At 45.8% G+C, this 57671-nt stretch carries 50 protein-coding genes and 1 tRNA gene (1 of these 51 running past the window's edge); 38 read left to right on the top strand and 13 right to left on the bottom strand.

All coding sequences use genetic code 11. The features are described 5' to 3' along the window. The 12 genes in view from efp to V512_RS14120 are tightly spaced (at most 22 nt apart) and all read left to right on the top strand, a layout consistent with a single transcriptional unit that may run on beyond the window. On the top strand, nucleotides 1-345 hold the 3' portion of the coding sequence (gene efp / locus V512_RS14175; RefSeq protein WP_099831094.1) for an elongation factor P. 213 nt of this gene lie to the left of the window's left edge; 345 of the gene's 558 nt are visible here — the last part of the coding sequence; its start codon lies off the left edge, out of view; its stop codon occupies nucleotides 343-345. Nucleotides 346-364: 19 nt separating this feature from the next. Then, the gene (locus V512_RS14170) at nucleotides 365-829 is read left to right on the top strand and encodes an Asp23/Gls24 family envelope stress response protein (RefSeq protein ID WP_099831093.1); all 465 of its coding nucleotides are present in this window, start codon (nucleotides 365-367) and stop codon (nucleotides 827-829) included. 4 nt (nucleotides 830-833) lie between these two features. Then, nucleotides 834-1280: a transcription antitermination factor NusB gene (gene nusB / locus V512_RS14165; RefSeq protein ID WP_099831092.1), complete on the top strand. Its 447-nt coding sequence runs from the start codon at nucleotides 834-836 to the stop codon at nucleotides 1278-1280. A 10-nt stretch (nucleotides 1281-1290) separates the two neighbouring features. Next, nucleotides 1291-2958 carry a formate--tetrahydrofolate ligase gene (locus tag V512_RS14160; RefSeq protein WP_099831091.1) on the top strand — a complete coding sequence of 556 codons (1668 nt, stop codon included), beginning with the start codon at nucleotides 1291-1293 and terminating at the stop codon, nucleotides 2956-2958. Between the two features lie 10 nt (nucleotides 2959-2968). After that, entirely contained in the window at nucleotides 2969-3790 is an 822-nt protein-coding gene (locus V512_RS14155) for a bifunctional 5,10-methylenetetrahydrofolate dehydrogenase/5,10-methenyltetrahydrofolate cyclohydrolase (protein WP_099831090.1), read from the top strand. A 3-nt stretch (nucleotides 3791-3793) separates the two neighbouring features. Continuing rightward, a complete protein-coding gene (dxs, locus tag V512_RS14150) occupies nucleotides 3794-5674 on the top strand; it encodes a 1-deoxy-D-xylulose-5-phosphate synthase (RefSeq protein WP_099831089.1) in 1881 nt (626 codons plus the stop codon). Beyond that, on the top strand, nucleotides 5649-5996 hold the full coding sequence (locus V512_RS14145; protein WP_014730630.1) for an Asp23/Gls24 family envelope stress response protein: 348 nt from the start codon (nucleotides 5649-5651) through the stop codon (nucleotides 5994-5996). The genes dxs and V512_RS14145 overlap by 26 nt, the downstream gene beginning before the upstream one ends. A 15-nt stretch (nucleotides 5997-6011) precedes the next feature. Then, nucleotides 6012-7676, top strand: coding sequence for a DAK2 domain-containing protein (locus V512_RS14140; RefSeq protein ID WP_099831088.1), 1665 nt, complete (start codon nucleotides 6012-6014; stop codon nucleotides 7674-7676). A gap of 22 nt (nucleotides 7677-7698) precedes the next feature. Next, nucleotides 7699-8553, top strand: a complete 855-nt coding sequence (locus V512_RS14135; RefSeq protein ID WP_099831087.1) for a glycine--tRNA ligase subunit alpha — start codon at nucleotides 7699-7701, stop codon at nucleotides 8551-8553. Continuing rightward, a complete protein-coding gene (gene glyS, locus V512_RS14130) occupies nucleotides 8546-10582 on the top strand; it encodes a glycine--tRNA ligase subunit beta (protein WP_099831086.1) in 2037 nt (678 codons plus the stop codon). Before V512_RS14135 ends, glyS begins: the two co-directional genes overlap by 8 nt. Nucleotides 10583-10589: 7 nt before the next feature. After that, nucleotides 10590-11486, top strand: a complete 897-nt coding sequence (gene era / locus V512_RS14125) for a GTPase Era (RefSeq protein ID WP_099831085.1) — start codon at nucleotides 10590-10592, stop codon at nucleotides 11484-11486. 15 nt (nucleotides 11487-11501) lie between these two features. Next, a complete protein-coding gene (locus tag V512_RS14120; protein ID WP_099831084.1) occupies nucleotides 11502-12809 on the top strand; it encodes an MFS transporter in 1308 nt (435 codons plus the stop codon). A gap of 203 nt (nucleotides 12810-13012) precedes the next feature. Here the strand turns inward: V512_RS14120 and V512_RS14115 are convergent, their stop codons facing one another. Further along, on the bottom strand, nucleotides 13013-13705 hold the full coding sequence (locus V512_RS14115) for an N-acetylmuramoyl-L-alanine amidase (RefSeq protein ID WP_099831083.1): 693 nt from the start codon (nucleotides 13703-13705) through the stop codon (nucleotides 13013-13015). Between the two features lie 315 nt (nucleotides 13706-14020). Between V512_RS14115 and rbfA the strand changes: the two genes are divergently transcribed. The 3 genes from rbfA to ribF are packed head-to-tail and all read left to right on the top strand — an operon-like array spanning nucleotide 14021 to nucleotide 16194. Beyond that, nucleotides 14021-14392 (top strand): 30S ribosome-binding factor RbfA, encoded by a 372-nt coding sequence (gene rbfA, locus V512_RS14110; RefSeq protein ID WP_099831082.1) that lies wholly within the window; start codon nucleotides 14021-14023, stop codon nucleotides 14390-14392. Next, nucleotides 14385-15305, top strand: coding sequence for a tRNA pseudouridine(55) synthase TruB (gene truB / locus V512_RS14105; RefSeq protein ID WP_099831081.1), 921 nt, complete (start codon nucleotides 14385-14387; stop codon nucleotides 15303-15305). The genes rbfA and truB overlap by 8 nt, the downstream gene beginning before the upstream one ends. Before the next feature lies 1 nt (nucleotide 15306). Further along, a complete protein-coding gene (ribF, locus tag V512_RS14100; RefSeq protein WP_243392466.1) occupies nucleotides 15307-16194 on the top strand; it encodes a riboflavin biosynthesis protein RibF in 888 nt (295 codons plus the stop codon). Here ribF and V512_RS14095 read toward each other — a convergent pair. After that, nucleotides 16180-16971 carry an alpha/beta hydrolase gene (locus V512_RS14095; protein WP_099831079.1) on the bottom strand — a complete coding sequence of 264 codons (792 nt, stop codon included), beginning with the start codon at nucleotides 16969-16971 and terminating at the stop codon, nucleotides 16180-16182. The two genes, ribF and V512_RS14095, sit on opposite strands and share 15 nt — an antisense overlap. An 83-nt stretch (nucleotides 16972-17054) precedes the next feature. Here V512_RS14095 and V512_RS14090 point away from each other — a divergent pair. The 5 genes from V512_RS14090 to V512_RS14045 all read left to right on the top strand — a co-directional run bounded on the left by V512_RS14090 (nucleotide 17055) and on the right by V512_RS14045 (nucleotide 22904). Continuing rightward, a tRNA-Glu gene (locus tag V512_RS14090) sits at nucleotides 17055-17129 on the top strand. 1453 nt (nucleotides 17130-18582) lie between these two features. Beyond that, nucleotides 18583-18858 (top strand): hypothetical protein, encoded by a 276-nt coding sequence (locus V512_RS14080; protein ID WP_099831077.1) that lies wholly within the window; start codon nucleotides 18583-18585, stop codon nucleotides 18856-18858. A 603-nt stretch (nucleotides 18859-19461) separates the two neighbouring features. Further along, on the top strand, nucleotides 19462-19758 hold the full coding sequence (locus tag V512_RS14075) for a nucleotidyltransferase family protein (protein WP_099831076.1): 297 nt from the start codon (nucleotides 19462-19464) through the stop codon (nucleotides 19756-19758). A gap of 1418 nt (nucleotides 19759-21176) precedes the next feature. After that, entirely contained in the window at nucleotides 21177-21452 is a 276-nt protein-coding gene (locus tag V512_RS14065; protein ID WP_099831074.1) for a hypothetical protein, read from the top strand. A gap of 1176 nt (nucleotides 21453-22628) precedes the next feature. Next, the gene (locus tag V512_RS14045; protein WP_099831070.1) at nucleotides 22629-22904 is read left to right on the top strand and encodes a hypothetical protein; all 276 of its coding nucleotides are present in this window, start codon (nucleotides 22629-22631) and stop codon (nucleotides 22902-22904) included. A gap of 531 nt (nucleotides 22905-23435) precedes the next feature. Here V512_RS14045 and V512_RS14040 read toward each other — a convergent pair. The 4 genes from V512_RS14040 to V512_RS14025 form a co-directional block, all read right to left on the bottom strand. Beyond that, nucleotides 23436-23801 carry a protein-export chaperone SecB gene (locus V512_RS14040; RefSeq protein ID WP_099831069.1) on the bottom strand — a complete coding sequence of 122 codons (366 nt, stop codon included), beginning with the start codon at nucleotides 23799-23801 and terminating at the stop codon, nucleotides 23436-23438. Between the two features lie 79 nt (nucleotides 23802-23880). Further along, nucleotides 23881-24312 carry a helix-turn-helix transcriptional regulator gene (locus V512_RS14035; RefSeq protein ID WP_099831068.1) on the bottom strand — a complete coding sequence of 144 codons (432 nt, stop codon included), beginning with the start codon at nucleotides 24310-24312 and terminating at the stop codon, nucleotides 23881-23883. 15 nt (nucleotides 24313-24327) lie between these two features. After that, on the bottom strand, nucleotides 24328-24753 hold the full coding sequence (locus V512_RS14030) for a hypothetical protein (RefSeq protein WP_099831067.1): 426 nt from the start codon (nucleotides 24751-24753) through the stop codon (nucleotides 24328-24330). A 647-nt stretch (nucleotides 24754-25400) separates the two neighbouring features. Further along, nucleotides 25401-26183, bottom strand: a complete 783-nt coding sequence (locus V512_RS14025) for a hypothetical protein (RefSeq protein WP_099831066.1) — start codon at nucleotides 26181-26183, stop codon at nucleotides 25401-25403. Between the two features lie 216 nt (nucleotides 26184-26399). Between V512_RS14025 and V512_RS14020 the strand changes: the two genes are divergently transcribed. After that, on the top strand, nucleotides 26400-26765 hold the full coding sequence (locus V512_RS14020; RefSeq protein WP_099831065.1) for a four helix bundle protein: 366 nt from the start codon (nucleotides 26400-26402) through the stop codon (nucleotides 26763-26765). A 169-nt stretch (nucleotides 26766-26934) separates the two neighbouring features. On the opposite strand, the gene V512_RS14015 is transcribed toward V512_RS14020, so the two are convergent. Next, complete coding sequence (locus V512_RS14015) at nucleotides 26935-27669, bottom strand: ATP-binding protein (protein ID WP_099831064.1); 735 nt, start codon at nucleotides 27667-27669, stop codon at nucleotides 26935-26937. Nucleotides 27670-27694: 25 nt separating this feature from the next. After that, the gene (locus tag V512_RS14010; protein ID WP_099831063.1) at nucleotides 27695-28900 is read right to left on the bottom strand and encodes a hypothetical protein; all 1206 of its coding nucleotides are present in this window, start codon (nucleotides 28898-28900) and stop codon (nucleotides 27695-27697) included. A gap of 155 nt (nucleotides 28901-29055) precedes the next feature. On the opposite strand from V512_RS14010, the gene V512_RS14005 reads away from it, so the two are divergent. Then, a complete protein-coding gene (locus tag V512_RS14005; RefSeq protein WP_099831062.1) occupies nucleotides 29056-29436 on the top strand; it encodes a four helix bundle protein in 381 nt (126 codons plus the stop codon). A 761-nt stretch (nucleotides 29437-30197) separates the two neighbouring features. Here the strand turns inward: V512_RS14005 and V512_RS14000 are convergent. Beyond that, nucleotides 30198-31625 (bottom strand): hypothetical protein, encoded by a 1428-nt coding sequence (locus V512_RS14000; protein ID WP_099831061.1) that lies wholly within the window; start codon nucleotides 31623-31625, stop codon nucleotides 30198-30200. Between the two features lie 436 nt (nucleotides 31626-32061). Further along, on the bottom strand, nucleotides 32062-32373 hold the full coding sequence (locus V512_RS13995; protein WP_099831060.1) for a helix-turn-helix transcriptional regulator: 312 nt from the start codon (nucleotides 32371-32373) through the stop codon (nucleotides 32062-32064). An 806-nt stretch (nucleotides 32374-33179) separates the two neighbouring features. Between V512_RS13995 and V512_RS13990 the strand changes: the two genes are divergently transcribed. Both V512_RS13990 and V512_RS13985 read left to right on the top strand, forming a co-directional pair. After that, complete coding sequence (locus tag V512_RS13990; protein WP_099830178.1) at nucleotides 33180-33416, top strand: DUF1659 domain-containing protein; 237 nt, start codon at nucleotides 33180-33182, stop codon at nucleotides 33414-33416. A 201-nt stretch (nucleotides 33417-33617) separates the two neighbouring features. Next, a complete protein-coding gene (locus tag V512_RS13985) occupies nucleotides 33618-33827 on the top strand; it encodes a DUF2922 family protein (RefSeq protein WP_099831059.1) in 210 nt (69 codons plus the stop codon). Nucleotides 33828-33885: 58 nt separating this feature from the next. Here V512_RS13985 and V512_RS13980 read toward each other — a convergent pair whose 3' ends face one another. Next, on the bottom strand, nucleotides 33886-34251 hold the full coding sequence (locus tag V512_RS13980) for a four helix bundle protein (protein WP_099831058.1): 366 nt from the start codon (nucleotides 34249-34251) through the stop codon (nucleotides 33886-33888). Between the two features lie 359 nt (nucleotides 34252-34610). Between V512_RS13980 and V512_RS13970 the strand changes: the two genes are divergently transcribed. The 5 genes from V512_RS13970 (at nucleotide 34611) to V512_RS13950 (ending at nucleotide 44648) form a co-directional block, all read left to right on the top strand. After that, nucleotides 34611-34853, top strand: a complete 243-nt coding sequence (locus tag V512_RS13970) for a hypothetical protein (protein ID WP_099831056.1) — start codon at nucleotides 34611-34613, stop codon at nucleotides 34851-34853. Nucleotides 34854-35137: 284 nt separating this feature from the next. Beyond that, nucleotides 35138-36055, top strand: coding sequence for a DUF3800 domain-containing protein (locus V512_RS13965; RefSeq protein ID WP_099831055.1), 918 nt, complete (start codon nucleotides 35138-35140; stop codon nucleotides 36053-36055). Between the two features lie 551 nt (nucleotides 36056-36606). Beyond that, complete coding sequence (locus V512_RS13960) at nucleotides 36607-39729, top strand: site-specific DNA-methyltransferase (RefSeq protein WP_114794187.1); 3123 nt, start codon at nucleotides 36607-36609, stop codon at nucleotides 39727-39729. Next, complete coding sequence (locus V512_RS13955; RefSeq protein WP_099831054.1) at nucleotides 39730-41490, top strand: DUF262 domain-containing protein; 1761 nt, start codon at nucleotides 39730-39732, stop codon at nucleotides 41488-41490. Nucleotides 41491-41492: 2 nt separating this feature from the next. Further along, a complete protein-coding gene (locus V512_RS13950; RefSeq protein WP_207759774.1) occupies nucleotides 41493-44648 on the top strand; it encodes a DEAD/DEAH box helicase family protein in 3156 nt (1051 codons plus the stop codon). A 1275-nt stretch (nucleotides 44649-45923) separates the two neighbouring features. Here the strand turns inward: V512_RS13950 and V512_RS13945 are convergent. Beyond that, on the bottom strand, nucleotides 45924-46307 hold the full coding sequence (locus tag V512_RS13945) for a hypothetical protein (protein WP_099831052.1): 384 nt from the start codon (nucleotides 46305-46307) through the stop codon (nucleotides 45924-45926). 109 nt (nucleotides 46308-46416) lie between these two features. Continuing rightward, nucleotides 46417-46899 (bottom strand): hypothetical protein, encoded by a 483-nt coding sequence (locus tag V512_RS13940; protein WP_243392460.1) that lies wholly within the window; start codon nucleotides 46897-46899, stop codon nucleotides 46417-46419. 363 nt (nucleotides 46900-47262) lie between these two features. On the opposite strand from V512_RS13940, the gene V512_RS13935 reads away from it, so the two are divergent. The 9 genes from V512_RS13935 (at nucleotide 47263) to V512_RS13895 (ending at nucleotide 56926) form a co-directional block, all read left to right on the top strand. Beyond that, complete coding sequence (locus V512_RS13935) at nucleotides 47263-47493, top strand: hypothetical protein (RefSeq protein WP_099831050.1); 231 nt, start codon at nucleotides 47263-47265, stop codon at nucleotides 47491-47493. Between the two features lie 721 nt (nucleotides 47494-48214). Further along, nucleotides 48215-49285, top strand: coding sequence for a LacI family DNA-binding transcriptional regulator (locus V512_RS13930; protein WP_099831049.1), 1071 nt, complete (start codon nucleotides 48215-48217; stop codon nucleotides 49283-49285). Between the two features lie 78 nt (nucleotides 49286-49363). Beyond that, nucleotides 49364-50146: a transporter substrate-binding domain-containing protein gene (locus V512_RS13925; RefSeq protein ID WP_099831048.1), complete on the top strand. Its 783-nt coding sequence runs from the start codon at nucleotides 49364-49366 to the stop codon at nucleotides 50144-50146. Nucleotides 50147-50251: 105 nt separating this feature from the next. Next, nucleotides 50252-50914 carry an amino acid ABC transporter permease gene (locus V512_RS13920; protein WP_099831047.1) on the top strand — a complete coding sequence of 221 codons (663 nt, stop codon included), beginning with the start codon at nucleotides 50252-50254 and terminating at the stop codon, nucleotides 50912-50914. A 23-nt stretch (nucleotides 50915-50937) separates the two neighbouring features. Next, nucleotides 50938-51612: an amino acid ABC transporter permease gene (locus V512_RS13915; protein WP_099831046.1), complete on the top strand. Its 675-nt coding sequence runs from the start codon at nucleotides 50938-50940 to the stop codon at nucleotides 51610-51612. Between the two features lie 11 nt (nucleotides 51613-51623). Next, a complete protein-coding gene (locus V512_RS13910; RefSeq protein ID WP_099831045.1) occupies nucleotides 51624-52343 on the top strand; it encodes an amino acid ABC transporter ATP-binding protein in 720 nt (239 codons plus the stop codon). A gap of 37 nt (nucleotides 52344-52380) precedes the next feature. Further along, the gene (locus V512_RS13905) at nucleotides 52381-53268 is read left to right on the top strand and encodes an isoaspartyl peptidase/L-asparaginase (RefSeq protein WP_099831044.1); all 888 of its coding nucleotides are present in this window, start codon (nucleotides 52381-52383) and stop codon (nucleotides 53266-53268) included. 28 nt (nucleotides 53269-53296) lie between these two features. Beyond that, nucleotides 53297-54691 (top strand): aminopeptidase P family N-terminal domain-containing protein, encoded by a 1395-nt coding sequence (locus V512_RS13900; RefSeq protein ID WP_099831043.1) that lies wholly within the window; start codon nucleotides 53297-53299, stop codon nucleotides 54689-54691. A gap of 702 nt (nucleotides 54692-55393) precedes the next feature. After that, a complete protein-coding gene (locus V512_RS13895) occupies nucleotides 55394-56926 on the top strand; it encodes a Fic family protein (protein WP_165775408.1) in 1533 nt (510 codons plus the stop codon). Nucleotides 56927-57671 lie beyond the last annotated feature (745 nt).

Raw genomic sequence — 57671 nt, 5'->3', positions numbered from 1 at the left:
TACCTTTACTCGGAGGATGAGATGTTCCACTTCATGGACCTCGAAACATTTGAGCAGTATACAATCGGTTTAGACGAGATGGGAGATGCCCTGGACTACATAAAGGAGAATGAAGTGGTGGATCTTCAGTTCCATGAAGATAGGCCGATAGGTATTGTTCTTCCGAACACTGTGGTTCTGGAGGTGAAAGACACCGCTCCCGCTTACAAAGGCGACACGGTTTCGGGAAGCGGCAAACCGGCCGTTCTGGAGACGGGGCTCAAGGTGACGGTTCCATTCTTTGTCGAAAACGGTGAGTTGATTCGAGTAGACACAAGAACCGGCGAATACATCGAGAGAGCATAAGGAGAAAGGAGGGAGAATTATGGATTTTGAAGAGACTGATCTCGGCAGAATCGAGATCTCGGAGGCAGTGATCCGGGATATCGCTATTCACTCCTACATTGAATTTCTGAAATTCGATCCTAAGGAAGCCAAAGCACGAAAAGAAGCCAAGTCTACGGTAGATATCGACCTCGACGAAAAGGTCGACGGTACGAAGACTGTCAAGATATCGGTAAACACAAAGATCAAGTATGGTGTCTCTATACCCTCATATGCCAGAAAGATGCAGGAGAAGCTGAAAAACGATGTTGAAAGCTTCAGCGGCATAAAGGTTGAAGACGTTTCCATCACTATCGAAGATGTCTTTGAAGAGGCCCAAAAACCAGTGATTATTGAGGAAGAAGAGCTCGAAAAGAGCGAAGCAAAACCTGAACCGGAAGAGATGAAACCAGAAGCGACTGAAGCGGAAGAGCCTGAAGACGAAGAAAAAGAGAAAGAGGTTTGAAGAGGTGAAGGCAGGTCTAAACAGAAGCAGACGAAGAATGAGGGAAATTGTTTTCAGTGCGATCTATCAGTATGACTTCAACGAAGACGTGGAGACTTCATCTGATTACCTTGAAAGGGAGTTGAGCTTCTTCTCGATGGAAGACGAAATGAAGTTGAGAACACGTAAGTACTTCGAGAGCATCTTGAAGTATCGAAGCGATATTGACGAAGTGATACGAAAACACCTTATGAACTGGACATTCGAGAGACTTGCCTCGATCGATAAGAACGTCCTTAGGCTTGGAGCGTATGAGATCATTTATGAACCCCAGATACCAATTGAGGTGACACTTAACGAATCGATCGACATCGCCAAGAAGTACGGTTCGGAGCAGGGCGGGAAATTCGTAAACGGCGTTCTCGACAGAATTGCTCGGGAGTGCGCATCAACAGAGAAAAAGCATTTATGAGGAGGAGACCATGCTGACCGATCTGGAGATAGCACAAAAAGCAGAGCTGAGGGAGATTGACGAAGTTGCCTCATCGATTTCGATTCCCGACAAACACTTGAGGAGATTTGGAAAGTACGTAGCGAAAATATCTCACCTATACCTCAATGAGCTGCAGGATAGACCCGATGGAAAGCTGGTTCTTGTTACGGCCATAAGTCCAACAAGCGCAGGTGAAGGAAAGACGACAACTTCTGTGGGTCTGGCAATGGCACTAAACAAGATCGGGAAGAAGACCTTCGTAACTCTCAGAGAACCATCCGTTGGACCGATAATGGGAATCAAGGGAGGGGCTGCCGGAGGCGGCTACTCTCAGGTGCTTCCGATGGAAGAAATCAATCTGCACTTCACAGGAGATTTTCACGCGGTATCGATGGCACATAATCTTCTTTCGGCTGTTATTGATGCACATATTAACTTCAAGAATGAATTGAAAATAGATCCGACGCAGATATACTGGCCGAGAACAATGGACATGAACGATCGGGCTCTCAGACAGATCATCGTGGGGCTAGGCGGTTCGGCAAACGGCTATCCCAGAGAAGATTCATTTGTAATAACCGCCGCATCTGAGATCATGGCTATCATTTGCCTTTCGAAGAACCTCGTTGACCTGAAAGAGCGCCTCTCGAAAATCATTGTGGCTAGAAGTTACGACGGAGAGTTCATAACAGTTGAGGATTTGGACGTCCAGGGCGCGATGGCAACTCTACTCAAAGACGTTCTTGATCCGAACCTAGTTCAGACTCTTGAAGGAACTCCGGCTTTCGTTCACGGAGGCCCGTTCGCGAACATCGCCCACGGAACAAACACCCTGACTGCCACAAAGATGGCTCTCAAGCTTTCCGATTGCGTAATTACCGAGGCAGGCTTTGGAGCGGATCTAGGCGCACAGAAATTTCTTGACTTTGTCTGTCAGGTCGGCGACCTGAATCCAAGCGCAGTGGTTCTCGTTGCTTCGATCAGAGCGCTGAAGCTAAACGGAGGTGCTTCCAAGAACGAAATCCAGGAAGAAGATATCGAGAGCCTGAACTATGGGTTCAAGAATCTCAAGGTTCATTTTGAGAACCTCAGAAAGTATGGGATCCCTGTAGTTGTGGCTCTAAACGAATTCCCAACAGATACGGCGAAGGAAAGGGAAACGTTTGACGCTCTATGCAAGGCTGACTCTATACCTTACGAATTGTCGAAAGTGTGGGCCGAGGGCGGTGCAGGTGGAATCGATCTCGCAAAGAAGCTACTTGAGGTCATTGATCAGCCCAATAGCTACAAGCCCCTGATACCAATGGAAGCTCCGTTTGAGGAAAGGCTGGAAAAACTTGCAAAGGAAATCTACAGAGCCGGAAGAGTAGATCTTGAACCAGCGGCTAAGAGCAAACTCAGGCTCTTTAAGAAGAAGGGTCTCGACCGTCTTCCGATAATCGTCGCCAAGACCCAGTACTCAATTTCTGACGATGATAAAAAGCTTGGAGCGCCGGAAGGCTACACTTTCAAAGTACGAGATCTCAATCTATCGGCAGGTGCCGGATTCATAGTTGTGGTTGCCGGCAAGATAATGCTGATGCCCGGACTCGGAAAGGATCCCAACGCGAAGCACATAGATATCGACGCAGACGGAAAGATCAGCGGGCTCTTTTGAGGTGATGAAGATGATACTTGATGGAAAGATCGTTTCAGAGAGTATTTATTCTGATGTCAAAGAGAAGATCAAAGAGAGAGCGGGAAATCTTCCTTCGCTCGTTCTCTTCTGCGATGAGCCCGATGCTTCTAACAAGTCGTATATGAGATCAATAAAGAAGCAGGGGGAAAAACTCGGCATAGAGGTCATTGTTCACGACAGCGGGATCAATCCCATCGAAGAGATCTCGAAGATGAACAACGACAAAAGCGTTGCGGGAATAATGGTTATGCATCCTCTTAAAAACGCCGATGAAAAGGCGGTTCTGGCCGCTCTCGATCCGGGAAAGGATCTGGAGGGTCGGACGGTATCGAACCTCGGCGGAATAATCAACGACGAGGAGTTTTTCGCTCCTCCAACTGCCGAGGCCGTGATGGAGATTCTGAGTTACTACGGAATCGAAGTCAAAGGCAGGGACATAACTATTGTTGGAAGATCAAACACGGTCGGAAAGCCTCTGGCACTGCTGCTTCTCAAAAAAGGTGTAGACGGTACGGTTACCGTTTGCCACTCGAGGAGCAGGGACATCTCCGAAAAGACTTTCAACGCCGATATAGTGGTTAGTGCCGTTGGAATAGCGAAATTCGTGCATCGAGAGATGATCAAGCCAGGGAGCATTGTAATAGATGTGGGAATCAATTTTGTTGACGGCAAGCTGGTTGGAGACGTTGACTTCGATGAAGTCAGCCAGATAGCTGCAGCGATAACCCCTGTTCCCGGAGGAGTGGGCAGCGTAACGACGGCGCTCTTGTTCAGGCACTACACAAAATCCCTTGAAAGATTGGAGTCTTAGCAGATGAATGAACAGCCACTATTCAGGCGACTAAAAGACTACTCCTATGCCCAGCTGGAGGTTCTTGCCAGCGAAATTCGCGACACGATAACGAGAGTAGTTTCCTCTAACACAGGTCATCTGGCTTCCAACCTGGGTACCGTCGAGCTGACAATTGCGTTATATAGAGTGTTCGATCCCGATGAAGACGTTTTAATATGGGATACGGGACACCAGGCATATACTCACAAGCTGCTTACGGGGAGATACGGTTCCTTTGGCTCCTTGAGGAAGAAGGGTGGAGTTAGCGGTTTCCTTAACAGGATTGAGAGTCCGTATGACTTCTTCGGTGCCGGCCATGTAGGCACGGCTCTTCCTGCCGCAATGGGTATAGAGCAGGCAGATAACATATTCCGAAGCTCAAGGAATGTCGTTGTTGTTGCCGGAGATGGGGCCTTGACTTCGGGAATGGCACTGGAAGCTTTGAATCAGATGAAGGACATAGGCTCGAAGATAAAGGTGATCGTTAACGATAACGGAATGAGTATCGGAAAGAATGTGGGGAGTCTTTCGTCTTCTCTTGCCGAACTGAGACTCAATCCTGTGTACAGAGAAATGAAGGGCGATCTCAAGAACACGCTTGAAGCGATGAAACTGGTAAGCCTGGAGCAGTTCCTGTCGAAAATCAAGAGCGGCCTGAAGGCCTCAATTCTAGGCGGAAACTTGTTCGAAGACATGGGGCTAAACTACATTGGTCCGGTTAAAGGCCACGACTTCCAGGAGATGGAGGCCGTGTTTTCGGCAGTCAAGCAGCTCAGGGAACCCTTCCTGGTACATGTTGTCACAAAAAAAGGCAAAGGTCTTGAGTATGCAGAATGCAACCCTACCAGGTTCCACAGTGTCAGCAAGATCGACCCGGATAGTGGAGAGAAGATCTCGAACAGCGGCGAACTTTCTTACAGCGAGGTCTTTGGAAAGGTCCTGACAGAGCTTGCGGAGGAAGATCCTTCCATATCGGCAATAACCGCCGCAATGCCAGACGGAACGGGACTGGCAGAGTTTGCGAAGAAATATCCTGCCAGATTGTTCGACCTTGGCATAACGGAGCAGCTTTGCACCACTTTCGCCGCAGGGATGGCAGCAGCGAAGACGAAGCCGGTCTTTGCAGTATATTCGACTTTCTTGCAAAGAGCCTTGGATCAGTTGATCCATGATGTGGCCCTTCAGGATCTGCCGGTACTATTCGCAGTAGACAGGGCAGGAATAGTTGGGCAGGACGGACCGACCCATAACGGAATCTTCGATATTGCTTTCCTTTCGATGATTCCAAATATGCAAATTCTTGCACCTTCGAGCCTGAAGGAACTGGCGAACATGATCTTCACTCTCTTCGCTGAGAAATGGATCGACCATCCCACTGCGATTAGATATCCGAGAGAGACGGAACTCCAGAGCATCGACGAGATTCTCTCGAACCTGAGGAAGATAGAGCTGTTCAAGTGGGAAAAGGTGATCGACGGAAAGGAAGCCGCCATTCTTGCAACAGGAGCAATGGTTTCCAGGAGCAGGGAGGCCGCTCTCTTGAACGGATATGCACTCTATAACTGCCGATCAATAAAGCCGTTCGACAAAGCGGCTCTAGGACAAATCTTTGCCGATTACGACCTGATTGTGACGGTTGAAGAGGGAATTATGAGCGGGGGCTTCGGCTCCAACGTAGCACTTGAAGCTATTAGGCAGAATTACAATGGTAGAATCGATATTATTGCAATTGAGGACCGTTTCTCTTCTCACGGCACAAGGGAAGAGGTATTGAATGAGCTGGGGCTAGATGCCAGGGGAATAGAGAATAGAATCTCTAAACTGAGAGGTGAAAAGAATGCAAGTAACTACAGAATTCGGTAAGATCGATATTTCTCTTCAGGCGATATCTTCGATAGTCAAAAAGGTTGTATCTGAGTCTTACGGACCGGTGAACGTCGGATCGCCCCAAACGGGCTTTTTGACAAAGCTTTTCGGCACGGGAGAGGATTCCAGAAAGGGAATCAAAGTAACCGAGGAGATCGACGGCACGCTTGAGATAGACATCGATTTGATTCTCGAGTACGGGGTAAGAATTCCCACAGTCGTTGAAAACATCCAGGAAAATGTATTTCACAAGCTGAAGGAGCTTACTGAAGCAACCAATATAAAGGTGAATATTCACGTTGTCGGCTTGCAGGATTGATGGGAGGCAAAAGAGATGAAACGGATCAACGGCAAGTTTTTTGTCGCCGCCTTCCAGAAAGCCGCTGAACGACTTCTGGCAAATAAAGATGAGATCAACGCGCTTAATGTCTTTCCTGTTCCAGACGGAGATACTGGATCGAATATGGCGGCCGCTATGATAGACGCATGCGAGTATCTCGATAGATTGAAGAAAGATGATTTGGTGAGCGTTCTGGAAGCGGTCAAGACCGGCATGTTGATGGGTGCCCGTGGGAACTCCGGTGTTATTCTATCTCAAATATTCAGAGGATTCGCCGAGGGAATCGGAAACAGAAAGTTTGTTGGCACAAAGGCCTTTACCGAGGGCCTGCAAAAAGCAAAAGAAGTCGCTTATAGATCCGTAATGAAACCGGTTGAAGGTACGATGCTTACAGTTGTGAAGGTTACCGCAGAGACTGCCAACGAGCATTACGGAGACATTGAAGATTTCGAAGAGTATTTCGAGAATCTTATCAAAGTGGCTTTTGACACGGTGGAGAAGACACCGACCCTCCTGCCTAAACTAAAGGAAGCTGGAGTAGTAGATTCTGGAGCAAAGGGATTGGCTCACATATTCGAAGGATTCCTGCTGGCAATAAAGGGCGAGTTGGAACTCGAAGGACCTATTCAGCAAATGCCGCAGGCAATGGGTTCTTCAACTGAACGAATCGTCGAGATCGTAAGGGAAGAACTCAAGTTCACTTACTGTACAGAACTGATAGTCAACCTTAACGACTCCGAGAACCCCGAAGAAACTTCGGAAGTAATGAAGGCATACCTTGAAGAGATGGGCGATTCAATCGTCATGGTTCACCAGGATGAATTGATAAAGATTCACGTACACACAGATCATCCCGGAGATGTAATCGAGAAGTTTCTGGGAATCGGTTTTCTTCAGAAGGTGAAGATAGATAACATGAGGGTCCAGCATGAACATATAGTTGACATTCAGTCTAGAGGGCCCGAGATGTACGGCAACGGAAAACATCACGGAGTCATTGTGGTCTCGCCTGGAGACGGTCTCGCAGATGTTCTTAAGAGTCTTGGAGTTGATTTTGCAGTAAAGGGCGGCCAGACCATGAATCCGAGTTTGAAGGATCTTTACGAAGCTATCAGCCGAGTTACGGCCAACAAGGTAATAGTGCTTCCGAACAATCCAAACATAATTCTTACCGCAAAAGAGGCGGCGAATGCAATTCACGACGACAACCCCGAAAAGCAGGTTTACATCATCCCTACACGCACCGTTCAGGAAGGGATAGCGGCTATGACCGTCTATAACGACGAGATGGAAACCGAGTCGTTGATTGCCGAGATGAAAGAATCGGCCGAAGCAGTTTTTCCGATCTCTATTACATATGCCGTGCGTGACTCAAGCATGAAAGGAAAGAAGATAAAGAAGGGTGAATACATCGCGATAGGAAGAGAAGGCTTGATAAGCTCGGGCAGGAAGCTCGAGAAGCTTGTCCATGACTCGATTAAGATCGCTCTTGGCAAAGACACCGACAAGGAAGTGGTCACAATTTTTTACGGATCGGAAGTCTCCGAGGAAACTGCCGGGAAGCTCCTTGAATCTCTTTCAGGAAACTTCTCGGATCTTGAATTCGAAATCCACAGCGGTGGACAGCCATACTATTACTACCTGATTTCAATTGAATAGATTACCATTTCAGGAGGGAACGATGTACTTACAGGACGTAGTAGTAAAACTTAACTCATACTGGTCCGGTCAGGGGTGTATAATCGACCAGCCGTATGACCTGGAAATGGGTGCGGGAACATTTCATCCCTCGACATTCCTAAGATCGCTGGGCAAGAAGCCCTGGAAAGTCGCCTTCATCCAACCAAGCAGAAGACCCACAGACGGTAGATACGGCGAAAACCCGATGAGGGTTCAGAGGTATTTCCAGTATCAGGTGATTATCAAGCCCAACCCTGAGAATTCCCAAGAACTCTATCTTGGTTCTCTTGAAGCCCTCGGAATAAACCCCGTGGAACATGATATTCGATTCGTGGAAGACAACTGGGAATCTCCGACTCTCGGGGCCTGGGGAGTGGGCTGGGAGGTCTGGTTAGATGGAATGGAGGTCAGTCAGTTTACGTATTTCCAGCAGGTTGGCGGAATCGACGTAGACCTCGTTTCTCTCGAGATCACCTATGGACTCGAAAGAATCACAATGTATCTTCAAAAGAAAGCGAACATATTCGATATAGACTGGAATGAAGAGTTCAAGTATGGAGATGTATTCCTGGAGAACGAGAAAGAGTTCTCGGCCTACAATTTCGATGTGGCAAATACTTCCAGGCTCTTCGATCTCTACAGATTCTATCGCGAAGAATTCGATCTATGCATGAAAAACGGACTTGTAAGACCTTCTTACGACTATATGATCAAGTGCTCTCACGCCTTCAATCTTCTTGACGCCAGGAATGCCATCAGCGTATCTCAGCGTCAGAGCTACATCAAATCTATAAGAGAGATGGCAAAAACAGTTGCCGAAGCATATGTAGCCAAGGAGGCCAATTCAGATGAATGATCATAAGGCACTGCTTGAAGTCGGAATTGAAGAGCTTCCTTCAAGTGAGGTTCAAGGAATGAGAAAACAGCTCTTAGAGAGAATAGAGAAGTCTCTCGAGAGTAATCGTTTGGGTTATGGAGGAATCGAGATCTTCGTTGCCAGCAGGCGATTCGGAGTGTTAATTCGAGACATAGAATCCAGTCAGGCGGACTTTGTGGAAAAGAGAAAAGGCCCGTCAGAGAAGATCGCCTATAGGGACGGCGAACCGACCAAGGCGCTCCTTGGATTCCTTAGGGGAAGTAACTCTCAGCTTGACGAAGTGAGTATTGAAGACGGATATGTATACGTAGAGAGACATATAAGGGGAAAGACTGCCAGAGAACTCTTGCCTCAGATCTTCTCAGATATGTTGCGATCGCTGGATTTCAAGAAGCCGATGCGTTGGGGAGACGGAACTTATAGATTTGTGAGGCCGGTCAAGTGGATAGTTGCTATGCTTGACTCCGAAATCCTCGATATGGAGCTCTTCGGAAAGAGATCGTCAAACAAGTCCAGGGGACACCGTTTCTTCTTCGATGAAGTTGAAGTATCGCCTGAGAATTACTTTCAGAATTTGAGAGATGCTCTGGTGATCGCTCGAGAGAGCGACAGAGAAGAAAGAACTCTCTCTGAAATCAGAAGAATTGAGTCGGATATTAATAGCCAGATTCCTGTTGATGAAGAACTGCTTGCCGAAGTCGTTTCTTTGACAGAATACCCAACGGCAGTTCTGGGAAACTTCATGGAGAAGTACCTCTCACTCCCGCCTGAAGTAATCATCGTAACTATAAAGCACCATCAGAGAACTTTCCCGGTCTACAAAGAAGGCAAGCTGACTAACGGCTTTGTTGCCTTTCAAGACGGACCAGATGATCCGCTGGGAAACATTCGATTAGGGTACGAGGAAGTTATAAACGCAAGGCTCGAAGACGCCTTCTTCTACTTCGAGAAAGACAAAGAGAAACCGATCGAGAACTACGTAGACGGATTGGAAGGAATCCTCTTTCAGCGGGGGCTTGGCACTCTGAAAGACAAAACCGACAGAACGATAGCACTTTCAGAGGCGATCTCTAAGAAACTCGGAGCCAAGAGAGAAGAACTGCTGGAGGTTAAGAGAACCTCTCTTCTTGCGAAAGCAGATCAAACCACAAGAGTCGTGCAGGAGTTTCCGGAGCTTCAGGGGATAATGGGAAGAATCTACGCTGAACTGTCCGGCGAGAATCCCGACGTCTGTACTGGAATAGAGGAGCACTACCGTGACAATGTGGTTCCGGCAACTCTGGCCGGTGCCGTAACCGGAATATCCGATCGTATAGATACTTTGGTCGGTAATTTCATGATAGGGAACATACCCTCTGCATCGAAGGATCCGTACGCTCTGAGGAGAAAGACTTCTTTCATATTCAAGACAATGCATCATCTCGGATGGAAACTCGATCTTCTCGGTCTGATTGAAGAAGCTTCCAGTGCCCTTGCCGGGGTGAATAGTGAAACACTTGATGCCATCACCGACTTCTTCTCTAACAGATTCGAAGCGTTCCTTCTTGAGAAGGGCTTCTCGATGAACATAGCACGATCGGTGAAGGTGTGGTGGAGGTTCCCGTATCTCGGAGTTCGCGCGGCCGAAGCGATCTCAGAGTATGTAAAGAAGGAGGATTTTACAGATCTTCTAGTAGCTTATCAAAGGGTCCACAATATAAGCAGAGGTCATTCGAGCAACTTTTTTGACGGTTCTAAGTTCGTCGAGCAGGCCGAACGTGACTTACTGAACAACTATTTGAAATGCTTCGACGATGTAATGGAAGCGCTCGAGCGCGACGATTTCGAGAAATCGCTCCTGTTACTGACATCTCTTAAGCCTCACATAGACAGATACTTCGACGATGTCTTTGTTATGGCCGAACAGGAAGATATCCGCCTCAACAGACTAGGCTTCCTCAAATCTCTAGATCAGCTCTTCTTGAAGATAGGCGATCTCTCGCTGCTTCTCGAAGAAGAGAGAGCGTGAAGCGTCGGTGAAGTCCGGGACTGTTGCTTTAGTGGGAAAGCCCAATGTGGGAAAGTCCACATTGATAAACACCATTATCGGAGAGAAGATTGCTATCGTCTCCGATAAACCGCAGACAACGAGAAACCGGATCGGCGGAATACTAACGACTGAGGAGGGCCAGATCGTCTTCTACGACACGCCCGGAATTCACAAACCTCTTCACAGACTCGGGCAATACATTCTAAAAGTCGCGACTTCATCGCTGGCCGGATCGGATCTTCTGCTGGTTATAGTCGACCCGACGGACGGGCTTCGCGAGTCGGACAGGCTCGTTGCCAATCATGTTAATCAAAGCCGAATTCCTGTCTTTCTCGCCATCAACAAGATTGATGAATACAAAAACGAAAGGCTTATTCAGGACTTCAAAGCAAAGGCCGAAGAGCTTTTCGAAAACGTTCGAAAGACTTTCCTGATCTCTGCTAAGAGCGGAGATGGTGTTAAAGAGATAATTGAAGATGTCTTCGACTTTCTTCCAGAGGGAAAGATGCTTTTCCCCGAAGACCTGATAACTGATCGTTCTTCCAGATTCATGGCATCGGAAGTAATTCGAGAAAAGGTTCTGCAGAACACCAGACAGGAGATCCCCCACTCGGTGGGAGTTGTTGTTCGGGAGTTCAAAGACGAAGGTAGTATACTGAAAATAAGAGCCGATGTAATCGTAGAGAGGAGCAGTCAGAAACCGATAATTCTCGGCAAGGGCGGCTCGATGATCAAGACCATCGGCACTGAAGCGAGGACGGATCTCGAATACATATTCGACCAGAAAGTCTTCCTCGATCTCTTTGTCAAGGTAAGAGAAAAGTGGAGAGATAAAGATTCCTTTATACAGGAGTTCACAAACCTAAGAGACGAACTTCAGTAGACCGGGGGGATGTAAATGAAAAAGGGAAAGGCGACTTTCGTTCTCTTTCTTATGCTCTTCATGATGGTCCTTCTAAACGCGGACCAGATGGTCATGTCTCCGAACATCGGGGAAATCGAGACCGAATTTGGAATAACAAAAGCAGACATTGGCCTCATCCAGGGTTCATTCACTATCGTCGGCGCCCTCATTTCACTTCTATGGGGCTTCCTGGCAGACAAGTACAGTAGAAAACACCTTCTGCTATTCAGCGTTTTGGTGGGCGAGATCCCATGCTTCCTGTCTGCCTTCGTCCAGACTTTCCCTCAGCTCTTCATTACACGGGCTTTGACGGGGATCGGGGTAGGAGCTCTCTTTCCAGTCGTCTTTTCGTACGCCGGAGATGCTTTCAAAGAGTCTCAGAGAGCAAAGGTCAATTCCTTCCTCTCTACGGCAATATCTTTGGGAGCCATTGTAGGGATGGTAATTGCCGGCTTCACCGGCACATCTCTTGGCTGGAGAACGCCCTTCATCATCGTATCTCTTCCGAACATTGTCCTCGCGTTCCTATTCTTCCTGTTCGCTGAAGAACCAAAGAGAGGAGCCGCCGAAGTGGCTGTCGGCGAACTCGTGGATCAGGGGATAAATTACATCGGAAAAGTTAGACTGTCCGACTACAAGGAACTCTTCAAAGTGAAGACGAATCTGATTCTCTTCATACAGGGTATTTTGGGAACGATTCCCTGGGGAGCAATACCGTACTATCTTGTGAACTACTTCGAAACCTCGAAAAACCTCTCAAAGGAATCGGCCACCTTGATTTTCATTTTCTTTGGAGTCGGAAACGTGCTTGGAATATTCTTCGGAGGTCTTGTCGGTGGTCTATTGTATAAGAAGAAGCCGTCATACATGCCTCTCTTCAGTGGAATAACGACAATAATCGGCACTTTCGTGGCTCTCCTGGCCCTGAACTTCCCACCAGTTGAGGGAGCCGGCAGCTTCATAATGCTGGGAGCGCTTGGAATGGTTGCTGCCGCTTCAGCGTCTATGACCGGACCAAACATGAAGACCATGCTGATGAATGTCAATCCCCCGGAAAACAGGGGAAGGATATTCTCGGTTTTCAACTTGACAGATTCTCTCGGAACGGGATTTGGGCAGTTCTTTGCAGGAACCCTGGCCACGGCAGTAGGCTCGCTGGGAGTCGCAATGAACGTTTCCGCGCTCTTCTGGCTTCCTTGCGGACTGGTGCTTCTTACTGCAGTACTGGCTTTCCCTAGAGACATCGACTCCCTTCACAGAAAGATGAAAGAGACTGCTCTCACTATGGGGAGGGGAAAATAGAGGCTTGTCAAGGGGTCGAAATTGATTACAGGACTGCCTTTGACTTGGAATATCGAAAAGAAAGTTGTATAATCTAATTGCTGAAGTAACCCTCAGACCGCTTCGCTGCCCTCGAAAAGGGCAGCAATTTTTATTTATAATGGTTATTTGCATAGATTTCTTCTTTGGGCTTGCTCGAAGTGCCTCGATTTTAGGAACGATACTTACTTGGTGAGGAAATAATCTGCGATTCCCGTAACCAGGGCCTCAACAAGCTTTTCTCTGTAATCACTGGTAGAGAGAAGGACATCTTCTTCGGGATTTGACATGAACCCCGCTTCGAAAATCAGCACGGGAACTTCAGACCAGTTGAACCCCGTCATGTCGTCACGAACTCTGATTCCGAGAGACTTGATCCCGCTTATTTGAAGCAAGCTCGCATGGATCTTCTCGGCGGCCTTCCTGCTCTCTTCGTAGATCGGTGCAGTGTATTTGGACGATGAAGAAGGAATAATCACCATGAACCCCTTCAGAGTATTATCAGAGCTATAATCTGCATGAACACGAATGCATAAGTCCGCATTAGCCTCATTTGCGATCTTCGCTCTTTCAATATTGCTCAAATTGACATCATGGCTCTCTCTTGTCATCACGACGTCGAACCCTTCCTCAAGAAGCCTGTCCCTCAGCATGAACGACAATTCCAGATTGAAAACATACTCGGGGATTCCCGTAGATACGCCGCGAGTCCCCGTGGAAACCTTCGCCTTTGTTGTCTCGGAACCGGGAGCGATCGGCTCATGAGTCAGATCGGCCTCCTTCTGATGACCGGGGTCGATACAGATAGTTAGCGAGAAACCAAGAGCGGCTAACAACATTACAACTATTAGAAGTACTATTCTGTTCTTTGAATGCATGGAACCACTCCTAATTATTAGTCAATAAAGATTATAACTTCTTTACGAATCGACAAGGTTAAACCTCAAAACTTGTAGTTACATTCACGGTCCACTCGGAAACGGAGACCCATTGACGGTGAACTGTCATACGCTTCCAGACGTGTCGGCCTCTCCTCCTGTCGAAGTCGGCCTTACTTCGTCGTGCAGCGAGCATCACTTCCCCGGACGATCCTCCGGGCCTCCGTCCCTGGGGAACTTAGCAATGCTTTCATTTCAATCCGGCATCTTCCCGAACTCGCTTTCTAGGTTATAATTATCAAGGAGGTGAGAGCTATGGCAAGCACTTACAGAAAAGAGATGCTGGAGTCAGAGATAATGAAGGTTCTCACAGTAGCTCTATCATCTTACACAGGCCACAACGACTCGCTTGGAATGACTTCCATTGTTAGGGTAGAACTCAGCAAGGACAAGAGATTCGCAACGATATTCGTCAGCTTGATGGGTCCTGACGATAGAAAGAAGAAACTCGTTGAGAAGCTGAATGAAGACAAGGGGATCTTCAGAACGGCTATTGCAAAGAATATCAGGTTATTCAAAGCTCCCGAAATACGCTTCAAGGAAGATATTGGAATTGAGGCAAGCCTCAGGGTAGCACAGTTGCTTGAACAGATCGAAAAGGAGAAAAAAGAGTCGAATAATGAGTGACGGAATAATACTCGTTGACAAGCCCGTTGGTGTAACCTCTCACGATGTTGTCAACCTTCTTCGCAGGAAACTGAATACAAAGAAGATCGGTCATGCGGGAACACTTGACCCTTTTGCAAGCGGACTTCTGATTGCCGGAATCAAAAAGGGAACCAGATTGCTCGAGTATTTCCTTGAAATGGATAAGACATATAGAGCGGAGCTTGAACTGGGGAGGATAACCGACACCTTCGATATCACAGGAAAGACAGTTGAAGAGAGAGAAGTTCCCGAGATCTCGATTGACGACATAACTTCGGTTTTGAAGTCGTTCGAAGGAGAGTATTTGCAGGTGCCGCCTGCATACTCTGCAAAAAAGCACAACGGAGAAAGACTGTACAAACTAGCTAGAGAGGGGAAGATCATAAACCTTCCACCGAAATCTGTGAAGGTTCACTCAATAGAACACATAACTCTCTCACAGAACAAGGTCACCTTCACCGCAAGGGTCTCGAAGGGGACTTATATAAGATCGCTAGTCATGGACATTGGCTACAAGCTTGGCTGTGGAGCGACAACCACTAACCTCCGACGAATTTCGCAGGGCAGATTTTCGGTAGACAACTCATACAGTATAGATGATGTTTCGCAGATCTCCGTAATCCCAATGGAGGAAGCAGTGGATTTTTTGCCCGGTCTTCTCCTCAGCGAGTCCGAAAGCAGCAAGGTGTTACTAGGTAATCAGATCCATGCTAACGGAGTTGCCGGCATCTTAGGGCACTTCGAGAAAGACGAGATTATCAGGATAATTGGAAGCGACGAGCGGCTTATCGCAGTGGCCAAATCCGAGCGCACCTCCTCATTCTTGAAGACGCTTATCGCGAAAGACTCCAAAGAAAGAGTGGCCAAACTCGTGAAGGTTCTCGGTGCATGAAATGTATGTAGCCTGTATAGGTAACTTCGATGGCGTACATCTTGGGCATAGAGCGATCATGAAAACAACGGTAGATGTTTCAGAAAGCCTTAAGATGCAGAGCACAGCTATATCAATCGTCTATCCCTGGGGATACTACTTCCCCAATTTTCCCGGCATCATCTATCCTGTTGCCCAGCGTTTGGAGCTTATCCTGGCAACAGGTATAGAGAGAGTAATTACTGCCAACATGGCCGATATAAGATACCTTGAGCCGGAGAAGTACATCTCGGGCCTTGTGAAGCAGGGCGTAAAAGCCTTTGTAGTAGGTAAAGACTTCACATTCGGAAGCGGTGCAAAGGGAAACGTCGATCTTTTGGAGAGACTTTCCAAAGAGATGGATTTCGGCGTTGTAGTAGTTCACGATACACTTCATAACGAAAGAAGAGTCAGCAGTAGCTGGATAAGGGAGAGCCTTGTCAAAGGTGATATCGGATTGGCTAACACTCTCCTGGGGAAGAAGTACTCTATACGGGGAAAAGTGTACAAGGACAAACAGCTCGGTTCGAAAATAGGTTTTCCCACAGCAAACATAAGCAGGGGAGACGAGAAGCTGGTAACACCGAAGTCGGGAGTTTACATTGTCAAGTCGCAGATCAACTCAAGAGACTACTTCGGCCTGCTAAACATTGGATTCAGACCGACAATAAACACTTCCGAAGAGGTGAAGTACGAGATCTACTTCTTTGATTACTCGGGCAGCCTCTATGACAGAAATCTAGAGCTGGAGCTCCTCGAATTCATAAGGCCCGAGCTTAAATTCGAATCCCTCGACGACCTGATAGAACAGATCAGACATGATGTAAAAGTCTCAAAGCGCTGGCTCGAAATTCACTCAGATATGCTCTGAGAAGAACGATGAGATTGCCTCGAAGAACTGAGGCTTCCTCTCTTCATCTGCAAACATCTCGTGCTTTCCACCGGCTATCTCTATTATTCTCTTCTCTGACTCTATCTTCTTGTAGAGCTCCTGTGCCCCAGCGGGATCGACAACCCTGTCTGCAGAACCATATACTATCAGAGTAGGGATTTTGATTTTGTTCGCATTGGCCATTGCCAGATCGATACTATCTTCAAGCCCAAAGAAGAGATTCGGCGATACCCTGTCATGAACATACGGATCATCTACATATCTCTTCACGGCCCTTTGATTATGCGAAAGATCCGATGGAGTAAAACGCGACGAACTACTGAACGTCGTTTTCGGCGCGACTCTTCTGACAACCGAAATCAACGGCAGCAACTTCTTCACGGAGTCCTTCGCTGAAAAGAGATGGGGTGCGCTTATAGCCAGAGCTCTGTAAGAATTTGGATACTCCTCGGCAACCCTGGTAGCAATAAGCCCTCCCATACTATGGCCAAAAAGAAAGACCGGGAGATCCGGCTGGATCCTTTTCACTCCTTCAGTAAGCTGCCTGACCGCCGAAATGAAATCTGTAAAAGACTTTATGAAGCCGCGTGTTCCGGCCTGCATTCCGTGGCCGGCAAAGTCCGTCGCAAAGACACCAAATCCCTTTTCGCTTAGATAAGAAGCAAAACCATCATATCTTCCGCTATGCTCACCTATTCCATGACATAACACAACGTTCGCCTTAGCCCCTGGAGAAAACCACCGTCTGATAAACACCGAAACACCTCCTCAAAATGATTATATCTCTTAAGCAGGGGTGTTTACAAAAGCCGGAGACCATGATAATATTATTTCTGTTCGGCCCCATAGGATAACGGCTAGTCCACCGGATTCTCAGTCCGAAGGTCGGGGTTCGATTCCCCGTGGGGCTGCCACCCTAAGTTCCTCAAGTGATACCTAAAGTACGTTGAAGGGTCTCCCGATAGGGAGATCTTTCGTTTTTTAATGCTGGTACCTTAATCTTCACTTGAGCGCCAAGTGCTGTGAAATACGGTTCTCCGTCGGCTGTCCAAGAGCCAGGACCCGTCCTCCGAAAAGATCATTCGAGAAAGAGCTGATAGAGACGTTCGCTGCGCTCACGAGAAGGCAGGTGAAAAGTCTCAGTCACTGCTGAAATTAGACGCAAGCGCCGAAAGAACATCGGCGGACGCAAGGCTGGCTTCGCCAGGTCGCAATGCCCGGGAAAGCATCCGGGGACGCAAGGCTGCCTTCGGCAGGAGGCGATTTTGAGCCTGTTTGTTGACACAGACCAGTTTCGGCTTTGCGAGACCAATAAGAAGCATCGATAAAGAGCTGATAGAGACGGTCGCTCGCTCACAAGAAGAGCGAGATTCTGAGCAGGATCATCTCAGAATGACGCGCTTAGATTAGGGTCTGGAGTCTAGGGTCTCGGGTGTGGTGAAAAAACGATTTACTCTGCGGGCATCCCGTGGTGCCTGCCCAGAAAGCCTGCCCTGAAAATTTCCTGTTCAGGGCTCCTGTTTGGGGGCTCTGTTCAGTATCATGCCGTAATATCCCCACACCGTCATCCCGTGATGGGTCTGCACGGGATCTGGTCTTGAAGTACCGAGGTTGCAGGTTCGAAAAACCTTGTGAGCAGTATTTTGAAACAAGTTCACCATGACGGGATGCGATGTTCTCCAAATAACCTAAGGCAATCATTTCAGAGTCGGATCCTGAATCTAGTTTTCGATCTTCTTCTTGGCTTAACCAAGAACGAAGAACAGGTCCTCGCTCTGGAACGAAGAACGAGTTTTCCTCGGAGGACGGTGGACCGATGACGGTCAACGTGGTTTTCATCAGCGCGCAGCCTTCAGCGGCTCTCTGATCTTCCCAGCGGGTCCTTGCTCCTAAGCGTACTGCGTTTTTTAGGAGCAGGATTCTGAATCATTTTGGAATGACGACTGGCTACTCCTTCTACCCTCATTCTATACTCTCTGCTTTCTCTCTTGTGACAATACACGAGAATGACGGAATCCTAGACGAAGAACCTAGAACCTGGACGCGTAGCGTCGGAACGAAGAACCGTTCTTCACGAATAACAGGTCCTCGCTCTGGAACGAAGAACGAGTTTTCCTCGGAGAACGGTGGACCGTTGACGGTTGACCTGAGAGGCTTCGTGCGAAGCAGCATCACTTCCCGACAAAGTCGGCCTCGCCTCTCACTTTTTTCTTGCCACTGATCTTTGGCTCTTTCCACCCCCAATCTGCTCTACCCGCAGCCACGGCTCTTCAAATCTCTAAGCAATCTCTAAGCGTTTGTTAAGCGGGCTCTAAGAAACGGGCCGTAGACTGAGAATATACCAAAAATCATATGGAGGTGTAAGAGATGAAAAAGATAGTGTTGATTACGATAGCGGTTCTTCTGATCGGTGGAATGACATTGGCAGTAGGTTACGGAACGAAAGCGATGCAGAGAGTTCAGGATCCCACAACCTGTGAGAACTTTGTGGATGCAGACGGCGACGGAATAAATGACAACTGCCCGAATGACGGAGTAAGAGAACTGAAGAATGCCCAGGACGGAACAGGCTACAGGCACGGCGCCTCTGGCGAAAAGGGACCGGGACTCGGCAGAGGATTCGGAAAAGCAGCACAGCTCTAAAAGATAAAACCCCTACCCAATCTATCAAGGGCCCGAAAGGGCCCTTGTTCTTATGATAACAAAATCGAAGACAATAGACGTCAGGAATCCGTCGGTCTACGTTTCTGGCTTGGGCTGTCATTTCGAATCTGATTGCGAAACTAAACGCTGTAGAGATGACATGAATGAGGTTAGAGGTTAGAAAGGCAAGATCTACTTGCTCTTCTACCTCTTCCCTCTGGTCTCTTACGTCTTTTGCCACCTTCAACAAGGACCTGGACGCGAAGCGTCGGAACGATGAACCTCTCTTTTGCTCTTGATCTTGAATCCCCGCTTGCGGTGGGAAGTGTTTGTTCTGAAACAAGTTCCGAGCTCGACCCCGTATCGATAACATGTATCTCAAATGTGGCAGTCTGTGCATTGCACGCGATAACACGCTTGTTATTGAATTCTCTTTTTTCCTCGAAGCGACGCTCTCGATAATGTTCTTTCCCGACTGTTAGTATCGAAGAAACGTGGTTTTCATCAGCGCACAGCCTTCAGCGGCTCTTCCCCCGCGAAGCGGGACTTAAGTCCGCCAATGCTATAATTGGCCTAGAACAATGTTAATCGTGGAGGAACAGTATGAACACTCTGGAAGATATTCTTTCAAAGCTCTCCGGAAAGCTATCAGAGCTTAAATTGGAGTACAAGGTGAAAACCATAGGAGTCTTTGGTTCCTACGCGAGAAATTTACAGACTGAAAGCAGCGACGTCGACATTCTTGTCGATTTCGAGCAGACTCCTGATCTCTTCGAGTTCATAAGGCTTAAGAACGATCTCGCATCATTGCTTGAAAAGCGTGTCGATCTGGTAACTCGCAAAGCACTAAGAAAAGACTATGAAGATCGGGTCTTATGCGAGGTCAAATACATATCATGAGACCAGATGACGCTGAGAAACATATCGAAGAGATCCTAAGAACCGCTCACTCACAAGAAGAGCGAGATTCTGAGCAGGATCATCTCAGAATGACGCGATGCAAAAGAAGACTATCACCCCATGTCACTCGTACAAACTCCTTACTTCATCACCCGTAAGCCTGCCCAGAAAGCCTGCCCCAATGAGCCTGCCCTGAAATGCTCCTGTTCAGGGTCATCCCGTGATGCTTCTGCACGGGATCTGGTCTTGAAGTACCGAGGTTGCAGGTTCGACAAACCTTGAGAGCAGTATTTTCGAACAAGTTCAGCATGACGGGATGCGATGTTCTCCAAATAACCTAAGGCCTGCATCCCGAGTACTCCTTATGTCAATCCCTTACTTTGTCATCCCGATATGAAACTGATCGGGATCTCGAATGTAAGAACCGCTGTGCGCTTAAAAGCGGGGAACCCGCTGATCGCTGTGGAGAACCGTCCTTCGTGACTCGTCCCAGATCATGGACCCGTCCTTCGCTCAGACCCAAGCCCAGATCCTGAACAGGAGCACTTCAGGATGACGTGAAGGACTGTCTTCCCGTGATGGGTCTGCACGGGATCTGGTCTTGAAGTACCGAGGTTGCAGGTTCCAAAAACCTTGAGAGCAGTATTTTGAAACAAGTTCAGCATGACGGGATGCGTTGTTCTCCAAATAACCTAAGGCCGTCATCCCGAGTACTCCTTATGTCAATCCCTTACTTTGTCATCCCGTAGAGCCTGCCCCAAAATGCTCCTGTTTGGGGGGTCTGCACGGGATCTCGCATCTAAGAACAGCTGTACGCTTCCTAGGAACGAGATTTTGAATCAATTTCGGATGACGACTGTGACGTTTTTGCTTTCGGGTCTTTAGCTTGCAACTCGGAACTGAGAACCTGCAACTGATCATCAGCGTACAGCCTTCAGCGGGTCCTTGCTCCTAAGCGTACTGCGATTTTTAGGAGCAGAATTCTGAATCATTTTGGAATGACGACTGGCTACTCCCTCTACCCTCATTCTATACTCTCTACTTTCTCTCTTATGACAATACACGAGAATGACGGAATCCTAGACGAAGAACCATGAACCTGGACGCGTAGCGTCGGAACGAAGAACCGTTCTTCACGAATAACAGGTCCTCGCTCTGGAACGAAGAACGAGTTTTCCTCGGAGGACGGTGGACCGTTGACGGTTGACCTGAGAGGCTTCGTGCGAAGCAGCATCACTTCCCGACGAAGTCGGCCTCGCCTCTCACTTTTTTCTTGCAACTGATCTTTGGGTCTTTCGGACCCCCTACCCCTATCCGCAACCACGTTCTCTAAGCAACCTCTAAGCGGCCGTTAAGCGGGCTCTAAGAAACTGGCCGTAGACTGAGAATGTACCAAAAATCAAATGGAGGTGTAAGAGATGAAAAAGATAATGTTAATTACGATTGCAGTTCTTCTGATCGGTGGAATGACATTGGCAGTAGGTTACGGAACGAAAGCGATGCAGAGAGTTCAGGATCCCACAACCTGTGAGAACTTTGTGGATGCAGACGGCGACGGAATAAATGACAACTGCCCGAATGGCGGAGTAAGAGAACTGAAGAACGCCCAGGACGGAACAGGCTACAGGCACGGCGCCTCTGGCGAAAAGGGACCGGGACTCGGCAGAGGATTCGGAAAAGCAGCACAGCTCTAAAAGATAAAACCCCTACCCAATCTAGTCAAGGGCCCGAAAGGGCCCTTGTTCTTATGATAACAAAATCGAAGACAATAGACGTCAGAAATTCGTCGGTCTACATTTCCGCCTTGGGCTTTCATTTCGAATCTGATTGCGAAACTAAACGCCGTAGAGATGACATGAATGAGGTTAGAGGTTAGAAAGGCAAGATCTACTTGCTCTTCTACCTCTTCCCTCCGGTCTCTTACGTCTTTTGCCCCCTTCAACATGGACCTGGACGCGAAGCGTGGGAACGATGAACCTCTCTTTTGCTCTTGATCTTGAATCCCCGCTTGCGGTGGGAAGTGTTTGTTCTGAAACAAGTTCCGAGCTCGACCCCGTATCGATAACATGTATCTCAAATGTGGCAGTCTGTGCATTGCACGCGATAACACAGTTGTTATTGAATTCTCTTTTTTTCCTCGAAGCAACGCTCTTGAGAATGTTCTTTCCCGACTGTTAATATCGAAGAAACGTGCTGCTGAAAGAAGTTCAGACGGAACTTGAGTTTTTTTGCTCTATAGCTGCAACTTTCATCTTGGCACTTGCAACTGATCTATTTCGGAGAACGGAGAACCGATGACGGTCAACGTGGTTTTCATCAGCGCGCAGCCTTCAGCGGCTCTTTTTTGTCTTCCCAGCGGGTCCATGCTCTACCCAGCGTACAGCCTTCAGCGGGTCCTTGCTCCTAAGCGTACTGCGATTTTTAGGAGCAGGATTCTGAATCATTTTGGAATGACGACTGGCTACTCCCTCTACCCTCATTCTATACTCTCTACTTTCTCTCTTATGACAATTCACGAGAATGACGGAATCCTAGACGAAGAACCAAGAACCTGGACGCGTAGCGTCGGAACGAAGAACCGTTCTTCACGAATAACAGGTCCTCGCTCTGGAACGAAGAACGAGTTTTCCTCGGAGGACGGTGGACCGATGGCGGTTGACCTGAGAGGCTTCGTGCGAAGCAGCATCACTTCCCGACGAAGTCGGCCTCGCCTCTCACTTTTTTCTTGCAACTGATCTTTGGGTCTTTCGGACCCCCTACCCCTATCCGCAACCACGTTCTCTAAGCAACCTCTAAGCGGCCGTTAAGCGGGCTCTAAGAAACTGGCCGTAGACTGAGAATGTACCAAAAATCAAATGGAGGTGTAAGAGATGAAAAAGATAATGTTAATTACGATTGCAGTTCTTCTGATCGGTGGAATGTCATTGGCAGTAGGTTACGGAACGAAAGCGATGCAGAGAGTTCAGGATCCCACAACCTGTGAGAACTTTGTGGATGCAGACGGCGACGGAATAAATGACAACTGCCCGAATGACGGAGTAAGAGAACTGAAGAATGCCCAGGACGGAACAGGCTACAGGCACGGCGCCTCTGGCGAAAAGGGACCGGGACTCGGCAGAGGATTTGGAAAAGCAGCACAGCTCTAAAAGATAAAACCCCTACCCAATCTAGTCAAGGGCCCGAAAGGGCCCTTGTTCTTGTAATGAATACAATCGAGTTTGACAGCACAAATTCTGAAAGACGCTGAAGAAGTGTTAAATGGAAAAGAAGGGAGGACGTACCACCGCATTTTCAAATCACCACGTGCTTGATTCGTTAAGTATCTCAATGGCCCCACACTCGATTTGGAGTGTTCTTTTGTGGGTTCTGTTTATTGTCTCATGAGAAAAATGAAATCCTTCTGAAAGAAGGGCCTCTACTGGCGGCTGCCCTGTACAGCGGGGTTTGATTTTCAGTGTCGCCATATTCTGGCGAAAGACGGTCTCAAGTAGACGAGTCCCTAATCAGCAGTAATTATCATAGGATTCCACGCTGATTTCGAGCGGTTTTCTCCGGGAAGCCTCGCGCTAGCAGCTGCTTTCTTCAATACAAATATCCTCTGGCTATATCATATGATCAATCTAGATGTTCGATGAAGGCGAGCTAGCTGATATGACCACAGAAGAATACTGATCAGATTATTCCCTATTCTTTTCTTTTTTCTCTGACAAGGTGTTTTTTGAGAGTGACTGAGGCACATTGATCAAAGGTATTCTTATAGGGGGATTCATTCCAGCCTGCGAAGTGAAAGAGATAATAGCGGCCCTAAGAAGAGGGATCAGAGTTGCGGTCCCGCTAATCATGCAAAAGTCTTCGAATGTTTTGTCTTCCATATTCTCGGGAGCTTCAAACCTACCCTTGATTGTTGCATCGAGCTTCAAAGCCATCTTTCTTCCGCTTCGACCCCTGACTTTGACTGAGAGAGACAACAAGCCGAGGAGGCAACCGTTATCGGCACGCCCATATTCAAGCTCTGGATCATGCAGGTCCAGCGAAATTGACATGTTTTTGACCCCCTCCTGGAGAGTAAACGAAAAATCAGAAATTCTGTGCGCCAAGAAACGGAACTCGGCATTCACTGGCTCAGGCACTATTCTTCATCCCTTTGATGCTTTGATTGCCAACGTACTCCCATATTGAGACTCGCTCTTCAGAAGAATCTGGAATCGAAGTATCATCTTTGAAGTCAATCTCAAGAGATACACGACCTCCGAGTTTGTTGACAACGTCAAAAAGCTTTCTTATTGTAAAGTTATAGTCGCCACTTTCGATCTTCGAGATCATTGCCTGGCTGCACTCTAGTTTTTCTGCCAGCTCCTTTTGTGAAAGGGATTTATCCGCCCGATAGTTAATGAGAGCTGCAGAAATATCCGTCATGACTCCAATCAAGTTCAACTCAAATCTCGTGTCATCGTCTGCCGACTCTAACAACAGTTCGCTGTCTCTCTTGAACACAGGCTCTGGATTTTCAGTATTCATTCTTCTCTTTCTATCGCCTTCACCCCATGAAAACATAAAAAACTACACCTCCTAAAACTTGCATACATTGAATCCCCGACCGGTCCATTCACAAATCCGCGACTTCAGTCTCTCGATCGCCTTCTCATACTTTTCATCGGACTCATCAAAGAAGACAAGATAAACGATAACCTTCTTATCATTGAAGAAGCAGAAAAGAATCCTTGCGTTTTCTGGATCATTCCTCTTCGTCTCTGTAAGATGAAGAGAGTATATTGAATAACTGGTCTCCGTACGTCTGAAAACCTCCAGGCGGGAAGATCTTCGCGGTTTTGCAAGTTCCGTTTTCACATAATTCTCCCCCGCCTTCTCCAGCAGCTCGGTGAGCAAAAACCTATTCTTTATCAGATCCTTCTTTCTGGAGGGATTCTTTCCTACGTACTTGTCAAATTCCCTCTGCATTCTTTCGTCGGATAAGACATCGATCTTTCTCTCCATCTTACCTCTATTTATAACTTATAAGTTGTATTATTGTAAGAACGATCCGTAACGATTATTACTCGTTACAACCATCTTGGGTCAATTAATAAGGCATTGCTCGCGATATCAAATGATTTCCATGAGCTTTCGGGATGGTTTAAGTAATCCTCTTGAGTTGATCTCTGGATGTAGAATAATTGGTTAGTTGGACTTCAACATTTCCTCTGCAACTGGTTTTCTCTTCGCGAGAAACCTTGAATATTCACTAAGTTCCATTGATTGCAACAAGCACAAAGCACTTTCTTATTGCGAGATATTCGCAAGTTAATATCTGTAGCCGGGCCAGTTGATCTACTTTCTCTTAGTATCGAAAGTTGTTTAAGCAGACGGGCATAGTTCGCCTCAGTTCACATGAGAATTCATCAGCAGAACCAAAACCTGCCTACGACTTACGGAATAAATCCCAACGATGTCAGATATACATTTCATAAACTGTTGTCGAATTTCTTTACCAAGAAGAGATCGTTCTGAACTGAAGACGTTTGTCCCAATGATAGATAATTGAAGTAGCCGGGCGGGCGCCCGGCTTCGGTTCAGCTATGTGAATATGCAATGGCAAAACGAACATGTTACCCTTTGACTGTTTGCTATTCTCCGGAAAGCATCTACTGAATAGGGTTTGCTTCGGTCACCTGCTGCGTACCTGCAATGGTGTGCTGATTTTTTCCCACCCATTCCTCAATAATCTCCTTCCCCTCGAATAGATCAGCAATGGTGATCGATTCGCCGAGTTTGTCTTCGTAGAAGTTCTGTAAGCTTCCTCCTCTGGAGCTGGAGAGATCGAGGATCATACCTGCTATGATGTATCTTCTGCTTTGCTCTGGCTTGTCAAGGTTCTCGAGTGCCTTGCCTGCAAGAAAGTAGCTTTTCGGAGTCCGGGGATCGAGCCTCAGCAGCTTCTGAGCCCATGCGAGGGCATCGAGAGGCCTGTCAGTATCGAGATAGAGATAAACAAGCTCTTCCACAGCTTTCATGTTGTCTTTGTCTTCCGAGAGTGCAGCCCTGAACATAAGTTCGGATTTGTAAGGCTTCTTTCGCTTCTTGTAGATCTTTCCGAGGAAGACCATTCCTTCTATGTCATTCGGTTTCCTGGAATAATGCTCTTCAATGAGAGACTCTGCAGTCTCTGTGTCATCGAAGAGATAAGCGATATGCCCCAGATCCCACAGCTCTTCTTCGTTCAGAGTTACCCACCTTTCGAACTCGCTCGCAACTGATACGCCTTTCTCAGCCTCAGAAGCGCATTGACTACTTTCTCCATTTAGAACTGTTTCTGAAACACTCTCCTTCTTTGAGAGATCGTTTATTATCTCGCGATAAAGCTTGCCCGCTTCTTTCCAACTTCCATCCAGAAGCAGAGCCATCGTCTTGGTTATTCTGTCTTCCATGATATTTCTCCTTTCGTCGAAATAGTTGCAAGTTCTGAGTTGCAAGTTGCTTAAAATCCGCTGCACGCTTGAAAGCGGAAAACCCGCTGATCGCTGGAAAGACCGCTGAGAACGAAAAATGTGCATTATGTCAAAGATTCAGAACAAAGACATTCAACAATATGCTGTTCGTTTTCCTTAGCTAGTCGGTGTTACCATAATCCTGGAGGTGAGCTTATGACCTATTCTTACGAAAAACTCGACGTCTACAAACTCAGCATGGCCTTTGCATTTGATGTCTATCAGACAGTCTCTTCGTTCCCTGAATATGAGAAATTTGGCCTATCTTCCCAACTTAGGAGAGCCGTAATATCCGTTCCTTCCAATATTGCTGAAGGCTCAGGGAGACAGCACAAAAAGGAATATGCACAATTCCTCTTTCTCTCCAAAGGCTCTCTCAGAGAGGTCATAACCCAGCTTGAATTGTCAAAGATGCTCGGTTACATAAATCAAGAGACTCATGAAGAACTCCGTGAAACTGCTGATCGACTTCACAGAATGCTCAACAGGCTAATCTCAAGTCTCAAAGTCTCGCCCGACTGAGAAGTGTTCCCAAGCTCTTCGCTCTTGGCTCTTCCCAGCGGGTCCATGCTCTACCCAGCGTTCAGCGCTCAGCGGATCCTTGATCTTCCCAGCGGGTCCATGCTCTACCTAGCGTTCAGCGACAAGCGGATCCTTGATCTTCCCAGCGGGTCCATGCTCTACCCAGCGTTCAGCGATCAGCGGGTCTTTGGTCTTCCAGCGGATCTCTCGTCCATGCCACATACCTCTCCCTCTTCTTCTCGCGGTAGGACTTGACTCCTTCTAGCCGCATGATCGCGGTCCTCTCGCCCAGTCTGCTGAAGATCCTGGCTCCAACGGTTCCATCGAAATCAGTTAAGTTCAGGTTGGAGGTTATTATAGTTCCCGCTCCCTGTTCATACCTGTGGTTTATCAGTTCGAATATCTTGTCTGTGGTCATCTTGTTTTCCGTCTCGTTGCTGAGGTCGTCAATAACGAGAAGGTCAACCCCCGAACACTCCTGTATCTTCTCGGAGATCGTCTTGAAGTCTCCGATCTTCAGAGACGGAGCCGTTATGAAGGCTACCGTATCTCCCATATTCACCGCTTCTATCGCTATGCCCGCCGCGAGGTGAGTCTTTCCGGTTCCGTAGCCTCCCAAAAGGACGAAGTTCGATCCTATCTTCCACGCCCTGTGTCTCACGTACTTCTTCGAGAGGTCGAGCGCCCTTTCAGTCACTTCATCTTCAGCGATGAAGTTGTCCAGTCTTCTCTCCCAAAGTCCCTTGGGAAGAACTTTTATCAGCCTCTCCATGTTCTCCTTTACCCTTCTGAATTCCCTGTATATCGAGCACTCGTACATGAGGTCGCTGTACTGTGGGTCTTCGCTCGCGTAAATGATATATCCCCCGTAAGGGCACTTCTCCGGACCGGAACAGTTCCTCATGCACTCTTCTATCGCCTCGTCTTTGCTATACCGTGTATTTGAGGAGTTCTTCGAGTGTTTTGGGTCTTTCTCTTGCGGGATTCTTGAACTTTTCGATAGGATCTCTAAACGATCCAGAATCGCTCCAATCTTTTCTTCCATTTCTATTCGCTCTCCTTCCGAATGCGCCCCTTAGAAGAGGCTGCATAAGATATTCGAAGCCTATCTCTTCGAGTACTTCGTGTTTCGATCTGTCTATAGCTATGATCGCAGTCTTTATCTGGGAGGGATAGCATTTATTGAGGGCTTCTCTCAGGAGAGGAATCCACTCCCTCTCGAAGGGCCCTATTATCGCCTCCCATGTTTCCATAACGTCTCTCTCGTACCTCGAACAGGAGTCGAGATAGGAGAGATCCTCTTGCTCTCCATCTTCCCTGTCCGGATCATTCTTCTCGAACAGCGGAACAATCAGACAACCTTCCGCCTGCACTTCTTCCGGAGGTCCGCCTTCGCCTTGACGCAATTGTTCATTCCCGTTCGATTTGATTCCGGAAACGGCCATTTCGCCGGGAGGAGTGTCTCCGGAAATGAGCTCTTGCGAATCATTATCCAACTCTGTTTGCACAAGAGAGACTTTCTTTGCGACTTCAGAAATCTCTTCTTTCTCTTCATTCTTAACCCCTTTTTCCGTTGATTGCGAAAGCAAAGCTTTCGTTTCTCCGTAAGGAGAAAGAATGTTTTTTTCTCTTGTTTTGTTTACTTTACTTTTCTTTAGTTTAGTTTTGTTTATATTACTAGCAGGCGTCGGGTAGGCCTCCGGTAGGTCTCCAGTAGGCCTAGAGTAGGTCTCGGGTATGGTCTCATCTCTAATGACGCTGTTCTCTTGTTCATGAACAGACGCTTTCGCAACCGCGCAGGGTGGTGTGTCTTGAGTAGGTCTTGTGTCGGCCTCGGGTAGGTCACGGGTAGGTGTCGGGTGCGCAATTACTGTGTATTTTCCCGGGTTATGTCGGTCACCCGTTTCATACGCCAACAGACCGAATTTACACAGTTTTCTCCTCGCCCTTATGAGCTGGTCCCTGGTGCAGCCGAACACACTCTGAACTATCCCGTTTGGAACTATGAAACTCTCGGGCCATCTCGCGTTGTTCGCATAGTCGAGTATGAAGAAATAAAGAGACGTCTCGAGAGAGTTGAACTTGTGTATCTTGTTCGCTATCCAGAAGTTGTTTATAAGTTCTATGTAATTCATACGAAAACCTCCATAGAAATAGTTGTCAGTCAACGGTTCGCCGTTCTCCGAAAGAGCCAGGTCAATGGCCTAACCGCTCTTTTTCCTCTCGATAAACCGCTTAACTTGGACTGCTAAAGGTTCTTCTGCTATCATCATCATCGGGAGGTGTGATGATGGCTTTCAGATTCAAGGACCTCGAGGTTTGGAAGTTGAGCAAGGACTTCGCAAGGGATATCTACTCAGTTACCTCAACTTTTCCGGAGGAAGAGAGATACGCTTTGGTTTCTCAACTTCGCAGAGCCGCAGTCTCCGTTATGTCTAACATTGCTGAAGGTGCCGGCCGCCAATACAGGAAGGAATTCGTTCATTTCCTGTACCTGGCCAGAGGCTCTCTCAATGAAACAGTTTCTCAGTTGGAACTTTCGTTCGAATTCGGCTATATCGACAAAGAGACTCTTGAAACTATTGAACAGAGTGCCGAACGCATTAACCGCATGCTCTGGAAACTTTCGAAATCACTTGCTCCTTCCACTTCGGAGAACGGTCAACGGTGAACCGTTAACTCTCTTGGGGTAGGTCCAAGGATCTTGGTGAGTAGCCCGGGGGGATTTCACCCCCAGGCTCTCTCAGAACCGGACTTGAACCTCTCGATTCATCCGGCTCCCATTATCCAGCCATATAGAATATCCCCATTGTCCAGTGTACAAAGGAGATGTCATACGACCTCATTTTGTCTGTTAGCACTTCCCTTCCCTCTGTTCACAGTTCCTCCCTTTCGGTTGTCTGCACAGAGTTGGTTGACTAACCTACAAAACTGGATAACACAGTCCCTTCGCTCCACTCCCATTACAGGAGCTTCATCACTACTACGGACTGTTCCGCCCCTGAATCTGGCATCGGTACTTTCACCCTCGTGGGTCTTCCACTTGCGGCTTTTCCCTTAACATCCAGATCCAGGTTCCCAAGTTCCTAATCGAAGCCTGTACCAGGGTCACGCCACCTGTATGCCGGTCACCATCTGGACAGTAAGCAGGTTTCCTCCAGACTTATCCCGGGATAGTTGGTCCTCCCGGTTTTGATGACACTAAAGGTCGTTACGACACGTTCACGGCGGTTCACTTGTATTCGTCTCCTCTGGNNCGTAACGTTCACTACCATGGCTCTTTACCAAAGCAGCTTACGGTGGTTTGAAGCCTCCACCTGCATGGCGGCTTCGAGGGGCCCTCCCTCATCTTCAATTAAGCATGGCTAGAAGTTTCCTTCTTCGCCTTCTTGGCACACACGTACCCGCTACCCCCTATCTGCAACCACGCCGTCAGGCCTTTCGAAATCTCCTCACCGGCTTCAGCTTCTCTTTCTTCTCGTAGGCTTCTTCTGGAAGATAGTCGACCAGCTCCGAAAGGTTCTTGAACGTGATGAATTTGAATGGATCGGGGAGCCCTACGACAGTATCCAGCGCAGCCTCTCTATCCAGAAGCCTTATTTGAGTAGGAGCCTCATCGCTCGCGTATTCATAGCCACTTAGCTCCACCTTTCCTATCCCTTCTCTGTCTATGAATTCATCTGCGAGCTTCTTCATCTTCTTCGCTCCTTCCTGAAAGGCGACTGTCTTCTGAAGGGTCTTCTTCAAAGAATCACTGTCACTTATCGTGAGATCCTCTCCAAGCTTCTCCATGAGAGGACAGAGTGAATGATACAGGCAGTAAGAGCAGTGGTCTCCGGCTTCAGGACTAAAGTCGCTCTGAAGGATCTGGTTTATCCAGGCGTATAGATTGATTCCCGCCTCTTCGAGGTTCTCTTTCGTTATCTCTTTCGAGAAGGAAGCGCCCGCAGAAAGAGAGACCCATTCGATCCTGCCTATGTTATATCCCACTCTCGATAGAGCCCAGGCGTATATAAGAAGCCTCTCCCAGTCGGGATCGCCAAACCCCGCCTTGAAGTGACAGAGGGTAAGTGCCTGGTTGACCGTCCCCGGTCCTCCGTCCTCCGAAAGACCAAGAAAATCAGATTCAAGGCTCTTTTTAGCTTCGTTTTCGGGATGAGAAACGAAGAAGTCCGCTTCATGGTTTTTCGCGAAGGACGGGTCCACGCTCTGGGACGAAGGACGAGGGACGTCTTTCCGCTCTTCCTCATAGAGCGCCTGCGCTACTCCCCTAAACACGACTTCCGGTTCATCGAAGGGTATTGGATTGGAGAATCTGTCCAGAGCGAAGGGGATATTGAGAGCAAGAACCTCTTTGCTCTTGAGGAATTGAACTCCGAACTCTATCTGCTCCATATCCCTCTTGAGATTCTCTCCAAAGAGAAGGGGAGTGGGAGAATTACCGAGATAAGCGTTGAACACCGCCCTCAAGATGAGAGCGTTATGTTTTCTTCCCTCTCCCCGAGCTTCTGGCAGGCCTTCAAAATAACGGAGATAGAACCTGTGAGGACATTCGATGAAGACCTTGATTCGGGAATAGGATAAGGGGAACGGGTGACGGTTCTCCGTCAGCCGTTCTCCGTTCTCCGATTTCTCAGGAGCTAATTGCCTGGAAATGTATGGACAAGAGAAATTCTGTCCTATTCCTGACGCTTCTTCTGCGGGAATTGACGAAGTAATATCACTGTTGCAAAAAGGGTAAACAGAATTAGACCTTTCCCGTTTGAAAGTGGTAGTATTTAGTTGGGTGTTGTTACATTTGTTTCTTGAGAGCGGATCTCCTGCCAGAGGTCCGTTCTCGTTTTTTACTGCCGGATTCATGGCGAATCACCTTCCTTTCATTAGTTCAGTTGCAAGTTCTGAGTTGCAAGTTGCAAGGGAAAATCAGTTGCAAGTGCCAAGTTGTTAGTTGCGTAAGAACCGCTGATCGCTTAAAAGCGATGAACCCGCTGAGCGCTATGAAGAACCGCTTTTCGCTGATCGCTATTCGCTCCGAAAAGCAATTCATACTTCATTGCCCAATATTAAGTGTTTGTTCGCCGACAAGATCAGAACCAGATTCTGACCAGGAGCTTTGTCAGAATGACGCAAATCATGAAAGCTAATAATCCCTGAATGGCCTCATTCTGTCATCCCGTGATGTCTCTGCACGGGATCTTGTTCTTATTGTTGCATTGATCTTCCAAGCGGTGAACGTCTCCTAGCAAGCGACCAGAGCGGATCTTTGGACGATGGACCATTGACGGTGGACCTTTTCTCATAAGTCATACTGTGCCTCCTTCGTTGTTAGTTCTCTCAGAACGTTCTCATATACCCCTATGTCATACCCGAGACTGTAGAGATACATGATATCCTTGTAGCCGGGAAAGCGGGAAGTTCTCGTGAAACAGGGAAAGATCCTCTCCACCGGAACCTCGAGAAAACGGGCAAGCGTATCCGCTTTCTGGAAACAGGGAATTATCCTTCCAAATTCGACCTCGGAGATATACTTCTGGTCCTTCCCGATCACCTCTCCAAGCTCCCTCTGGCTAAGCTGCTTCATGATCCTCTCATCGCGCAGGTTGCCCATAAATCACCTCCTCTCTGCATGGAAGCAGTTCATTCAGAACTCTATTTTCTGAATGCGACGGCTTAGAAGCCTTCGATATACTTCAAATCATCTCTTCATATTCATGTTGATATTACCGGACTGTCTTTAGCTTTGAACCGCAGTAGTATGCTTGAAACTCGCACGGATTTGTTTCCTGTGCAGTCAGGAATTCCAATGTCATTCTACGGGGACAAACCTGAAGTTGAGTTCTTCAAGAAAGAAACCCTTAAACAAAGAGAACAAAAGATAAAAGCAGTTTTTTCAAAACTATCCATATTTTGAAGAACCTCCATAAGCTCCGTAAGTCAATCAAAACAGGTTGTATATATTCTATCTCATTCTCACAAACGCTGTCAATAACTTTTAATGAGCTTTTCAGTATTGATAGACCGGAGCGATTTTCAAATACAGCTTATTATTCATGATTATTGCTGATTAGATCTGATTATTTTCTTTGCTCGATTTCTTTGATTCTATTTCTTGTTCTTTCATCGTCTTTCTTTTTTCTTTTCGTGTCGAACCGCTCTTAGAATTAACGGCCGTCACTCGCGAGAAACCAGCCTTTGCTTCCACATTCCGATTATACATTCCCGTAATTCCAGAGCCAAAGTCAGGTGTTTTTCACCTGAGCTTGGAGATTTTTGACCCGGTGATATATATTCATCTCACGTGGCCACGAATAAAAAAACGGAGGTTGCGGGAACGTGGTAGCGGGTGGGTAAGATCTTTCAAACCCCTAACCCCCTTACCTCTGACCCCGGCCTCTAGAACAAGGAGGAATTTTCATGGGACTTGGCACAACTGTAATGGTAGTAGGTACTGAGAAGTCACTCTCGATCACCTGGGATACCGGTGTCATCGAGGACGACAAACCAGTCCTCTCGAGACAGACTCTCAAGGTCGATTCGGCAATGACTGCGCAGGAGGCTTATGACGCAGCATATAACATCGCGAGCCTCACCGATTACATCATCGCCGATATCAAGCTAGTTGAAACCCAGACCCTCGGACCGATCGATTAAGAGACGTATTGATGTAAGAGGGTAGAGGCTGGAGGTTAGAAATTCAATAGCTTCTTACCTCTGACCGGTGAAACAATGTAACCGTAGGCCGTAGTCCGTTCGCCGATTAGGATCGAAAATGCAATGCCACTGCACTTTACAGCTCTTTCGGAGGACGGATGACGGTCAACGGAGAACCGTTATTCGAAAGGAGGAACTCAAATGAGAAACCTGAGCGTTAGGTGGTACGATTCAACCGCTAAGAAGTCCAAGGGCTTCTACATAAAGGAGCCCAAGGAGAGTCTGACTCAGTCTGAAGTCGAGACAGTGATGGGAAACCTCATAACTCTGAAGGCAATCCCTTCAAGCTATGCGGTAGACTACGCGGCAGTGATCGACACCCAGAAGAATGAGTTGTTTAATCTGATCTGACCACATTAGTTGTTCGTTCCAGAGCGAGGATCTGTTCTTCGTTCTTGGATGCCCGGGCTTACAGCCCGGGTTTCTTCAAAGAACTGATCAGTTTGTTGATCATCATGTTGATCTTTGTGCCGACGGCTTCGATTGATTCAAGACAGCTGTCGTTAATGTAGCCGAGCCTATTGGCTATGGCAAGTTGAGTAAGCGATTCAAGAAGAGAACCTCTCGCGAGGTAGAGGAATTGAATGAACTCCTTTCTATGCTGCCTTCCAGAACCTTCGGCGATATTGGAAGGAATGGATACAGCAGATCTTTGGAGCTGAGAACCGAGACCGTATTTCTCATACTCAGGAAAGTCTCTGGTTAATCTGTAGATCTCCATCACGTAATCCATGCTGAGCTGCCATACATGCAAATCTTTGTAACTTGTAGACACATCATTCACCTCCGAGAGAATTCTAAAAGAATCGGCGTCTTTGATCAACTCCGCTCTGACCAAGAACATGGACGCGTAGCGTCGGAACGAGGAACCTAGGCGCGAAGCGCAGACTATGATCTTTGCTTTAACCAAGAACCTGGACGCGAAGCGTCGGAACGAGGAACCTAGGCGCGAAGCGCAGAGTATGATCTTTGCCCTTAACCAAGAACATGGACGCGTAGCGTCGGAACGAAGAACGTGGGCGCGAAGCGCAGACTATGATCTTTGCTTTAACCAAGAACATGGACGCGAAGCGTCGGAACGAGGAACCTAGGCGCGAAGCGCCAGAACAAATAATCTACAAGGAGGTAATCCATATGAACTGGATAAGAGAGTTAATATCCCTAATCACAATTTTCGCAAGCTATGTAGAATCTCCCGGCAACGGGGCTGAGAAGAAAGAGAAAGTGAAGCAGATGATAAAGGATGCGCTTCCAGATGAAGAGTGGAAGATCGATCCAGAATTCTTCGACTTCATCCTGGATGTCTTGATAGACCTTGTCGTCATGTTCCTGAACAAGGGCCTTTGGAAGACTGCGATGAAGGTGCTGGTGAGGTGATCACAAAGCTTCTACTTCACTTTTTTGGCAATCTCAAACTGAGAAGGAATTCGTCCCAATTGCTAGTTTCAAGGAGCTTGTTGATGCTAACAATTTCTCATGAGCTATATGCTGCCGTATTTACGTTTGCTGGGGTTTCAGATTTGCTGAATTTTGAGCTATAAAGTAAATAGGTTTGTAGGAGCTCCGGCCGTCACAGGTGAGCCGTTCGGTGAATCCAGTGGCACCAGGCAACTCGGCTTGGGTATGGATCCGGAGCCTTTTTTTCCATGGAGGAAAACTGAATGGCACTTGTTCTTCTCTCCGACGAATCCGGAGACAACGGATTGTCATTCTCGAAAGGATCATCTCACTTCAAAGTTGTTTGCAGCATTCTTCTAGATGATAACAAGCTGGATTTGATTTTGAACCGTGTAGCTAACATCTACAAGACTAGCTTTCTATGTGATATCAAGAAATGGTCTCTCCTACATAAGAAAGCAAGAAAACCAAATAATCTGTACTCCTTTCTTGATTCATATGAGCAGCTTTCAGTTGATGAGCTTTGCTTACCAAGTGTGTTGGTAATCGACAAACATCTATACTCCAATCCAGATTCCGTAAACCGTGCAACTGTTGAAGCTTATGAAGTTATTTACAAACGACTGCTCCCATTCATAAGGAGTACATCATATTTGACACATTATAAAGTGCCTCGAGACTTGATATGGTATATAGACGTAGCAAGTAATCGAGATTTCATTAACAATCTGAGAACCAGAGTGCTGAACTATGCAAATGCGAAACAGTGCAACATCGCGGGACCAAATTTCATAATAAAACCAAAATACTTGAAGATTGGATATGAAAAGAAGTTGTCCACTCTCATTTCATTTGTTGATGTTTTGGCAGGAATATCGGCTAAATACATGGAAACATTCTACTTATATTGTCTTCCCAAAGATCCGCTTTGCTCAAATTCGAACTATCCATGCGGGAAAAAAGCCCACTACGGCACGAACCCTGGATTTGACTGCTCTTCTGAACCCAACTGTAAGAACAGTCTGATTGAATGTTGGAAATTGATAAGAAGACTGACCTGTGGTTTTGAAGTGGAAATTTGTGGAAATCCTTATTGGAAGTGGCAGGCATTGTTCTACCTACCAGGACATAGCAGATTCCGGCTGAGCAATGTTTTTGGAGATGACGGATTCTTTCAATAACATCTTTGGAGTTTTTTGCCATGTTTCTGTATCCCAAGTATGGTGCTTGTAGCTAATCTGGTAATTCTTTAGAAATCAATTGTAGCAGCAAATGTGCTTGAAGCAAAAAGCGATGGAGAATGGAAAATTGTTGTCTGATCCTTCTACATAAGTGGTAATAGAACAAATAGGAACGCATCTGTGCTCAGAGAAGAAATTCGTAACACCCACCTCATATTTGCTATCATTGTGTTAGTTATTCAACAGAGGTACATGGATTCCCAAGATTACGAGAAGCGGCAATTTCAATTAAACCTAGATCCAATAATGTCAGTAATTGGACGTGACAAGTCCTTAGGATTAGCCAAAATGAGACTTCGATCGACTTCACAGTTTAGTTAAAGTTTTTTCGATCGAAGTCCACACAATTACATTTATGTTGCTTATAAAACTACGACTGTAAAATTGTACTGATGATATACTCAGTTATTATAGTTATATATACTAAAACCTGCTGAAAACGGGTGAATAACTCCCAGCTACATGAGAATTACCAAGAAAGGGGATATAACATGAATCCACAAGAGAAATTCATTCAGCTTTTGCGCGAACTCTTCCAGTTCGAAAGTGCTGACCTTGAGTTTGGAATCTACCGCATAATGAATCATAAACGCCAGATAATTGAGCAGTGGATCACTGAAGATTTGTCCAAAGCCATTTCAGAAGAATTGAATAGTGGTTCTCTATTTGCGCAACGAAAGGCGCATGAAGAACTAGCTGCCGCCAAAGAAGACGTCCTTAGAACGTTAGGTGAGGATGCCATTAATGCTGAAGGCATTTTGGAAAATCAGTATCATGCTACACCAGTAGGCAGAAAGTATCTTGAAGCGTTTGCAAACGCTACTAATACTAATAGTTCACAAGTTTTAGAGACCACAATATATAATCATCTTTACACATTCTTCAGTCGTTATTGGCAGGATGGGGACTTCATTTCGAAGCGCCGATACTCGAGAAAGGAACGCTACGCCATCCCCTACAATGGTGAGGAGGTCACTCTCTACTGGGCGAACCAGGACCAATACTACGTTAAGACTGGAGAATACTTCACAGATTACAGTTGGAGGGCTCACAACGGTGTAACTATAGATTTCAAGATTCAAGAAGCAGATGTAGAACAGAACAATGTTAAGGGAGAAAAGCGCTTCTTCCTTCCAGTGCCTGACGATACCTTTTGGAACGAGGAAACCTACACTTTAATTATTCCCTTTGAGTATCGACCTTTGAAAAAAGACGAGGTCAGTACATATGGTAATAAGAATCAGCAGAACAAGATTAATGAAGCAACTATTCAGATGATCCCTATACGTTTTGAAAATAATCTCGAAGCTTTGGAGGCTTTGAAGGGCGAGAAATACAGGGATGCGAGTGGAAATTCCATTTCGAACCTAGAACATCACATTAGACAGTACACAGCTCGCAACTCTCGAGACTACTTCATCCACAAGGACCTTCGAGGTTTCCTTCTACGCGAGCTGGATTTCTATCTGAAGAACGAGGTCCTCAATCTCGATGAGTTAGAAGTTGCCGGTGAAGATCTGTCCGAGGGATGGTTTCAAATGATGCGCCTGATTAAACGTATAGGAAGTAAAATTGTGGATTTTCTTGCTCAGATAGAAGACGTTCAGAAAATGCTCTGGGAAAAGCGAAAATTCGTTACAGAGACCCAATACTGCATCTTGGTCGGTGCCATCGGCGAGGACCACTATTATAACATCGCTAAATGCGATGCCCAATGGGACGAATGGAAGCAGCTCTTCTGCATTGATGAGGAGCAGACCAACATATTCACGATTGACAAGAGCAAGGAAGAGAATAGAGTGGCGCTCATGAAGGCGAATCCGACGCTTGTCCTTGATACAAAGTATTTTTCGGAAGACTTCGTAGACACTATATTAGGGAGTGTTGAGGATCTTACTGATCTTCTCGATGGTGTTTTGGTGCATGGTGATAATTTCGCCGCTATATCTTTGCTTTCCGCGACTTATGCTAAGGCGGTAGACTTTGTATACAGCGATCCCCCTTATAATACGGGAAACAACGATTTTGTTTACAAGGATTCCTATCGGCACTCATCTTGGTTAGCAATGATGAATTCTCGACTCACCGCAGTCAAACCCCTCCTGTCTGATAAGGCTGTTCTCTTTTTCAGCATTGATGACGAAGAGGCTGCCCGTCTTGCGCTGCTTCTTAGCCAGCATTTCAGCGATGACAGCTTTCTCGCGTGGATAGCATATGAACGCTCTGGTAGCTCAGGGTTGGGACAGGGAGGGGCAATTGTCAATACGAAAGAACATATCCTGTCTTATTGTATGGACAAAAGCCATCTGAACGACGTGATGTACGAACGCCCGATCGAGATCGACGTTCTACGCCGATACAACAAGAGGCTTGTGAATCAAGGAGAACGCGAGGTTGTGTCCAGCTTCACTGCCCCCTCAACCGGGGAACAAGTCTCAGTGTACAAGCATGACGGAGACATAATTCATACTATTTCTCTTCGTGATTTTGAAAGGCGGCAAGATGAGATACTCGCTGAGTATTCAGAACACTTTGACTCGGTATTCAGGCTGACAAGTATTCAGAGAGAGAATTCCTTTCAACATGAGATTCTGTCACGATGTGGCGATGGCTTATATTCGGCTGACTATCTAGTGTCTCGTGGAAGGTACGCTGGACAACGGATAACCACTTTCTATTACAACCGGCAGATTTTCGTGTGGCTCCGTGATAGTGCCCGCCTCGAAGACAACAAAATCTTGAAGCTAAATAAAATCACTGATCAATGGCCGCACGCAGAAATTCCCAAGGCAGATCTTGCAAACGAGGGTGGTGTGACTCTATCCAGAGGCAAAAAACCTGAACAACTTTTGTCTAGACTAATTCATTGGGGATCGGACAAATCAAGCATTGTTCTCGATTTTTTTCTCGGTTCAGGTACTACAACTGCTGTAGCTGCTAAGCTTGGACGCAAGTATATTGGTATCGATTGTGAAAGCTATTTCCGAGAAAAACCGCTGAGGCGTATGAAGAGAGTGTTGTATGGTGAGCAAAGTGGTATTTCTAAACAATCTGAGTGGAAAGGTGGCGGTGCCTTCAAATACATTCAATTGGAAAGCTATGAGGACGCTCTTAGCAACATTAATTTTGACATCGAAACGGGTCAGCAAGCCCTAAACCTCTTCAAAGACGAGTATCTTCTCCACTACATGCTCAATTGGGAGACACGCAAGAGTGAAACTCTTCTGAATGTAGAGAAGCTGCAGTCTCCTTTTTCATATAAGCTTCGTATATACCGTGACGGAGAGACTCGCGAACAAACAGTTGACTTGCCAGAAACCTTCAATTATCTGATCGGATTGACTGTACAATCTCGGAGAGCGTATTTTGACGAGGAACGGCGCTATCTAGTTTATCGTGGAGTAACTCGTGAAAACCGAAAAATGGTGGTAATCTGGCGTGAAACGCTAGGATGGGTGAAAGGTAACTATGAGCGAGATGCCACGTTTGTCCAAAATCAGAATATGTTAGAGGATGCTGACGAAATCCTGGTCAACAATGATTCCTATATACATGGGGCACGTTCACTTGATCCCATCTTCAAAGAAGCCATGTTCAAGGGAGTGACGGGTTAGATGCCTGATGTGCTGTTCAAGAAGGTAGATTACACACTTAAGAAACTCATTGAGGACTTGAAAATGGGCGAAATTGGCTTGCCAGATATCCAACGCCCATTTGTTTGGCCACGAACAAAAGTCCGTGATCTCTTCGATTCGATGTATAGGGGTTTTCCTATTGGATACCTATTATTCTGGGAAAATGGTTATTCGGATGTACACCGTACCATTGGAGTAGATCAAAAGCAGAAAGTCGCTCGTTTGCTGATCGTGGATGGACAGCAACGTCTCACTTCATTATATGCAGTCATCACGGCAAGTGTAGTAAAAAACAGGGAATTCCACCCAGAACGGATTCGAATCTCATTTAATCCTATTGAAGAAAGATTTGAAGTACTGAATTCCGCAATCGAAAAAGACGCTGAGTGGATTCCCGATGTGAGTGTGATATGGCAACCAGGTGCGAGCAATCGCAGATTCATCGATGATTTTCTGGATAAATTGAAGACACGATGCCAAATCACTCAAGAAGCAGAGGATGAAATTGCTTCTGCGATTGAGCGCCTTGAACAACTCAAGGATTATCCACTTACCGCGCTTGAGATATCGTATTCAGTAAACGAAGATAGCGTTGCGGAGATCTTTGTCCGAATAAACAGCAAGGGCACACCGCTAAATCAGGCAGATTTCATTCTTACCTTAATGTCTGTCTTTTGGGACGAAGGTCGTAAAGAACTGGAGGATTTCTGTTGGCAAGCAAAAAGACCGCCTGTTAGAAACCAAACTTCTCCGTTCAACCATTATCTCCTCCCAAGTCCAGATCAATTACTTAGGGTCAACGTTGCACTGGGGTTTCGTCGCGCACGCCTGGAACATGTATATTCACTTCTGCGGGGCAAAGACCTGCAGACAAACCAGTTTTCTGAAGAGCAAAGGGAAAAGCAGTTTGATATACTTAGAAAAAACCAGATTCTTGTGCTTAACCTCCAGAATTGGCACGAGTTCTTTAAGGTTCTTAGGAGAGCGGGATATACTAGCTCTCAGTTTATCTCATCGCAAATGGCCATTGTTTATACTTATTCTCTTTGGCTTATTGGGAAACGCGACTTTAAGGTCGATCTGTACAAATTGCGAGAGACAATTGCTAGATGGTTTTTCATGGCTTCCTTAACTGGGCGTTATACAGGTTCCTCTGAAAGTCGTATGGAGCAGGATTTAGCACTCCTGCGTAATACAGATAATGCAGAGGATTTTGTGCGTATTCTAGAGGAACAGATTGATGCAGTTCTCACTCAAGATTACTGGGAATTCACCTTGCCTAACGAACTGGAAACTGCTGCAGCACGTAATACTGGACAATTCGCATACTATGCTTCTCTGTGTTTGCTAGATGCTCCGGTTCTTTACTCGAGAATGAGAGTAGTGGACTTGCTTGATCCTTCGGCAAAAGCGAAAAGATCTGCTCTAGAAAGACACCATCTTTTCCCGCGCAGTTATCTTCAAAGACATCAGATAAAAGAAAATCGTTTGATCAATCAGCCAGCGAACTACGCTCTTGTAGAATGGAGCGACAATGTCGAAATCTCGGACAGTGCGCCCGCTAGTTATGTTCCCAAAATCGAAGACAGATTCTCAGCTGATGAGCTTAGAGATATGTGTCGTCTCCATGCTCTTCCGAATAAATGGTATGAAATGGAGTTCCAAGAGTTCTTAGCAGAGAGACGAAAAAGAATGGCCGAAGTGATTCGGCAAGGCTTTATGAAAATTGAGGAGGTATGATCATGCCAAACGGAGTTCAACAATATGTCAGACTGGAAAATCGTCTAATCCTTTTGGCATGGCTAAATAGTGTACTAGGATATGAAAGCAACGCGGCAATGCTTAAGGATTGCGTAGAGGTTCAGGAAGGTTATTATGCTGACGGTCAAAGCTTTTTGTGTCAACATCTGTTGGCTCGAGGAAGAAGGGTGCTTATTCCAGCAGATGATTTAATCCGCTATGATGAGAACATTCGTTGCCACCTTGAGAAGATGAACCGTCACCGTTCAATACCCATCACACTGCGTTATTTCCAGCATCTCGCAGCCTTATATACTGAAATCTTTTTGGACAGATTCTTCAATCATAAGGATCTATTGATAAAAGACCTTAGTGCTTTTGTTGAAGCGCGTAACGCTCAACCAGCGGAGCCACAACTAGACCCCATAGTAAGAGAAGATCTAACTAAACTTGCATATTGGATGGCAACCGGCAGCGGCAAAACACTGCTTATGCACTTGAACTATTACCAATTCTTGCACTATAATCTAGATCCGCTAGACAATATTTTGCTGATTACACCAAATGAAGAGCTTTCTGATCAACACATTGATGAACTATTACTTTCAGGTATTCCTGCCAGACGCTTTGATTTGAATAACAATGGCTTGTTTGATCATCTAGAAGTAGTGCAAGTGCTTGAGATCACAAAACTTGTTGGTGAAAAGAGGGGGTCAGGGGTCAGTGTACCTGTAGAGGCCTTTGAGGGAAAGAACCTAATATTCGTTGACGAAGGCCATAAAGGTACCGGTGGACAAGCCTGGCGCAGCTACCGTGACGCACTTGCTGAGACTGGATTCACATTTGAATATAGTGCGACTTTTGGACAGGCACTCTCAGCCGTAGGAAATGATAGCCTCACCACAGAATATGGTAAAACTATCGTGTTTGATTATTCTTATCGGTACTTCTACGGTGATGGGTTTGGTAAAGACTTTCGAATACTTAACCTGAGAGATGTTAATCATAATAATCAAACAGATATATTGCTACTTGGCAATTTACTTTCGTTCTATGAGCAGTTGCACTTGTACGAAGATCGATATACGGCGCTTCGACCCTACAACCTGGAAAAACCTCTATGGGTTTTTGTTGGACGCACTGTCAAGAATTCGATTTCAAGAGTTACCAAAGGAGAAAGTGAAGTGTCCAGTGACGTGTTGACAGTGGCGCGGTTCCTGCATCGGATCCTTAGTGATTGCAATTGGGTGACAGCAACCATTGACAATATACTAAACGGAAGAACTCAGTTAATGAATCAGAATGGCTTGGACGTCTTTTCAAATCATTTCTCCTACTTGAGAGAGAAAAATCAAAATGGGGTGGCATTGTATAACGACATTCTCCGAAAAGTTTTCCATTCATCACAAAGTGGAAGTCTACACCTGGCAGATATTCGCGGCAGTCAAGGAGAAATCGGATTGAAAGCATCAAATTCAGACCAGTACTTTGGTGTCATTTACATAGGTGACACATCGGCCTTCAAAAATCTGGTGAAAGAACATGCAAATGGAATAACTCTTGAAGAAGATGTTATTGGCGATTCTCTGTTTGAAGATATTAATCAGCCAAATTCTAAGATCCATGTTCTTGTTGGAGCCAAGAAATTCATGGAAGGCTGGAACTCATGGCGCGTTGCCAACATGGGACTTTTGAATATTGGTAGTATGGAAGGTTCTCAGATCATTCAGCTGTTTGGGCGCGGCGTACGACTTAAAGGTGCTCAGATGAGTTTGAAGCGCAGCACAGTATTGGAAGGTCCTCATCCCAAACATATTAACATACTGGAGACTCTTAACATTTTTTCTGTCAAGGCAAACTACATGGCTCAGTTCCGCGAGTATCTTGAACGCGAGGGAGTAGAAACAGAGCCACTCATTGAACTACCACTTTTCACATGGATTAATGAGCCCGCATTAAAAAAGAGCCTTGTTATTCCTCGTGCGCCAAATGGGCGAAGTTTTGCGTCAGAGGAACGGTTTGATTTGGAAGCAGACGAAAACATCATTGTACGTCTAGATATGTCTATTAGGCTACAGGCAATGGCGGGTGCTGGGTATGGTCTGATCCAAGATAATGTACAAGCCGGTCAGGAATTGAGAATACGCGACGTAAACCTAAATTTGGTGAACTGGGAGAGAGTGTATCTTGATCTGCTGGAATACAAATATAGTAAGGAGTGGCATAACCTGACCATCCAACCAAAAACACCTCGAAAATTAATGGAAACTATCAATTATGAATTAATCACTGATGAAGAGGTGGTTAATCCATCTTCCTTCTCTGGAAGAATTTTGCTGCAGCAAGCTATAACCAGCATACTAAAAAAGTATCTTGATGCGTACTATCATCGTCGCCGTGAGAGATGGGAAACTGAAGTTATGGAATACAGGTTGTTGGATAATAATGACCCCAACATTGCCCTCAATGTTGATCAAGTGAGCGAAAACAAAGCTTGCTATATAGTCAGGACTTCAGATGCACAGCTGATTGCAGCTGTCAGTAATCTGTTGAATAATCGCGATCGTCTCTATAAAGAGGAGGATCAAGATCTTCAACGTATTTACTTTTGCGGCAGCCTCTATCTGCCGATCTTGATTGAACAAATAAACAGAAAACTTCAAACCATTCCCCCTGTTCTCAATTCTAGCGAAACACAATTCCTACGAGACCTTAAGACATTCCGTGATGAAGAAGGCAACAATTTCTTGGCCGGAAAGGAGCTGTTCGTACTTCGAAATCTAAGCCGTGGAAAGGGCGTGGGGTTCTTCGAAAACAGCGGGTTTTATCCCGACTTCATCCTATGGCTATTGGCTAATAGCAAACAACGAATCGTTTTTGTTGAACCGCACGGCATGATGCATGCTAAAGCTTATATTCATGATGAGAAGGCACGGCTTTGGGAAAGGCTTGTCAAATTGGCAAATGAGATTTCTAGTAGAAGTGGGCGGAACGATGTATCGCTTGATAGTTACATCATTTCTGCTACAACATATTCTGACCTATACATGACGTATGATAATGGCACCTGGTGTAAAGAAAAGTTCGCAGAGAAACACATTCTCTTTCCTGAGCGAGATCAGAACTATGATTACATGCACTTCCTCTTCGGAAAGTGAAGTGCGATTTGAGTTCATGAATTCAGTATTGTAGCCTATAGGATCGGGGTGCAGGCTGTGCCTAATATTGTGAGTAGTTGGTTTCTTAAGCCTTCAGCATAAATAGAACAAACTGCAATCCTCCAGTCTCTGTTAGCTTTGGTATCGTGTGTGATACTCCATGCAAACTAATTTCTCGCTTCCATTTCAAGGTCGACTGAATTCACAACGATCTCTTACGGCACCTACAGATCTCTTCCATATCCTGAAGTACTTCGCACCTATGTTGAATTTCTTGACAAACTCCATGTATTCCGGCCAGATGGGGGCTCTGTAGAACTCGCTGCGGCCTATGCCTCCGTTTATGACATATTCGGGAAGAGGGTTGTCCTTGTAGAATAAACGGGTCAGACTCCATTTTTCACTGCTGCGAACACTACAAGGAGATCGTTGAGAAATCGAAAGCAGAAACAGGCTAGGAGGCAACGGCTTGGAATTCAAAAAATCTGCGAAAAAGGTGACTCCCTTTATTGTAGCTAAGTGGGACTTGAATGTTGCCTTTTGGAGCGGAGAACGCTGGAAAGAATCTGAAGAGTCTTGAGCACAGAAGAAATCACGCTATGACTTGCAGTCCCTGGAAGCTATTGTCGCCATCGTGACCGGGGCGACTACGATCCCCTTGGAGCCTATAGTCAACATCTCGAGCGCGCTATGTATAGTCTCTCAGAAAAGTCCCTGTAGTTATCCTGGATCCTCAAGTAGCCGTAATGCGTGTGAGGCTGGAGAATTGAGAGAAGAGAAGCGCTGAAATTAATAGAAGGAGATTGCGAGAGGATTGTTCTTGTGGAGACGCCTCGAAGGCGAGACGCGATAAATATCGGGTGGGGCTTTTTTTGCTACTGCTCTACTAGAATAACGATGGGAAACGCCCTGCCAGTTAGTTCACACGAGACGTTTTCCTTTCTTGTGCTCTAGATTACTTCTTAGGTTTATTATGAAGGCAATGCTCCCGATCTCTCCAAGCATCCTACCAGGCAGGCGGAATCACCAGCGCCTTGAAGAAAACAAGGACGCACTTTGACTCTTCCCATTTTTGCCCGGTCTTTGCCTACAATGTAACAAGTGTTATATTAATGTCGAGACTGTTTCTTGCTGCGTAATAGCTGTAATTAGCGAGAATGATGGTTTCATCTTTGAAAGCCCCCCGCAAAAGCAGGATCTCTTCTCACTACTTCTGAGTGTTTCCGAGAAAAAGGGCTGGACTAAGCAATGGACTTCTCTATAATCCTCTTTCTGTTAACTCGACGCTCCCAACAGCAGAGTAATAACTGCAATTACCGAACTTATGACGGAAGCAATTACATAACCTCTCCAAGTATTGCAGGCTATTCGGTTAGAATATGCAAATGAATATGCTTCCTCATAGGCGGCGATTGCTTCAAGATCATTTGTAAGACTGTTGATATAAGCAACCCTTTTTGCAGGAAGAGATGTCGAACCAGTATTCGTAACCAGTGCAGACAGAGATCCAAAAATCACAGCCCCAAAGAAGCCGGTATTATCTGCATCTCTTAATCCGTGATAGTGTCCCAAAGACATTGCATCATACATAGTAAAACCCGCTACCATACTTCCAGCTAGAAGAGTTACCAAAAGCATTACCGAAAGAACTTTTCTCATTTTGAACCTCCTTTTGCCCTAAAGCTTCCCAACTGTTCTGTGTCATGCTTTGGAGGGTTACGTGATGAGGCAGGATCTTGAGGATGAGACGATCGGAAACAGAGGCATCTCAATTAATGTGAAAATAGACGCTTGCATCAAATCTGCAGTAATCGTCATAACCATCCCAATTAGTATCTACCCATCCATAATCAGTATTGTCAACCACGACACGATAAGTTTCTCCAGGCGACATTGCACTAGAATAGAACGTGTAATTGCCTGAATAGACCGTGAAGTGGTCGACAACACTAACTGAATTGAAATTGACGAAGTTATTGAACTGAATTTGAGTCATTATCCATACTTCAAAACCATAGCTGGGTGCTGTAGAGCAATTGACAGTGATCTTTACATTATCGCAGTTGTAACTTGGGTAAAGCGAATAAGAATAAGTGTAGTAATGCTCCGAAAGTATATAATGCTGCCAATGATCCTTCAGAACCCATTGCCCTTGGTTCACAGGAGTAGTTACTATGCATCCTGATAGTAGGATACTCATAACGATCAGTAGCCCAAGAAGTCCCTTAATCCCTTTACGCAAGACTAACACCCCCTAATTTCGTTGAAATCCCGAATCTTCCGTAAGCAATTGTTATATGTATTTCAAATTAAATCATAGCACCGTTACTTCAAATTCCTATTGTCGTCAATATAGTGTCGTTGGATAAAGACTTTATGGAGGTGGGTTTCTAGAATAGATTAGGTACCTGTTTTTGCCATTTTGAATTCAGTGTAACAAAGGCTATCATATTGTTGATAACAAAAAGGGAGTGACGCAAATGAAAAAAGAGACTTCTTGATTTTGTTTTTCTTGGCAACAGTAGTAATAGTATTATCTCTTTCCTCTTGTGTTGGTCAGATGTATCCAAATATGTTAGGCAAGTGGGAGGTCTTTATGTATCAAGAGGAATAGGTGGGAGTGTTGCTGGACTTCTATATAACCACTCAATCCGGCGGGAGTTTCGCTGGGGAAGTTGTTGTAAATAACGGTATCTTTGGATCGTTGTCTGGAATAGTCCAACCAGATGGGAATGTTCTGATTACAGTTGCAGTAGAAAACAGTCCTGACCATAGTATGTCCTTCTATGGAGCGCTTTCGAATAATAACAGGATGGGTGGGAATCTTACCATTTTTGAACGATAAATAGGGTCAGACTCCATTTTTCACTGCTGCGAACACTACAAATAACATAAATAGGGTCAGAATTAGAAAATGGGACTAGATTTTCCAAGTTTTCTCGAATCGAAGCTATAGACAATGCTCTTTCTCGACCACACTTATTGAAAACATTGAAAAAACAGGATTTTGAATCAGGTTCAGATGACAGGATGACGCGGGTTCAGGACTGCAGCTCAGTTTCATTCAACCCGTATCATTTTCACCGATGGTTGTTTGCTAAGGCTCTGAATTTGCTTGCAGAAATAGATATGTCATTTCTAGTTTGACAGCGCGGGCCTGCAGACTTTTGAGCCATCACTTACGTAATTCCAAAATCCCCTCATGCAAGTGAAGGTCAAATAAGGCAAAAAACACGAATAATTGTCAATAGTTATTCCTTATCACGGGAGCCCAAAGAAGACGTTGTTTCTTAAGCTTTGGTAATTGAGTTTGTAACTGCTATCATTTGAAGGACGGTTTGAAGACTTCTCCTAGTTGTTACTCCGACTCTCAACAATAATAATTGCATTTACGAATGCATGTGTGTTTTGAAGAGTATTTAAACCGGTTAAAATCAATGGTTAAGTGTTTTGCTATTAGTGAAACTGGGGGTTACTCTCTAAAAGAATCCCAAACCATATCAAGAGCCAATCCTGTTAATCGAGAAATTTAAACCGGTTTAAAACATCTCTGAAAGGAGCATTCCTTGAAAGAGAAAGAAAAGAGAGTGATAAAAACTAGACTGGAAGATTTAGCAAGGGAAGCAAATGTTTCAAAAGCAACAGTCTCTTTGGCGCTTAGCGGCAATCCGAAGGTTGCCGCCAAGACTGTAGAACTCATTACCAAACTGGCTGCAGAACACAACTACACTCCGAATTCATTCGCCAGAAGACTCTCAAAAAGAACAAGTGAAACGGTGTCCCTGTTTATGATGGGGAAAGCTACAGAATACTCTGGATGGTTGATTCCTTCCAGCTGGCTATTCTACAATCCGATATTCAAGGGAGTGAGCCTTACTCTTTCTGACAAGAACTATCAGTTCTCTTTTGAGTTCATTGATCTTGATGGCAAGAAGAGGGAGAACAACATTATTAGCCACGCTCAGAGTAGCAGCGCAGACGGACTCTTGATTTTGATAATTGATGAATCAGACTACTCATTTCTCGAAAGCCTCGACGCTTTCTTGCCAATAATCACTATCAACAAGAAGCTGAGTGATACACTTAGTTCTTTTGAAATAGACAACTTCAAGGGCGCATTTGATGTTGTGAATTATCTGGCCTCACTTGGTCACAGAAAAATTGCCCACATTTGCGGGCCCTTTCCTTCATATAATGCGGTAGATAGATTCAATGGTTATGTTGCTTCACTGAGAGAAAACGGGGTTACCTTCCGAGAAGATTACGTTGTCGAGGGTGACTGGAATATTGAATCAGGTAGGGAAGGAATGAAAACTCTTCTAAACCTTCCTGAACCACCAACAGCTGTTTTTTGTGGGAATGATCACATGACAATTGGCGCTATGGAGGTAGTTGAAGAAGCGGGGCTTACTATTCCGAGAGACATCTCTTTGATTGGATATGACGACACAGAAATGTCAAGGGTAGTGAGGCCAAAGCTATCCTCAGTAAGTCAGCCTCTAGAAAAGCTTGGTCGTATGGCCGCGAATGAAATACTAAGGAGAATCACTGCAAAGAGCGTTTCCGACTCGAAAAAGCACGTTGTTCTACCGCCTTTACTAGTGAAAAGAGATTCCTGTTGCGAGCCATCCAGATAGCGAGAATTACTGAAAGGAGGCGATAATCTGCAGACTTGATCGAGTTGCTAACACCAAAAATCCAAGGAGGGGAAAATTGTGAAGAAAGTATTGATTGTATTGTTGATTCTAAGCGTGATTTTCACAGGTACGATGATGGGTGCGGACAAACTTGACAAGATTCTACAAGACGGGAAAATTGTTGTTGGGATAGCACTTGGTGGACCCCCAATAGGCTTCAGGAATGAGAAAAATGAGCCTATGGGCTATGATGTCGATGTTGCCACTCTCATTGCAGAAGCTTTGGGTGTGAAACTAGAAATAGTTGAAGTAACAGGTGCCACAAGAATACCTATGCTGATGTCTGACAAAATTGACCTTGTAATTGCCAACATGACTGCAAATCTCGAGAGGGCAAAGTCAGTAGATTTCTCCATGCCTTATCTTAGAACCGGCATAAAAATCCTTGTTAGAACCGGTAGCGATATCGAGAGCATAGAGGATTTCAATGGGAGAAAGGTCGCAATTGGCAGAGGAACGACAGGTGAAGCGCTTGTAAAAAAGATGGCCCCGGACACTGAATTTGTCTACATTGAAGAGTTTACTAACGCGATTCTTCTGCTAAGGCAGAACAAAGTTGAGGCAGCAATCGAAGATGGAACATTAGTTGACTACATGGCCGGTCAGTATGATGAATTCACCGCATTGCCTAAACTGTACACTTCTGATCCTATAGGTATTGGTGTACAGAAAGGCAATCCCGATCTGTTAAGGTGGGTAGACATGTTTGTCTCGCAGTTGATTAGCACCGGTCAGCAAGCAGAGCTATACAAAAAGTGGTGGGGTGTTCTCCCAACCGCAGAACTTACGTATATCTGGTAAGTCTTCAGTGAGTTCTCTACGACTCGACTCCCACATTGATTTGTGGGAGTTGAGCCCCTTAGTTAATGTAAGAGAGTTAATTTGATTAGGATTGGAGGGCTACTGTTGACCTTACATTTCAGAGTTATTTTCAATAATCTTGACTTTTTGCTAGAAGGACTCAAGATGACATTTTTTATTTCTGTCTTCTCTCTAATCATCGGTTTCTTTATTGGCCTTGTAGTAGCTTTCATGAGAATCTCGAAGAAGAAACTCTTTTCAAGCATAGCGATAGCATATGTCGAATTCTTCAGAAATACACCGTTTCTTGTTCAGTTGTTCTTTTTCTACTTTGGACTACCTGAGCTGGGAATTACGACGGAACCGGTGACAACTGCTATTATTGCTTTGGGAATCAACAACGCGGCTTATAACAGTGAAATTATCAGAGCAGGTATCATCTCGATAAACAAAGGTCTGATCGAAGGAGCTGAGTCATTGGGATTCACGAAGTTTCAGATTGTACGTCTGATAATCATTCCTAATGCATTGAGAGTGACATTCAAACCGCTTGGAAGCAATTTCATAAACTTGATCCTTACAACTTCGGTTGCTGTGTCAATTACGGCTAACGAACTGATGAGTAATGCAATGACTCTGTCTTCAAATACCTTTAGACCATTTGAAATATACTTGACGATACTGGTTCTATATTGCGTGTTGACGTTCTCTCTCTCCGGACTCATTCATCTTGTAGACAGAAAATTCATTAGCAAGGGAATCTCATAGGGCACAAATCGGAGGGATGAATTGTGGAACAGTATATATTTCCAAAACTAACTAGTTATGACGCTTTGCTTCTCTTGAAGGGGATGGGAATGACAATTACGGTCACCCTTCTGGCAATCGCAATAGGTCTTGTTGTCGGGTTTTTCATTGGATTGCTGAGAAGCCTAAAGATCCCCGTCCTGAGCAAGCTGCTGTTAGTGTACATAGAACCGATTAGGAATTCGCCTCTGGTTGCCCAACTCTTTTTTGCTTACTATGGCATTGCGATGGTGACCGATTTCAGCCCGTCGGCTTTTCAGGCCGCTGTCTGGACTCTTGGAATAAATACGAGTGCATTTGCCGCGGTGATTGTTTATGCATCCATCAGGTCTGTTGAAAAAGGGCAGTGGGAAGCGGCCTACTCTCTGGGGATGAATTACTGGAAAACATTCAGACTTGTAATTGTTCCTCAAGCTATTAGAGTATTCATCCCTTCCTTTGTGGGCCTTTGCGTCAACCAGTTACAGGTTTCCTCTCTTGTCTCTCTTATTGGTTTTGTTGATCTTACAAGAGTCGGATATATGCTTACTCTTCGAACGTACAGACCATTTGTCATATGGTCAATTGTCGCAGTTTTGTATTTTGCTTTGTCTTTTCCAATATCGAAATTCGCCAGGTACGCCGAATCCAGAGTTAAGTCCTACGGAAAGATAGGTTGAGGAGGCATCTCATGATTCAAGTTCGCGGTGTCAGCAAATCGTTTGGTAGCACAATTGTATTGGACGAACTAAGCATTGATTTTGATAAGGGAGTCACCGTTATAATGGGTCAAAGCGGTGCAGGTAAGAGTACTCTTTTACGTTGCATAAATGGTCTTGAGAAGATAGATGGTGGTGAAATCGTTGTTGATGGACTATCCATAAACGAGAAGAAGAATATTAGGGAAATAAGAGAGAAGTGTTCAATGGTTTTTCAGCAGTTCAACTTGTTCCCACATCTTAATGCCCTCGAAAATGTTACGCTCAGTCCCATCCATGTTCTGGGACTTAGTAAGAAAAAAGCACAAGAGAAAGCGATGAAGTTTCTTGAAATGGTAGGACTTAGCGAGAAGATAAAAAGCTACCCTTCGCAACTTTCAGGTGGTCAACAGCAAAGGGTCGCAATTGCGAGGGCTTTGATTATGGAACCAAGCGCTCTTCTTCTTGATGAAATAACTTCTGCCTTGGACCCGGAGATGACATCTGAAGTATTGGAGGTTATTGAGCGAATCGCGCGAGAGGGAACGACCATGCTTGTGGTGACTCATGAAGTGTCTTTTGCAAGAAGAGTCGCTGACAGGATGGTATTTCTTGAGAACGGGAAGGTGTTGGCTGATCAGAAGACTGAGGATTTTTTCGGTTCGAACAATGAAAGAATAATGAGATTTCTCCAAAAAATCGAGTTCAAATGAAGATTGGGTTTTCTTGAACAGGAGGTCACTGTAGAAAATGAAAGTGCTTGTTGTGCATGGAGGATGTGACGAGGGTTTTTTACCTGATGAGGAAAAGAGAGCCCGTCTTTCCGGGCTAAGAGATGCCTTTGAGGAAGGTTTGTCGATTCTCAAGGAAAGGGATTCCGCTCTTGATGCTGTTGAGCACGTGATAAGGAACTTGGAGGACAATCCTCACTTTGATGCAGGAGTTATTGGTTCTTTTAACAACATGATTGGAGAAATTGAAATGGATGCTGCAATCATGGATAGCAATGAGTCCGCAGGTGGAGTGATAAGAATCAGAAATATTGCTCATCCTATTAGTGTAGCAAGAAGAGTTATGGAGGAAATGCCGCATCTTCTGTTGTGTGGTAAAGGCGCAGAGATATTTGCACGTATTTCGGGTTTCCGTGAAATTGGTCCTGAAGAACAGCACGGAAATGTTGATGAAAGAGAAATCACTAAGCTTCCAGAAGAATTCAGGAATTTCATTCAAAAATATACAGAGAAGCTTAAGGAACATAAGCTGTTTTCAACTGTGGGAGCGGTTGCTCTAGATTCAAAAGGATACATCGTTGCAGGCACTTCTACTGGAGGAATTGCAAAGGCATTTCCTGGAAGAGTGGGTGATTCTGCGATTATTGGTGCAGGGACTTTTGCGACCTTCTATGGAGGTTCTTCTGCAACAGGAATTGGTGAAGGGATTATCAGAGTAGGCGTAACCAGAAAAGTTGTAGAAATGGTGGAAAATGGTACACCCATTCAAGAAGCCTGTTCAAAAGTTGTAGATATATGTTCAAGACGGGGATTCCCATGTGGAGTAATTGCTCTCGACAGAGATGGGAACGCAGGAATATCTCATAACGGTCATTTTATGCCAACACTTAGTATCAAAATCGATTGATTAACAGAAACCGAATGGGGGTAGATTAGTGAAGAAAATAAGAATAGTGGAAATAGAGTTACCAGAGGATAAGACCATCGACAATTATGTTGAAATCAATGCGCTTCAGTATCAGGATAGGCTAAATCTTGTGAGAAATGCCATGGAAGAGAGAAAGCTAGATTTTTTAGTGATTTATGGTGACAGAGAGCATTTTGCAAATCTTCACTATGTAACTGGCTACGACCCGCGTTTCGAAGAATCTATTCTAGTAATCCCCAAAAGAGGAACCCCTTATCTGCTTGTTGGGAACGAAGGCCTTGGATATAAAGACGTTGCTAAACTTCCCGTTGAAATAGTGCTCTTCCAAACATTTGGTTTAATGGGACAGCCAAGAGACAAAAGCGATTCACTGGAATCTGTTCTGAAAGATACTGGAATTGAAAAGGGTTCGAAGGTAGGCCTTGTTGGTACAAAATACTTTAGAGAGAAGGAATTTTGCTCTCCACAATATAGTATTGATGTTCCAAGTTTCATAACCGATGTAGTTAGATCTTTAGCAGGCTACGAGAATGTTGTTAACCAGACGGATATATTTATGCACCCGGAAAGGGGTTTAAGAACATTCCTGAATGCAGAAGATATAGCCGCATTCGAGAGTGCATCCTGTATCGTCTACTCAGGGGTCCGTAGACTTTTGCTTGGTCTGAGAGAAGGGATCTCAGAATACGAGGCCGCCGCACTTCTTGCTTATGCAGGGTTCCCGCCATTATCATGCCATATAACAGTTGGCTTCGGGAAGAACGCTCTTCTAGGTTTGAGTTCACCCTCACCCTTTAGAAAACTAGAGTTGGGTGAATATATAAACTTCGGATTCGGAGTTTGGGGAGCAAATATCGCAAGAGCCGGTCTCGCTACGGAAGATGAGAAGCACTTTCCATCTTCTGCATCGAACATTCTCCAAGAACTTTACTTTCCATATTTTGAGATGATGACAAGATGGTATGAATCTCTGGAGATTGGAACAGATGGAAGGTCAGTCTATAATGCCGTAAAGGAGTTTGTGGAAAATCCTGACAATGGAGTAAGTCTAAACCCTGGTCATCTAATACACAATGATGAGTGGTTAAATTCCCCATTCTATGAGGGATCTCAGGATGTTTTGCACTCAGGGATGGCAATTCAATGTGACATCATTTCAGCACCAAAATCACCTCTTTTTGGAGTGCATGTAGAAGATGGTCTTGTGTTGGCAGACGAGCAACTAAGAAACGAGTTAAGAAAGAAATTTCCGAATACTAGCGCTCGTTTTGACTCAAGAAGAGACTTCATGAAGCAAAAACTTGGGATTGAGATATCAGACGAAGTGCTTCCAATGAGCGATATCCAAGCGTGTCTAGCTCCCTTCATGATGTCTCCTGGAAAAGTGCTCGCCTGGATCTAGATCGTATTAAGAACCGAGTAATACTCCAGTTCAGGAAGCATTTCTTAGAGTGTTTTATAAGCCGCTCCGTCATCCAAAGACTATTCCGGGATTTCGGTTTCTATCTTTTTCGAGGATGGGTCCACGGTCTGGCTTCTACTATGTCAACAGATATAAAAGAGGCAGACTGAAAGGATCAAGCAGTAGACCGGCAGGTAGCTACTAAATGGAAAATGGGGACTGAATGGAAAAAAAAAATGGGACAGACTCGATTTTCCAAGTTTTCTCGAATCGAAGCTGTAGACAATGTTCTTTCTCGACGATTGTTCTCACGTCTCGCGCGCGCGTATCGGAGGACGGTGGACCGTTGACGGACAACGTTGTTTTCATGTGAACCATGTTGGTATATTCTCTTTGACTGAGGGTGTCTTCGTGGGCGTAGCAGGAAAAAGGCTCCGTTTTTTCTTTTTGTGTATAAGTAGCCCCTCACAGTTTTTTGCCTTCGATTTCTCGTTTAGTGTGAAAAATGGAGTCTGACCCTGTTCTATTAGCGTAACAATATTTCCTACACAAAGGGCTTTTGTAAGTGATTGTCCTGTTTTCCAATCGTTTTTCCTAGAGTGCAGTAAGTGCGGGGAGGTTGTCGGCGGTAATTATTTTTCTTGACTTGTGCTACAATATAACAGTAATTCTTGGATTATAATCATTTTTTCGGAGGAAGCTATGGCTGAAAACGATCAGGAAAGATCAACCGAAAGACTCGCGGGATATGCGACGCTTATCGAGCGATATGACTTAGATGTTATTCCAAATTGGCACAAGTCCATGGTGACCACGAGTGGAATCCGCCGGATCGACTCGAGCGAAGGCATAGTCGAGGAAGTATATCCTTCAAAGTACTGGCCGGGGGATACACTTGGTGATCATCTTGAATTTGCGCTCAAATATGACGGGACGAATCTCGCCATACTCGACAGCATATTTCAGGAAGTTGCAGAGAGAGATTTGCTCGAATATCTCCGCTCCAGACCGACCGGCAAATACGCCAGGCGGCTGTGGTATCTTTACGAGTTTCTTACCGGGAAAATGCTTCCTCTAGATGACTTGAAGCAGGGTAACTACATTTATCTTCTTGAGCCGGATGAATATTACACGGTCAGCCCGGCCCGCCAGATTCGTCGACAGCGAATCAAAGACAATCTACTGGGTGACCCACGCTTTTGCCCAACGGTTCGACGAACTGAAACCCTTCGAAACTTTGAAACAGCCGATCTTGCCGGGAGATGCCGCAGGGTAGCGGCTGGCTATTCCCCGGAGTTGCTGAGGAGAGCGCTAGGCTATCTCTACACCAGGGAGACAAAATCCTCTTTTGAGATCGAAAGTATTAAGCCCACATCGACAAGAACCGAGCGATTTGTAGCGTTACTTCAGCTGGCCGAGCAGGAAGACTTCTGCGAAAAACCGCGCTTGATCGAGCTTCAGAATCGCATTGTCGATCAACGGTTTCGCGATTACGATTACCGGACGAGCCAGAACTACGTCGGAGAAACAATCTCCTGGCAAAAGGAAAAAATACATTTCATATGTCCAAAGCCTGAAGATTTGGCTGGCCTGATGGAGGGCCTGATAGCCGCCCATAAGCGAATGGACTCGGGCGATGTGTCCCCCGTAATTCACGCCGCCGTTATCGGTTATGGGTTCGTTTTCTTGCACCCGTTCGAAGACGGCAACGGTCGAATCCACCGTTTCCTGATCCACAACATTCTTGCCCGGCGAGGCTTTACGCCCAAAGGCCTCATGTTTCCCATATCGGCATCCATGCTGAAGAACCCTGCCGACTATGACGCCTCTCTGGAAGCATTCTCACGGCATATTATGGCCCTGGCGGAATACTCGCTCGATGAAGAGGGCCGCATGACCGTGCACAACGATACAGCCAGGTGGTACCGGTATATAGATTTGACGCCCCAGGCGGAGGCACTCTTCAAGTTCATCGATCAGACCATCGAGGTGGAACTCACGCAAGAACTGGCGTTTCTGGCCAACTACGATAAAACAAAGAAAGCCATCCAGGAGATCGTGGATATGCCCGACCGGTTGATAGACCTCTTCATCCGCTTTTGTCTGCAAAACAATGGCAGGCTTTCAGCACAGAAACGAAAGAGCCACTTCGACTTTCTGTCAGACGAGGAAATGGCCCATATGGAACAGGCTGTTCTTGCAGCCTACGGCGACATGACCTCGAATGCTGATTGATGGCGGTCCCGCAAAACTCCTAGCGATCGTCAACACTCATGCCGGTCCGGCGACCTTCGTCACAAAGTATGGACTCGTCACTAAAAAGAGCAGTTCTTCGTTCCGACGCTTCGCGTCCAGGTTCTTCGTTCTTGGTCAAGCACATCTCGTCTGAACCTGATTCAGAATCTCGATCTAAGATCAGTTACAAGTGGAGAACCGTCCTTCGTGAAGAACGGTTCTTCGTTCCGACGCTTCGCGTCCAGGTTCTTGGTTCTTGGTCAAGCACATCTCGTCTGAACCTGATTCAGAATCTCGATCTAAGATAAGATCAGTTACAAGTGGAGAACCGTCCTTCGTGAAGAACGGTTCTTCGTTCCGACGCTTCGCGTCCAGGTTCTTCGTTCTTGGTCTAGGATTCCGTCATTCTCGTGTATTGTCACAAGAGAGAAAGCAGAGAGTATAGAATGGGGGTAGAGGGAGTAGCCAGTCGTCATTCCAAAATGATTCAGAATCCTGCTCCTAAAAATCGCTGTACGCTTAGGAGCAAGGACCCGCTGATCTCTGTGGAGAACCGTCCTTCGTGACTCGTCCCGGATCATGGACCCGTCCTTCGTGAAGAACGGTTCTTCGTTCCGACGCTTCGCGTCCAGGTTCTTCGTTCTTCGTCTAGGATTCCGTCATTCTCGTGTATTGTCACAAGAGAGAAAGCAGAGAGTATAGAATCCTGCATTCCCGAAAATTATAACGAGGGAGATTCCACACC

It is taken from the genome of Mesotoga sp. Brook.08.105.5.1 (assembly GCF_002752635.1).
In the GTDB taxonomy this organism is placed as follows: Bacteria; Thermotogota; Thermotogae; order Petrotogales; family Kosmotogaceae; genus Mesotoga.
Note: the sequence above shows the minus strand (reverse complement) of the source record. Positions and strands in the feature narration are given on the sequence as shown.

What these genes read in the sequence shown, in the direction of transcription:
- V512_RS14170 (WP_099831093.1), top strand. Translation starts at nt 365, where the DNA reads ATGGATTTTGAAGAGACTGATCTCGGCAGAATCGAGATCTCGGAGGCA.
- V512_RS14160 (WP_099831091.1), top strand. Translation starts at nt 1,291, where the DNA reads ATGCTGACCGATCTGGAGATAGCACAAAAAGCAGAGCTGAGGGAGATT.
- V512_RS14155 (WP_099831090.1), top strand. Translation starts at nt 2,969, where the DNA reads ATGATACTTGATGGAAAGATCGTTTCAGAGAGTATTTATTCTGATGTC.
- dxs (WP_099831089.1), top strand. Translation starts at nt 3,794, where the DNA reads ATGAATGAACAGCCACTATTCAGGCGACTAAAAGACTACTCCTATGCC.
- V512_RS14145 (WP_014730630.1), top strand. Translation starts at nt 5,649, where the DNA reads ATGCAAGTAACTACAGAATTCGGTAAGATCGATATTTCTCTTCAGGCG.
- V512_RS14140 (WP_099831088.1), top strand. Translation starts at nt 6,012, where the DNA reads ATGAAACGGATCAACGGCAAGTTTTTTGTCGCCGCCTTCCAGAAAGCC.
- V512_RS14135 (WP_099831087.1), top strand. Translation starts at nt 7,699, where the DNA reads ATGTACTTACAGGACGTAGTAGTAAAACTTAACTCATACTGGTCCGGT.
- glyS (WP_099831086.1), top strand. Translation starts at nt 8,546, where the DNA reads ATGAATGATCATAAGGCACTGCTTGAAGTCGGAATTGAAGAGCTTCCT.
- V512_RS14120 (WP_099831084.1), top strand. Translation starts at nt 11,502, where the DNA reads ATGAAAAAGGGAAAGGCGACTTTCGTTCTCTTTCTTATGCTCTTCATG.
- V512_RS14115 (WP_099831083.1), bottom strand. Translation starts at nt 13,705, where the DNA reads ATGCATTCAAAGAACAGAATAGTACTTCTAATAGTTGTAATGTTGTTA.
- rbfA (WP_099831082.1), top strand. Translation starts at nt 14,021, where the DNA reads ATGGCAAGCACTTACAGAAAAGAGATGCTGGAGTCAGAGATAATGAAG.
- truB (WP_099831081.1), top strand. Translation starts at nt 14,385, where the DNA reads ATGAGTGACGGAATAATACTCGTTGACAAGCCCGTTGGTGTAACCTCT.
- ribF (WP_243392466.1), top strand. Translation starts at nt 15,307, where the DNA reads ATGTATGTAGCCTGTATAGGTAACTTCGATGGCGTACATCTTGGGCAT.
- V512_RS14080 (WP_099831077.1), top strand. Translation starts at nt 18,583, where the DNA reads ATGAAAAAGATAGTGTTGATTACGATAGCGGTTCTTCTGATCGGTGGA.
- V512_RS14075 (WP_099831076.1), top strand. Translation starts at nt 19,462, where the DNA reads ATGAACACTCTGGAAGATATTCTTTCAAAGCTCTCCGGAAAGCTATCA.
- V512_RS14065 (WP_099831074.1), top strand. Translation starts at nt 21,177, where the DNA reads ATGAAAAAGATAATGTTAATTACGATTGCAGTTCTTCTGATCGGTGGA.
- V512_RS14045 (WP_099831070.1), top strand. Translation starts at nt 22,629, where the DNA reads ATGAAAAAGATAATGTTAATTACGATTGCAGTTCTTCTGATCGGTGGA.
- V512_RS14040 (WP_099831069.1), bottom strand. Translation starts at nt 23,801, where the DNA reads ATGTCAATTTCGCTGGACCTGCATGATCCAGAGCTTGAATATGGGCGT.
- V512_RS14035 (WP_099831068.1), bottom strand. Translation starts at nt 24,312, where the DNA reads ATGTTTTCATGGGGTGAAGGCGATAGAAAGAGAAGAATGAATACTGAA.
- V512_RS14030 (WP_099831067.1), bottom strand. Translation starts at nt 24,753, where the DNA reads ATGGAGAGAAAGATCGATGTCTTATCCGACGAAAGAATGCAGAGGGAA.
- V512_RS14025 (WP_099831066.1), bottom strand. Translation starts at nt 26,183, where the DNA reads ATGGAAGACAGAATAACCAAGACGATGGCTCTGCTTCTGGATGGAAGT.
- V512_RS14020 (WP_099831065.1), top strand. Translation starts at nt 26,400, where the DNA reads ATGACCTATTCTTACGAAAAACTCGACGTCTACAAACTCAGCATGGCC.
- V512_RS14015 (WP_099831064.1), bottom strand. Translation starts at nt 27,669, where the DNA reads ATGAGGAACTGTTCCGGTCCGGAGAAGTGCCCTTACGGGGGATATATC.
- V512_RS14010 (WP_099831063.1), bottom strand. Translation starts at nt 28,900, where the DNA reads ATGAATTACATAGAACTTATAAACAACTTCTGGATAGCGAACAAGATA.
- V512_RS14005 (WP_099831062.1), top strand. Translation starts at nt 29,056, where the DNA reads ATGGCTTTCAGATTCAAGGACCTCGAGGTTTGGAAGTTGAGCAAGGAC.
- V512_RS14000 (WP_099831061.1), bottom strand. Translation starts at nt 31,625, where the DNA reads ATGAATCCGGCAGTAAAAAACGAGAACGGACCTCTGGCAGGAGATCCG.
- V512_RS13995 (WP_099831060.1), bottom strand. Translation starts at nt 32,373, where the DNA reads ATGGGCAACCTGCGCGATGAGAGGATCATGAAGCAGCTTAGCCAGAGG.
- V512_RS13990 (WP_099830178.1), top strand. Translation starts at nt 33,180, where the DNA reads ATGGGACTTGGCACAACTGTAATGGTAGTAGGTACTGAGAAGTCACTC.
- V512_RS13985 (WP_099831059.1), top strand. Translation starts at nt 33,618, where the DNA reads ATGAGAAACCTGAGCGTTAGGTGGTACGATTCAACCGCTAAGAAGTCC.
- V512_RS13970 (WP_099831056.1), top strand. Translation starts at nt 34,611, where the DNA reads ATGAACTGGATAAGAGAGTTAATATCCCTAATCACAATTTTCGCAAGC.
- V512_RS13965 (WP_099831055.1), top strand. Translation starts at nt 35,138, where the DNA reads ATGGCACTTGTTCTTCTCTCCGACGAATCCGGAGACAACGGATTGTCA.
- V512_RS13960 (WP_114794187.1), top strand. Translation starts at nt 36,607, where the DNA reads ATGAATCCACAAGAGAAATTCATTCAGCTTTTGCGCGAACTCTTCCAG.
- V512_RS13955 (WP_099831054.1), top strand. Translation starts at nt 39,730, where the DNA reads ATGCCTGATGTGCTGTTCAAGAAGGTAGATTACACACTTAAGAAACTC.
- V512_RS13950 (WP_207759774.1), top strand. Translation starts at nt 41,493, where the DNA reads ATGCCAAACGGAGTTCAACAATATGTCAGACTGGAAAATCGTCTAATC.
- V512_RS13945 (WP_099831052.1), bottom strand. Translation starts at nt 46,307, where the DNA reads ATGAGAAAAGTTCTTTCGGTAATGCTTTTGGTAACTCTTCTAGCTGGA.
- V512_RS13910 (WP_099831045.1), top strand. Translation starts at nt 51,624, where the DNA reads ATGATTCAAGTTCGCGGTGTCAGCAAATCGTTTGGTAGCACAATTGTA.
- V512_RS13905 (WP_099831044.1), top strand. Translation starts at nt 52,381, where the DNA reads ATGAAAGTGCTTGTTGTGCATGGAGGATGTGACGAGGGTTTTTTACCT.
- V512_RS13895 (WP_165775408.1), top strand. Translation starts at nt 55,394, where the DNA reads ATGGCTGAAAACGATCAGGAAAGATCAACCGAAAGACTCGCGGGATAT.